This is a genomic window from Noviherbaspirillum sp. UKPF54, assembly GCF_007874125.1.
Lineage (GTDB): Bacteria > Pseudomonadota > Gammaproteobacteria > Burkholderiales > Burkholderiaceae_D > Noviherbaspirillum.
Genome location: NZ_CP040128.1, coordinates 1,076,929 through 1,133,122, shown reverse-complemented (window position 1 = coordinate 1,133,122; position 56,194 = coordinate 1,076,929). Strand labels below are relative to the sequence as shown.

Genomic DNA, 56,194 nt, shown 5'->3' with positions numbered 1-56,194 from the left:
TTCCTGCCTTTTTCCCGCCCCACCATAGACGAGGCAACGATTGCCTCGGTCGCCGACGTGCTGCGTTCCGGCTGGATCACCAGCGGCCCCAAGGTGCAAGCATTCGAAGCGAAGCTGTCCGAGTATTTCGGCGGACGCCCGGTGCGCACCTTCAATTCCGGCACCTGCACCATGGAGATCGCCTTGCGCATCGCCGGCATCGGGCCGGGCGACGAAGTGATCACCACGCCGATTTCCTGGGTTGCCACGGCCAATGTGATCATCGAAGTCGGTGCCACGCCGGTGTTCGCCGACATCGATCCAGTGACGCGCAACATCGACCTCGACAAGCTCGAAGCCTCGATCACGTCGCGTACCAAGGCCGTCATTCCGGTCTACCTCGCGGGCAAGCCGGTCGACATGGACCGCCTGTATGAAATTGCAAGGAAACACAATCTGCGCGTGGTCGAAGACGCCGCGCAGGCGCTCGGATCGACATGGAAAGGCAAGCCGATCGGCGCATTCGGCGATTTCGTGTCGTTCAGCTTCCAGGCCAACAAGAACATCACCACCGCCGAAGGCGGCTGCCTGGTGCTTAACAATACCGACGAAGCCAGGCTGGCGGAAAAATATCGCCTGCAGGGCGTCACCCGCAGCGGCCTCGACGGCATCGAAGTCGACGTGTTGGGTGGCAAGTTCAACATGACCGACATTAACGCGGCTATCGGCCTCGGCCAGATCGCGCGTCTCGACGAAATCACCGCAAAGCGCCGCACGCTGGCCAAGCATTACTTCACCTGCTTCGGCCCGGATTTCGAGGAAAAATTCGGCGCCCAGCTGCCGGTTGCCGACTTCGAAGACACCAACTGGCACCTATTCCAGTTGGTGCTACCGGAACGCATCACCCGTGCCGACTTCATGGCGAAAATGCTGGAAAAGAATATCGGCGTCGGTTACCACTATGCGCCGATCCACCTGTTCAAGCTGTACCGCGAACGCGGCTTCAAGGAAGGCATGTTCCCGGTCGCGGAGCGCGTAGGCCGCCAGATCGTCACGCTGCCGATGTTCTTCGCCCTCACGGAAAACGATGTCGAACGCACGGTCGGCGCGGTAAAATCCGTCCTTCAACAATAAGACCAGCGATTGATGAAACCAGAATTATCCGTCGTCATTCCCGTTTATAACGAAGAAGCCGGCTTGGCCAAGCTGTTCGCGCGCCTTTATCCCGCGCTCGACAAGCTGGGATTGCCTTATGAGATCGTGTTCGTCAACGACGGCAGTCGCGACAGTTCCGCCGCCATCTTGGCCGACCAATTCCGCGCGCGCCCGGACGTCACCCGCGTCGTGCTGTTCAATGGGAATTACGGCCAGCACATGGCGATCCTCGCCGGCTTCAAGGCAACGCGCGGCGAGATCGTCGTCACGCTCGACGCCGACCTGCAGAACCCGCCGGAAGAGATCGGCAACCTGATCGCGAAGATGGGCGAAGGTTACGATTATGTCGGCTCGATCCGCCGCGAGCGGCAGGATTCGGCCTGGCGCACCCACGCCTCCAAGGCGATGAACCGGCTGCGCGAAAACATCACGCACATCAAGATGACCGACCAGGGCAATATGCTGCGTGCCTACGGCCGCAACGTGATTGACCTGGTCAACCAGTGCAACGAAGTCAATACCTTCATTCCGGCGCTCGCCTACACCTTCGCGCGCAAGCCGACCGAGATCGTGGTCGAGCACGAGGAACGCGCGGCGGGCGAGTCGAAGTATTCGCTCTACAGCCTGATCCGCCTGAACTTCGACCTGGTCACCGGCTTCTCGCTGATGCCGCTGCAATTCTTCTCGATCCTCGGCATCGGCCTGTCGTTCGTGTCGGCCGCCCTGTTCGTCGTGCTGCTGCTGCGCCGTTTCCTGTTCGGCTCTGAGGTCGAAGGCGTGTTCACGCTGTTCGCGATCGCCTTCTTCCTGATGGGCGTGATCCTGTTCGGCATCGGCATTGTCGGTGAGTATGTCGGCCGTATCTACCAGCAGGTGCGCGGGCGTCCGCGTTTCGTGGTGCAGGCGATCCTGGAACAAACCGGCGAACAGCCGGGGAAGGAATAAGCCAATGCGAGCCGTTGTCTTTGCCTACCATAACGTCGGCGTGCGCTGCCTGAAGGTGCTACTGGCGCGCGGCGTGCAAGTCGCGCTGGTCGTCACCCACCAGGACAATCCGGCCGAAACCATCTGGTTCGAATCGGTCGCCGCACTGTGCCGCGAAAAGGATATTCCGTTCGTCACACCGGATGACCCGAAGTCGCCCGAGCTGTTCAAGCAGGTGCAGGCGCTGCAGCCGGATTTCATCTTCAGCTTCTACTACCGCCACATGCTGCCGGTCGACCTGCTGGCGCTGGCAAAGCATGGCGCCTACAACATGCACGGCTCGCTGCTGCCGAAATATCGCGGCCGCGTGCCGGTCAACTGGGCGGTGCTGCATGGTGAAACGGAAACCGGTGCCACGCTGCACGAAATGGCCGCCAAGCCGGATGCCGGCGCCATCGTAGCCCAGGCGGCGGTTCCGATTCTTCCCGACGATACTGCGTATGAAGTTTTCGGCAAGGTCACGGTAGCAGCCGAACAAGCCTTGTGGAACGCGTTGCCGGCAATGCTGGCCGGCCAAACGCCGAAATTGACCAACGATTTGTCAAAAGGCAGTTATTTTGGCGGGCGCAAGCCGGAAGACGGCCGCATCGACTGGTCAAAGCCGGCCCAGGAGGTCTACAACCTGCATCGCGCCGTCGCCCCGCCCTACCCGGGCGCGTGGACGACGACAGGTGGAAAAACTTTCATTATTATCAAGGCCCGCCTTGCCGATCGGGCAAAACCCGATTTGCAGCAAGGCTTGGCAGTAGTGGATAATTGCATGTTTGGCGTATGCGGCGACGGTCGCGCGCTTTTAATTCACGAGCTCATGGCGGACGGCAAACCGGTTTCGCCGCAAGAGTTACAACAATTCCTGTCGTCCCGTTCGTAAAACGGAGCGGCGGCTCAACAAGACACTCCTATGAAAAAAGTACTCATCCTCGGCGTCAACGGCTTCATCGGCCACCATCTGTCCAAGCGCATCCTGGAGACCACCGACTGGCACGTGTTCGGCATGGACATGATGACCGACCGCATCACCGACCTCCTGGAAAATGAAGCGTACAAGAGCCGCATGCACTTCTTCGAAGGCGACATCACGATCAACAAGGAATGGGTCGAGTATCACGTCAAGAAATGCGACGTGATCCTGCCGCTGGTCGCGATCGCCACGCCTTCAACCTACGTGAAGCAGCCGCTGCGCGTGTTCGAACTCGACTTCGAGGCGAACCTGCCGATCGTGCGTTCCGCCGCCAAGTACGGCAAGCACCTGGTATTTCCGTCCACCTCGGAAGTCTACGGCATGTGCCATGACGAGGAATTCGATCCGGAAGAATCCGAATTGATCTGCGGCCCGATCAACAAGCCGCGCTGGATCTATTCCTGCGCCAAGCAGCTGATGGACCGCGTGATCTGGGGCTACGGTATGCAGGACAACCTGAATTTCACCCTGTTCCGCCCGTTCAACTGGATCGGTGCCGGCCTCGATTCGATCCATACGCCGAAGGAAGGCAGCTCGCGCGTCGTGACCCAGTTCTTCGGCCACATCGTGCGCGGCGAAAACATCTCTCTGGTCGACGGCGGCCAGCAGAAGCGCGCCTTCACCTATATCGATGACGGCATCGACGCACTCATGCGCATCATCGCCAACGAAGGCGGCGTCGCCAGCGGCAAGATCTACAACATCGGCAACCCGACCAACAATTACTCGATCCGCGAACTGGCCGACATGATGCTGAAACTCGCCGCCAAGTATCCGGAATACGCGGAATCCGCGAAGAAGGTGAAACTGGTCGAAACCACGTCCGCCGCCTACTACGGCAAGGGCTATCAGGACGTGCAGAACCGCGTGCCGAAGATCACCAACACCTGCGACGAGCTGAAGTGGAAGCCGACCACCTCGATGGAAGACACGCTGCGTAACATCTTCGATGCCTACCGCGGCCAGGTGGGCGAAGCCAAGGCGCTGATGGACTAAATGCCCTGATGCCTGTCCTCGCCCTCAAAATCGACGTCGACACCTATCGCGGCACCCGGGAAGGCGCGCTCAATCTGGTGCGCCTTCTGCAAAAACACCAGGCCAACGCCACCTTCCTGTACTCGCTCGGACCCGACCATACCGGCTGGGCCTTGCGGCGCGCTTTCCGCCCCGGCTTTTTCCAGAAAGTCTCGCGCACTTCCGTGGTGGAGCATTACGGGATCAAGACGTTGATGTACGGCGTGCTGCTGCCCGCGCCCGATATCGGCAAGACTTGCGCCCAGCAGATGCGGGTGGCGCAAGCGGCCGGATTCGAATGCGGCATCCACACCTGGGATCACGTCGTCTGGCAAGACAACGTGCGCCAGCGTGACGCTGCCTGGACCAAGAAGCAGTTGCAGCAGTCATTCGATCGCTTCCGCGGAATTTTCGGACAGCCCCCCCAGACCCACGGCGCCGCCGGCTGGCAGATGAACGAGCATGCCTTCGCCCAGCTCGACGCCTTCGGCTTCGCGTATGCATCGGATGGTCGTTGCCAGCTGACCGAAAGCGGCGAACTGGCCGATAGCAATGCCGGCCCGCACCGCCTCCAGGCCTTCGGCAAGACGCTGTCCTGCATACAGTTGCCGACCACGCTGCCGACGCTGGATGAACTGCTGGGACGCACCGTGAATGGTGTTGTCATCGACGAGTCAAATATCGCGCGTACCATTCTGAAGCTCACCGCGTCGCCGCGCGACCATGTGTTCACGCTGCATGCCGAACTTGAAGGGCAAAAACTCGCCCCCATCTTTGAACAATTGCTGGAAGGATGGAAGGCGCAGGGTTACGATCTGGCGTCGATGGCGGATTACTACCAGAAGGTCAAAAACGAGCCCTTGCCAACCTATCCGGTCAGCTGGGGCGAATTGCCCGGCCGGTCGGGCGAGCTGATCGTCCAGCCATCGTCAAGCCAATAAACAATCGTTGCAACCAGCAACAATAACTACTATGGAGAGTAGCGTGGACGATACCCCATCCGCACTGAATCTGACTGTCCCGGAATTTTCCGCAGCGATGACTGGCGAAAAGACTTTCACGCTGTCCGACTACAAGGGAAAGACCGTAGTGTTGTATTTTTACCCCAAGGACAACACGCCCGGTTGCACGACGGAAGGCATGCAATTCCGCGATCTTCATCCACAATTCCAGGAAGCCAATGCCGAAGTCTTCGGCATCAGCCGCGACAGCATTCGCTCCCACGAAGGATTCAAGGCGAAACTGGCGATGCCGTTCGACCTGATTTCCGATCCGGACGAAACCGTTTGCAATCTGTTCAACGTAATGGCAATAAAAAGCATGTATGGCAAGAAGGTACGTGGCGTTGAACGCAGTACATTTGTGATTGACGCCAGCGGGAAATTGGTGAAAGAATGGCGTGGAGTCAAGGTGCCTGGGCACGTTGATGAAGTTCTGGAATTCGTCAAAACGCTCGCTTAATCGCGTCAAACGCAGAACACATTGAATTTAAAAGAATTTTCTTGCAGAAAGCCGTTTGCGGAAGAGGCGTCGAGCCTCCCCCCAAACGGCTTTTTTGCTTTCCAAACAGCTCGCTCGACCAGTTCACACCTCTTCCGGCACCCCGCCTGGCGCTGTTTGAATCTCCTCGCAGTCAGTTCAACACACTTTAGATTGAGGTCCTGATGCCACTACCTAAATTACCGACCAAACCCGCAGAACTGCTCTCCCCCGCAGACTATCCGAAGGCAGAGAAAGGCAAATCGGTAAAACCCCTGATGACATTGGTGGAATCAACGCCGCACACGACCGAAGCAGCACCGAAGGCCCGCGCCAAGACCGCCGAGAAGGCTCCGGCCGCGAAGCGCACCGCGAAGCCGAAGGACGTGGAGACCACGATCAAGTCCAATGTCAGCCGTACTGCCGACAAGCTGGGCGTTTCCAAGATTTTCGTGCTCGACACGAACGTGCTGATGCACGACCCGACCTCGCTGTTCCGCTTCGAGGAGCACGATGTCTACCTGCCGATGATGACGCTGGAAGAGCTGGACAACCACAAGAAAGGCATGTCCGAAGTCGCGCGCAACGCCCGCCAGGTCTCGCGCTCGCTCGATGCGCTGGTGGCCGGCGTGGAAGAGCATGCGATCGAAGAAGGCATTCCCCTCTCCAAGCTGGGCAACAAGGACGCCAAGGGCCGCCTGTTCTTCCAGACCAAACTGCAGACCATGGAACTGCCGGAAGGCCTGCCGATCGGGAAAGCCGACAACCAGATTCTCGGCGTCGTGCGCGCGCTGGAAGCGCAGTATCCGGACCGTCCGATCGTGCTGGTGTCGAAGGACATCAACATGCGCATCAAGGCCCGCGCGATGGGTCTGCCGGCGGAAGAGTACTTCAACGACCATGTGCTGGAAGATACCGACCTGCTCTATTCCGGCATCCTGCAGCTGCCGGACGACTTCTGGAACAAGCATGGCAAGGGCATGGAGTCGTGGCAGGAGAACAAGCACGGCACCGGCTATACCTACTACCGGCTGAGCGGGCCGAACGTGCCTTCCTTCCTGATCAACCAGTTCGTCTACCTGGAGCCGAAGACCGGCGAAGCGCCATTCTATGGCCAGGTAAAACAGATCAACGGCAAGACCGCCGTGATCCAGACCCTGCGCGACTACACGCACGGCAAGAACAGCGTGTGGGGCATCACCGCGCGCAACCGCGAGCAGAACTTCGCCCTCAACCTGCTGATGAATCCGGAATGCGACTTCGTCACCCTGCTCGGCCAGGCCGGCACCGGCAAGACCCTGCTGGCACTGGCGGCAGGCCTGGCGCAGGTGCTCGAAACTAAGCTCTACAACGAAATCATCGTCACGCGCGTCACGGTTCCGGTCGGCGAAGATATCGGCTTTTTGCCTGGCACCGAGGAAGAAAAGATGTCGCCGTGGATGGGCGCATTCGACGACAACCTGGAAGTGCTGAACAAGTCCGATTCCGACGCCGGCGAATGGGGGCGCGCCGCGACCCAGGACCTGATCCGTTCGCGCATCAAGATCAAGTCGCTCAACTTCATGCGCGGACGCACCTTCGTCAACAAGTTCCTGATCATCGACGAAGCGCAGAACCTGACGCCCAAGCAGATGAAGACGCTGGTCACGCGCGCCGGCCCCGGCACCAAGATCGTCTGCCTGGGCAACATCGCGCAGATCGACACGCCCTACCTGACCGAAGGGTCGAGCGGCCTTACCTACGTCGTGGACCGATTCAAGGGATGGGCGCACAGCGGTCATGTGACGCTGGCGCGCGGCGAGCGTTCGCGCCTGGCCGACCACGCCAGCGACGTGTTGTAGGCGGCCGCGCCGCTCCAAACAAAAAAGCCCGCAATTGCGGGCTTTTTTCATGCGATTCCTGATTAAAGAATCTTGGTGCCGATCCACCACGCGATCGCGGCGACGAAGGCCGACGCGGGTATCGTCAGGATCCAGGCCCACACGATATTGCCCGCAACGCCCCAGCGCACGGCCGACATCTTGCGCGCCGAGCCCACACCGACGATGGCGCCGGTAATGGTATGCGTGGTGGACACCGGGATGCCGAGCGCGGACGCCAGGAACAGCGTGATCGCGCCGCCGGTTTCGGCACAGAAGCCGCCGACCGGCTTCAACTTGGTGATCTTCTGCCCCATGGTCTTGACGATGCGCCAGCCGCCGAACAGGGTGCCCAGACCGATCGCTGTATAGCAGCTGATGATGACCCACCACGGCGGCATCTGATCCTGTGCGGAGGAAGCGCCGGCTGCGATCAGCAGCATCCAGATGATGCCCATGGTTTTCTGCGCGTCGTTGCCGCCGTGGCCCAGACTGTACATCGATGCCGAGACCAGCTGCATACGGCGGAACCACTTGTCGATGCGGCGCGGCGTTGAGCGCACGAACAGCCAGGACACCAATACCATCATGATCGAGCCGAACACGAAGCCGAGCAGCGGCGACAGCACGATGAACGAAATGGTCTTGATTAGTCCCGAGGAGATCAGCGATCCGGTGCCCGCCTTCGCCACAGCCGCCCCGACCAAGCCGCCGATCAATGCGTGCGACGACGACGATGGAATGCCGTAGTACCAGGTCAGGACATTCCAGAAGATTGCGCCGACCAGCGCACCGAACACCACGTAGTGATCGACGATCGCCGGGTCCACCGTCCCCTTGCCGACGGTGGATGCCACCTTCAGCTGGAAGAAGAAAATCGCGATCACGTTGAATACTGCCGCCATCGCCACCGCGGTTTGCGGCTTGAGCACGCCGGTCGACACCACAGTCGCGATCGCGTTGGCGGCGTCGTGAAAGCCGTTCATGAAGTCGAACAGCAGTGCCAGCGCGATCAGGAAGCCGAGAACGTAAATGCTGATTTGAAGGGTGTGCATGAGATTGTTGTTCTAGTCCGTCGGAGCGATGCGCTAGGCGTTTTCGACAATGATGCCTTCGATGATGTTGGCCACGTCCTCGCAACGGTCAGTGACCGTCTCCAGGATTTCGTAGATCGCCTTCAGCTTGATCAGGGTGCGCACATCCGGCTCGTCGCGGAACAGCTTGGACATGGCGGCGCGCATCACGTGGTCAGCGTCCGACTCGAAGCGGTCGATCTCTTCGCACAGGGACAGGATCTGCTGGGCATTGTCCATGTTGTGCAGCAGGCCTACCGCGGCCTTGACCTTTTCCGCGCCGGCAAGGCACAACTCGGCCAGTCGCTTGGCTTCCGGAGTGACCGCCTTGATGTCGTACAGCGAGATGGTCTGCGCGGCATCTTCCAGCAGGTCGAGGATGTCGTCCATGCGCGTGATCAGCTGGTGGATGTCGTCGCGGTCGAGTGGCGTGATGAATGTCTTGTGCAACAGTTCGAGCGTGCTGTGGGTGACCTTGTCCGCTTGCTTTTCGATGCTTTCAATCGCATGCACGCGATTTTCCAGGTCGTCGAAGTTGGTCATCACGGAGACCATTTCCTTCGCCCCCTTCACGCACAGGTCGGCATGCTGAACAAAGAGTTCAAAAAATTTTCCCTCGCTGGGCATCAGTCGTCCAAACATAGTTCACTCTCTTAAAGTTAAAGCATTCATCCGTCATCGCCGCAGGCATCTAGCGAGCCGCGTCGTGGCGCCCGCTCGACCGTCCCAAGCGTCGCGGCGCGCCGCGCGCACCATTGTTATTCGCTGTCAAAGATTGCGTTGCCGCCGGTGTAGTTATCGAACTTCGTGTATTCGCCGTGGAAAGTCAGGCGCACCGCGCCGATCGGGCCGTTACGCTGCTTGCCGATGATGATTTCCGCAGTGCCCCGGTCCGGCGAATCCGGGTTGTAGACCTGGTCGCGGTAAATGAACATGATCACGTCGGCGTCCTGCTCGATGGCGCCGGATTCGCGCAAGTCCGACATTACCGGACGCTTGTTGGGACGCTGCTCCAGCGAGCGGTTCAGCTGCGACAGCGCGATGAGCGGGCAATGCAGCTCCTTCGCCAGGCCCTTGAGGCTTCGCGAAATTTCCGAGATTTCGGTGGCGCGGTTCTCGCCGCTGCCGTTGCCGGACATGAGCTGCAGGTAGTCGACGATGATCAGGCCGAGCTTGCCGCACTGGCGCGACAGGCGGCGGGCGCGGGCTCGCAATTCGACCGGGCTCAGCGCCGGCGTTTCGTCGATATACAGCTGCGCGTCGTTCATCTTCTGGATCGCATGCGTCAGGCGCGGCCAGTCCTCGTCGTTGAGCTTGCCGACACGCAAGCGGCTCTGGTCCAGTCGCCCGACCGAACCGAGCATACGCATCGCCAGCTGCGCGCCGCCCATTTCCATGGAAAACACGGCGACCGGCAATCCGGCGTCGATCGCGACGTTTTCGCCGATGTTGAGCGAGAACGCGGTTTTACCCATCGACGGCCGGCCGGCGACGATGATCAGGTCGCCCGGCTGCAGGCCGGAGGTCATCCGGTCCAGGTCGATGAAGCCGGTCGGCACGCCGGTAATGTCGTTCTGGTTGTCGCGGTTGTACAGTTCGTCGATGCGCTCGACCACCTGCGTCAGCAGCGGCTGGATTCCCATCCAGCCGGATGTGCCGCGCGCACCCTCTTCCGCGATCGCAAAGATTTTCGATTCCGCCTCATCCAGGATCTGCTTGATTTCCTTGCCCTGGGGATTGAGCGCGTTGGTCGCGATTTCGTCTGAAACCGTAATAAGTTTGCGCAGCACGCCACGGTCGCGCACGATTTCCGCGTAACGTCGAATGTTGGCGGCGGACGGCGTGTTCTGCGCCAGCGCATTCAGGTAAGCCAGCCCGCCGACCTCCTCCGCCTTGCCGCTGATGCTGAGCGCCTCAAAGACAGTGATGACGTCGGCCGGCTTGGTGGCGTTGATCAGCTTGACAATGTGCTGAAAGATGATGCGATGGTCGTAACGATAAAAGTCGTCTTCATTGATGAAGTCCGCAATCCGGTCCCATGCGCCATTATCCAGAAGCAAGCCGCCGATGACCGACTGCTCCGCTTCAATGGAATGGGGAGGAACGCGAAGCGCGTCCAGCTGGGGATCGCTTTTACGATCGTCCCTGCGATCGAAGTTGCGATCCGTGGTACGTGTATTCATGGCGCGCATTATACCTGCTCGTCCAAAGCCGTAACACGCGGCGCCCGGGAATATTCCTCTTGCCAACCTTCAATATTTTTCACATTTTCAATTCACTGCCACGCCACTAACTGCCTTGACACTTACTGACTAGGCAGCTATATTTCATTTCATTGCTTCTTCTTTTCGTCAAATCATGTCCGAGCCATACAGCTTGAAAAATTACAGTCCCTGCGAAAGCGTCGGTTTTCTGCTTAAACGTGCCGGCAATCAACTCGCATTAACAGTCGACCGGCGGCTGGCCCCCTTCGACATGACACACGCACAACTCGGTATCTTCCTGAAATTGTTGCATGGACAAGCCAGGACCGCGGCCGACCTCGCGCGTGAACTCCTGGCCGATACCGGCGCCATGACGCGCATGCTCGATCGCCTGGAAGAAAAAGGCTTCATCCAGCGTGTGCGCAGCTGCGCCGACCGACGCGTGATCGAAGTGTCGCTGACCGATAAAGGACAGCAGCTAGCCGACCAGATGACGCAGGTCGTGGTCGATACCCTGAATCACCATCTACGCGGCTTCACTGAGGCGGAAATTGACCAGTTTAAGGATTTCCTGCGCCGCATGATCGCCAACGCCTGACCTCACCGTTCCCAGCAAAACAACGACAACATGACATCTGCACACTTTCCGCTCATGCAGCGACTTTCCCGCCGTCGCCTGCAAACGCTGTCCGCTGCATCCGGAGCGCTCCTGCTCACGGCCTGCGCCGGCTTTCACCCGGTCGAACAAAACGTGAAGCAGATCGATGCCGTTTCGTTTGCGCAGCCGACCGCCATCGGACAAGCCGCCGCCGCGTGGCCGAAGGATGAATGGTGGCTCGCCTACCAGGACGCTCAACTGGATCAACTGATGCGGCATGCGCTGGCGAACAGCCCGACGCTCGCCGCCGCCCAGGCCCGCATCGCCCGCGCGCAAGCGTCGGCCGAACTCGGGCGCGCGGCGGACCGACCACAGGTCGGCGCCGGCATCGACGCCAGCTACGGCCGGCAGTCGGAAAATTACCTGGTCCCGCACCCACCGCTCGGCCCTGCCGGCAAATACATCAGCCAGGGGCAGGCCGCGGTCAATTTCGGCTTCGAGCTCGACGTCTGGGGCAAGAACGCGGCATTGATCCGTGCCGCCGACGCGCAGCTGAAAGCGGCGGTCTTCGACCGCGACGCCGCCCGGCTGGCGCTCACCACCTCGATCGCCCGCGCCTATGCCCAGCTGGCGACGCAATATGAGTTGCAGGACGTGCTCGACGCCACCCAGCAGCAACGCCGGGACATCCACAAACTGATCGACCAGCGCGTGGCCAACGGCCTCGACACGAAGGTGGAAGTCAAGCAGGCGGAAACCAACGAAGCCGCCCTGCGCATCGAGCAGGAACAACTTGCCACCGCCATCAAGGTCACGCGCCTGCAGCTCGCCGCGCTCGCCGGCGACATGCCTTCCGCTGCCGAATCCATCAAGCGCCCGGCGATGTCAGGCGCTTCCTTCACGGTGCCGGCCAACCTGCCGCTCGACCTGCTGGGCCGCCGGCCGGAGCTGGCCGCGCAGCGCGCCCGCGTCGTCGCTGCGATCGGCGACAAGGAAGCGGCCAGGGCGCAGTTTTACCCCAACATTAACCTGAATGCGCTGATCGGCTTCCAGTCCATCGGACTCGGCCAATTGTTCAATGCCGGCAGCCTGATCAACAGCGTCGGGCCGGCGGTCCGGCTGCCGATTTTCGACGGCGGCCGCCTGCAGGCGAACTATGCAGCCAAGGCCAGCGACATCGATGCCGCCATTGCGCAATATAACCAGTCGGTGCTGAACGCTGCGCAGGACGTGGCCGAGCAGCTCACGCGCGCGGCCGACCTTGCCCGCGAAGAAGCGGCGACGCGCGAAGCGCTGGCCGCCGCCGAGGAAGCCCATCGGCTCGCCACCCTGCGCTACAAGGGCGGGCTGTCGCCGTACCTGACCGTGCTGACCGTCGAAACCCAGTTGCTGGCGCAACGGCGCGCGATGGCCAGCCTTAAGGCGCGACGCGACGACTTGCAGATCGCGCTGATACGCGCGCTGGGTGGCGGATTCGCCGAGCCGGGCACGGCACAGTCTCTTGCGCAGCACTGACGCGCACAGCCAATTCAAACAGATACCAATCCAGGAGAAATCATGAGTGCAGCACCGATCGCATCGACGAACCAGGCCGCCCCTTCGGGCGCGCCCAAGCGCAAGAAAATCCTGCTGACCATCGGCGCCGTGTTCGCGGCGGCCGCCGTCGGCTCGGGACTGTATTGGGCGCTCGTATCTCGCTACATCGAAGACACCGACAATGCTTACGTTCAGGGCAATGTCGTGCAGATCACGCCGCAGATCGCAGCCACGGTCGCCAAAATCTACGCGGACGACACCAGCATGGTCAAGGCAGGACAGCCGCTCGTGGCGCTCGACACGGCCGATACCGACGTTGCACTGGCGCAGGCTGAAGCGCAGCTGGCGCAGACGGTGCGCGAAGTGCGCACGCTGTACGCCGCCCAGGCACAGGCCAGCGCCAACCTGGCCGTGCGCGAGGCGGAACTGGCAAGAGCAAAGGATGACTTGGGGCGCCGCAAGGCGCTGGCCGGTTCCGGCGCCGTGTCGTCGGAAGAAATCCGGCACGCTGAAAGCGCAGTCGCAGCCGCCCAGGCTGCGCTCGCGGCGGCGAAAGAGCAGCTCGCTTCGGGCCGCGCCCTGACCGAGGGCACCAGCGTCGCCAATCATCCGAACGTGCAGCGCGCCGCGGCCCGGGTGCAGGAAGCGCTGCTGGCGAAGTCCCGCTCCACCCTGTACGCCCCGGTCGGGGGCGAAGTCGCCAAGCGCAGCGTGCAGGTCGGACAGCGCGTGACGCCGGGCGCGCCGCTGATGGCGATCGTGCCGCTCGACCAGTTGTGGGTCGACGCCAACTTCAAGGAATCGCAGCTGCGCGAGATGCGCATCGGCCAGCCGGTGACACTGACCGCCGACATCTACGGCGGCAAGGTCAAATACGCCGGCAAGGTGGAAGGTCTCGGCGCCGGCACCGGTTCCGCGTTTGCCTTGCTGCCAGCGCAGAACGCGACCGGCAACTGGATCAAGGTAGTGCAACGCGTGCCGGTACGGATTGCGCTCGATCCGAAGCAGCTGGCCGAACACCCGCTGCGCGTCGGATTGTCCATGCACGTCGAAGTCGACCTGCACGAACGGCAAGGCGCGCCGGTCGGCGAGAGTGCCGGCCGCGCGCATGCGCTGACGGCTACCACGCCCGGCAATCCGGTCGACGCCGCCGCCAAGGCGCGCATCGATACGATCATTGCAACCAACCTGAAATAAGGACACCGGATGCAATCGGAATCGAACAACAACGCATCGCCGGCTGCGCCGCCGGCGCTGCAGCCATTGAAGGGGCCGGCGCTCTTATTGCTGACCATCGCGGCGGCATTGTCGACGTTCATGGAAATCCTCGACATCACCATCGCCAACGTCTCGATCCCGACCATTGCCGGCGCGCTCGGCGTGTCGACCAACCAGGGAACCTGGATCATCAGCGCCTACTCGGTCGCGGCCGCCATCGCTGTGCCGCTGACCGGCTGGCTGGCGCGCCGCGTTGGCGAGGTGAAGTTGTTCGTGATGTCGGTCCTGGCATTCACGCTGATGTCGGCGCTGGCAGCGTTCTCGGTCAACCTGCCGATGCTCGTCGTGTTCCGGTTGCTCCAGGGCCTGGTGTCGGGGCCGATGGTGCCGCTGTCGCAGACACTGCTGGTGCGGAACTTCCCGCCCGAAAAGCGCGGCGCGGCGATGGGACTGTGGGCGATGACGGTGATTCTTGCGCCGATCGCCGGCCCGCTGCTGGGCGGCTATATCAGCGACAACTACCACTGGTCGTGGATTTTCCTGATCAATATCCCGATCGGCCTGTTCGGCGGCATCACCATCTGGACGCTGATGCGCAAGCGCGAATCGGCCACCGTCAAAATGCCGCTCGACGTCGTCGGCCTGCTGCTGCTGGTGGTCGGCGTCGGCAGCCTGCAGCTGATGCTGGAAATCGGCAAGGACTACGACTGGTTCGCGTCGCCCTTCATTACGGCGCTCGGCGTCATCGCAGTCGTGGCGCTGACCTTCTTCATCGCCTGGGTGCTGACCTCGGACCATCCGATCGTCGAGCTGCAGCTATTCCGCGACAAGAACTTCCGCTACGGCGTGATCCTGCTGTCGGTCGGCTTCATGACCTACTTCGGCTCGGTCGTGATCTTTCCGCTCTGGCTGCAACTGGTGATGGGATACACCTCCGCGCAGGCCGGCGCGGCGATGGCGCCGATCGGCATCTTCACGCTGATACTGTCACCCATCATCGGCAAGAACATCGCGAGGCTCAACCTGCGCGCACTGGCGACCTTCGCCTTTATCGTGATGGGCGCGGTATCGCTGTGGAATACGCAGATGTCGCTCGAAGTCGGGTTCTGGGACATCGTCAATCCGCGGCTGGTGCAAGGCATCGGCATGGCCTGCTTCTTCCTGCCGGTGCAATCGCTGATGCTGTCCAATATCACGCCCGACCACATGGCGGGAGCATCCGGCCTGTCCAACTTCCTGCGCACGCTGGGCGCCGCGATGGGCACTGCGATCAGCGTGACGATGTGGGAGCACTTGGCGACCGATCACCATTCGCGGCTGGTGGAAAACGTCTCGCATTTTTCACCGGCCAGCAACGAGTACCTCGGCACCCTGCAGGCTGGCGGCCTGTCGCTCAATCAGGCGTTCGCAGTCGTGGAGCGCACCATCAACGCGCAAAGCTACATGCTGGCGACCGATGACTTCTTCCTGTATTGCTCGGTTGCGTTTTTCGCGCTGACCAGCCTGGTCTGGCTGACCAAGCCGAAGAAGGGTGTGGCCGCAGCCGTGGGACATTGACATCCAAGCGGAGCATAAAAAAAGCCGGCTCGAAAGCCGGCTTTTTTATTGGGAGCGATTTCGCTTACGCTTGCTCGCCCACCACGGAAACGGTGATTTCCGAGATCACGTCGGTGTGCAGCGCAACCGAAATCGGATGCTCGCCGGTGGTCTTCAGCGGGCCTTGCGGCATGCGGATCTGTGCCTTCTCGACCGGGAAGCCTTGCTTGGTCACGGCAGCGGCGATGTCGGCATTGGTCACGGAACCGAACAGACGGCCGTCGACGCCAGCCTTTTGCGCGATCTGAACGGTCATGCCGGTCAGTTTTTCGCCCTGGGCTTGTGCCGCTGCCAGCTTCTCGGCTGCAGCCTTTTCCAGTTCGGCGCGCTTGGCTTCGAATTCCGCCACGGCGGCCTGCGTTGCGCGGCGTGCCACGCGTTGCGGGATCAGGAAGTTACGTGCGTAGCCGTCCTTGACCTTCACCACATCGCCGAGGTTGCCGAGATTGACGACTTTTTCCAACAGAATGACTTGCATGTTTTTCTCCTATTTCTCAGTCGTCAATCAGGCGTTGTGCAGATCGGTGTACGGCAGCAGCGCGAGGTAGCGGGCGCGCTTGATCGCGGTGTCGACCTGACGCTGGTAGTGTGCCTTGGTGCCGGTCAGGCGTGCCGGCATGATCTTGCCGTTTTCCTGGACGAAGTCCTTCAGGGTGTCGACGTCCTTGTAGTCCACTTGCTCAACGCCGGCGGCGGTGAAGCGGCAGAATTTCTTGCGCTTGAACAGCGGGTTTTGCTGCTGGCGCTTTTGCTTGAGTTTGCTCTTGTCGAATTTTTTACCGAATGCCATGTTTGGCTCCTGTATCTAGTGATCTGATGTATATGCCTCGACGTCCGTGACGTGGAAGACGAAGCTTTTGCTGTTTCGGTTCTTGCGTGCCAGGAATCCGGTGAAGCGGTAGGCCACTCCCAGCTCCGCCCGATTGACTTTTCCGGAGATTTCGCCTGCGGCGACCGCAGCGATTTCCAGTTCAATCTGGCGCGGGATGCCTGCCTCGACCTGCTCCGATTGGTGCGATAACTTCGCCGACGCAATCGGAATGCCTGCCGGCGTGTATCGCAATGCATCGCGCTCGGCAATGACGGCGACCAACTGAAGCTGGTTCACGCTCCTGGCTTGCGCAATTACGATGCAGCTGCCTCGCTGCGCTGGCTCTTGGCAGCGTCTTCCTTCTGGACCGCCTTCATCATCGGCGACGGCGCAGTCTCGGCCTTCTTCATCTTCACGGTGAGGTGGCGCAGCACGGCATCGTTGAACTTGAAGCCGGTTTCGATTTCAGCCAGAGTCTCGTTGTCGCACTCGATATTCATGCAGACATAGTGTGCCTTGGCCAGCTTCTGGATCATGTAAGCCATCTGGCGACGGCCCCAGTCTTCGATGCGATGGATCTTGCCGTTGCGGGCGGTCACGATGCCCTTGTAGCGCTCGATCATTGCGGGCACTTGCTCGCTCTGATCCGGATGCACGATAAATACGATTTCATAATGACGCATGTAATCTCCTTATGGACGGATTAAACAATCGCCCACCCCGGCGTCAAGACAGGTGTGGGAAGAGGAAAGCCGACGATGATAACCCGAAAATACAGAAAGCTCAATGCTTTCAAGCGCTTACACCCCAACGGCAGCGCCGGCCGCATGGTAACGGGGAAATTAATGACGTGGGCGCTTGCATTCGCCTAGAAGCTGTATAAAAATACAGTCTGTTTTTATGAACAGCGTTTATCGACGCTCAGGTGCCGCCATGATCAAACTTACCGCCCGTCAAGAGCAAATTCTGAATCTGATCAGGGAAGCGATCGAAAATACCGGATTCCCTCCAACACGGGCTGAAATCGCGGCCGAACTGGGGTTTCGTTCGGCCAACGCGGCCGAAGAGCACTTGCAGGCACTCGCCCGCAAGGGAGCGATTGAAATCTCGCCCGGCACCTCGCGCGGCATCCGCTTGCGCGACATGAATGGCGACAGCGGACTGGGCCGTATCGGCGCCAAGCAAATGGCGCTCCCCCACCCCGCGCTGATGCAACTGAGCCTGCCGCTGGTTGGTCGTGTCGCCGCCGGCTCGCCCATCCTCGCGCAGGAACACATCGAAGCCACCTATAGCGTGGACCCGTCGCTATTTTCCTCCAAGCCCGATTACCTGCTGAAAGTGCGCGGCCTGTCGATGCGCGACATCGGCATCATGGACGGCGACTTGTTGGCGGTGAAAAAAGTGGACAGCGCAAAGAACGGCCAGATCGTAGTGGCCCGACTAGGCGACGATGTAACGGTCAAGCGCTACAAGAAATCCGGCTCGGTCATCGAACTCCTGCCCGAAAATCCGGATTTCAAGCCAATTCGCGTCGACGCCAGCCAGGAGGATTTTGCACTGGAAGGATTGGCGGTCGGCCTGCTACGGGCTTGGGGCTGAGGCCTCCCTCGACAACAAAGCAATCTCGCCGTGCAATCCAGGCCGTTTCACGCGGCGGCTTCCCTAGCGCGGCACCTTCTTCAAAATTTGCCGGGCGATGCCTCGCAATATATTGACTTCCTCGGTTTCCAGCTGAGTCCGGGAAAACAGCCGTTTCAGCCTGGGCATCAATTTCTTCGGATTGTCGGGATCGAGGAATTCGACCGCCACCAGCGCCTCCTCGAGATGCCGATACATGCCCTCGATCTGCGCTAGGCCAGCCGCCTCTCCCTGAAACCCGATCGTCGTCGCCGGTGGCGCGTCGCCGACGGCGGCCTGTCGCAACTCATATGCCAGCACCTGCGCTGCCTGCGCCAGGTTCAGCGATGAATACTCGGGGTTGGCCGGGATATTGATCAGGACATTGCACTTTTCAACGATTTCGTTCGGCAAACCATACCTCTCGTTGCCGAATACCAGCGCAGCATCCAGGCCGGCATCGACCGACAGCTGTCCAGCCAATGAGCGCGGCGTAATGACAGGCGGCGAAAATTCCCTCGGCCTGGCACTTAAGGCCGCAGCAAAATTGCAGCCGGCCAGCGCTTCGCCGATCGAACCGACGATCTTTGCGCTGGCCAGGATATCCTGCGCGCCGCTGGCGAAGGCAATCGCCTCCTCCTGCCGGTTTGCGTCCGGAAAGCGGGGATTCACCAGCACAAGGCGTGAAAACCCCATGGTTTTCATGGCGCGCGCCACCGAACCGATATTGCCCGGATGACTGGTTTCCACCAGCACGAAACGCAGGCGGTCAAAAAGAGAAGTACTGGTTTGTTGCTGGTTCATTTAAAATAGCGGCATTGCGCGGCAAGCGAACAACTGTCCGATATTGCCGCATCGCTCATTAATTCATTTGTGGTCCGAAAACCGGAACCGCAATTTTAACGGAACCTCTATGCATCCCATGCTGAATACGGCGGTGAAAGCCGCACGCCGCGCAGCCGCGGTCATCAATCGCGCCTCCTTCGACATCGACCGTGTCAAGGTCACGGAAAAAGGACACAACGATTTCGTCACTGAAGTCGACAAGGCCGCCGAACTGGCGATCATCGAGGTTCTGAAAACCGCCTACCCCGACCACGCCATCCTGGCCGAAGAATCGGGCGCCTCCGCCAACCTGCACGACGAAAACGAAAACGTCTGGATCATCGATCCAATCGACGGCACCACCAATTTCATCCATGGGTTTCCGCAGTATTGCGTATCGATCGCCCTGCAACAGCGCGGCCAGATCACGCAAGCGGTGGTCTACGACCCGACCCGCAACGACCTGTTTACTGCATCCAAGGGCGCCGGCGCCTACCTCAACGAAAAGCGCATCCGCGTCAGCCGCCGAGACAGGATGGCCGACGCGCTCATCGGCACCGGCTTCCCGTTCCGCGGCACCGACCACCTGGACGAATACATGAAGATGTTCCGCATCATGACGGAACGCTGCGCGGGCCTGCGCCGTCCGGGCGCCGCCGCGCTCGACCTGGCCTATGTGGCCGCCGGCCGGCTCGACGGCTTCTTCGAAAAAGGCCTGCAACCTTGGGACGTAGCAGCCGGTTCACTGCTGATCACGGAAGCCGGCGGCATCGTCGGCAACTTCTCGGGCGAATCCGACTACCTGTACAAGGGCGATGTCATCGCCGGCACGCCGAAGATTTTCGCCCAGATGATCGCACAGCTGTCGCCCTTCGCGAAGTAAGGCACTGCAGTTCCACGGCGGGACGAGAGTCCCGCCTTCCTCCCTGGCTTTATCCCCGCGCTGCTCCGGCCGCGTCACGCACAGCGCGGTTTTCTGCCGCGCCCCATCGTCTTTGATCGCATCCGCCATTAAAATGGCGGATTGCATAGACTCCCGCATGGCGCATGCCCGCCGGACAGAAAGATAGGAATGGATTTGAAGCCCGCCGCACGCCTCGACAAAGACGCCCCCTCATTACCGCTGGAAGACACGCTGTCCAAGCATACTCCGATGATGCAGCAGTACCTTCGCATCAAGGCGGACCATCCGGACACCCTCGTGTTCTACCGGATGGGCGACTTTTACGAGCTGTTCTTCGACGACGCTGAAAAGGCGGCGCGCCTGATCGGAATTACGCTGACGCAGCGCGGCTCCTCCAACGGCACACCAATCAGGATGGCGGGCGTGCCATTCCACTCGGTCGACCAGTATCTGGCCAAGCTGATCAAGCTCGGCGAATCGGTCGCGATCTGCGAGCAGATCGGCGACCCGGCGACAAGCAAGGGCCCGGTGGAGCGCAAGGTGGTGCGCGTCGTCACGCCCGGTACGCTGACCGACTCCGACCTGCTGCCGGAGAAATCCGAGCGCCCGCTGCTGGCGTTGTGCACGCTTGCGCAGCGCAAGAGCGTCACGGTCGGCCTTGCCTGGCTGTCGATGGCCAGCGGCGCGCTGCGGCTGATGGAGTTCGCCGGTGACGCAAAATCGTTCGATGCACGCCTGAAGCAGGAGCTGGAGCGCATCGCACCGGCAGAAATCCTGCTCACCGACGACGCCGAGCTGATGACGCTGCAGGCGCCCGGCAAGTTCACCTCTTCCCCGCAATGGCATTTCGACCCCGAGCACGGCAAGAAGGCTTTGCTGGGACAATTGGGAGTGGCCTCGCTGACCGGCTTCGGCGCCGACGGATTGAGCGCAGCCCTTGGCGCCGCGGGAGCCTTGCTGCGCTACGCCCAATCGACCCAGGGTAAAGGCCTGCAGCATGTACGCATGCTGGCGGTCGAATCGGAAAACGAATTCATCGGTTTGGACGCCGCGACCAGGCGTAACCTGGAACTGACCGAAACCATCCGTGGCCAGGAAGGATCGCCATCGTCCCCCACGCTGTTCTCGCAGCTGGATCACTGCCGCACCGCGATGGGCTCGCGCCTGCTGCGCCACTGGCTGCACCATGCGCGGCGCGACCAGACAATCGCCCAGGCGCGCCACTCGGCGCTGAATGCCCTGATGCGTGCCGACGCTTCGACCGGACTGTCCGCGGCGCTGGCCGCCATTCCCGACATCGAGCGCATCACCACGCGCATCGCCTTGTTCTCGGCACGCCCGCGCGATTTGGCGGGATTGCGCGGCGGCTTACAGCAATTGCCTGCGCTGCGCGACTACGTTGCCCTGTGCGACCAGGACGCCGAGGCGCCGTTGTTGAAGGCCATCCGGGAAGCGCTGGCAACGCCGGACAAGTGCCTGGACCTGCTCGAACGCGGCATCACGGCGGAGCCGTCCGCCATGGTGCGCGACGGCGGCGTCATCGCGCGCGGCTTCGACGCCGAACTGGACGAGCTGCGCGCGCTGTCGGAAAACGCCGGCCAGTTCCTGGTCGATCTGGAGGCCCGGGAACGCGCGCGAACCGGCATCGGCAACCTGCGCGTCGAATACAACAAGGTGCACGGTTTCTACATCGAAGTCACGCACGGCCAGACCGACAAGGTGCCGGATGATTACCGGCGCCGCCAGACGTTGAAGAATGCGGAACGATACATCACCCCGGAGCTGAAAGCCTTCGAGGACAAGGCGCTGTCGGCCCAGGAACGCGCTCTGGCGCGCGAAAAATACCTGTACGACCAGCTGCTCGTCGAACTGGCGCCGCACATCGGCACGCTGCAGCGCATCGCGCAGGCCATCGCGCAGCTCGATACGCTGGCATCGCTGGCGGAGCACGCGATGCGCCACAACTGGTGCGCGCCGCAGCTGGTGCCGGAACCGGCCATCCGCATCGAGCAAGGCCGCCATCCGGTCGTCGAAACCCAGATCGAACGCTTCATCGCCAACGATTGCGAGCTCGATTCCGAACGCAAGCTGCTGCTGATTACCGGCCCCAACATGGGTGGTAAGTCGACCTTCATGCGGCAGGTGGCGCTGATCACCCTGCTCGCCTATGTCGGCAGCTTCGTACCGGCGACGAGCGCGACGATCGGCCCGATCGACCGCATCTTCACCCGCATCGGCGCGGCCGACGACTTGGCAGGCGGGCGCTCCACCTTCATGGTCGAGATGACGGAATCGGCCGCCATTCTCAACGGCGCCACAGAACAATCGCTGGTGCTGATGGACGAGGTCGGACGCGGCACTTCGACCTTCGACGGCCTTGCGCTGGCATGGGCGATCGCGCGCCACCTGATCGAAACGACCAGGAGCTTCACGCTGTTCGCCACGCATTACTTCGAGCTCACCCAGCTGCCGGAAACCCACCCCAGCGCAGCCAACGTGCACCTGTCGGCCGTCGAGCACAAGGACAGCATCGTCTTCCTGCACGCCGTGCAAGCAGGGCCGGCATCGCAAAGTTACGGCCTGCAGGTCGCGCAACTGGCCGGCGTGCCGCAGCCGGTGATCCGTGCCGCGCGCAAGCACCTGGCCGCGCTGGAAGCGCAATCGGTGCAGGCGACGCCGCAGTTCGACCTATTCGCCGGTGCGCCGGATGACGAGCAGGCGGATGCCGACGCGCCCGCGCATGGCGGCGCAGCGTCGGCGCTCGCCGATGCCTTGGCCGGCATCGACCCGGACGCCCTGTCGCCGCGCGAAGCGCTGGATGAGCTGTATCGGCTGAAAAACCTGGCCGCCTCACAATAATGAAAAAACAGCTTCTGAAGTATGTCGCGCTATGCGGCTTCGCCCTGCTCCTGCCGCCGGCGGAAGCGAACGCGAAAGAATTCAGCTTCGGCGTCATCGTCCCGTCGCGCAACGCAGCGATGACGGAGCCGGCATTGCGCGAGGCGATTGATCAGGCCGATGCCGACAATCTCGCCTTCGTCGTCGCCAACGGCATCAAGGCCGCGGGCGAACCATGCAGCGACCGACTCTACAACGACAGGAAGGCATTGCTGCAAACCGCGAAAAAAAATCTGATCGTGTCGCTGGCGGCGAACGATTGGGCCAAGTGCGCAGGAGAGAATGGGAAGTCGTCGGCGATCGGCAGGCTCAATCGTGTGCGCGAGCTGTTCTTCACAGAGGAATTTTCCTTCGATGGTGCCGGTATCCCGCTCGTGCGGCAATCCGCGACCGCGAAATTCCGAAGCTATGTGGAAAATGCGCGCTGGGAAATGGGCAATATCATGTTTGCGACCCTGAACCTGCCGGGCAATAACAACCACTACGTCTTCGATGCCGGGCGTAACAGCGAGTTCGAAGACAGACTGATTGCCAATCGTGACTGGCTGCACCGCGTTTATATCTATGCGATGCGCAAAAAACTCGCGGGGATTGTCCTGTTTTGCGATGGCAATCCGCTGCCCCTACCGGCAAACAGTGAGGACAACTCGGCCAGGCGCGACGGCTTTGTGGAAACGCGGCGCTATATCACGAACCTCGCCGCAAAATTTCCCGGCAAGATCCTGGTGATCCACAATGCCGAAGATGGCCATGCCAATGCTCCACCCGCCATTGTCTGGCGCCGCAACTTGGGCGAACTGGCGCTCGGCCCCGGTTCGCTCAAGCTGACAGCAGACTCCTCCTCGCGCGCGTTGTTCACCGTCGCCAACGAAACGGCGCAAGCCGCCAACCATCGCCCTTAGCCGTCCCGCAGCGGCCTTCGCGTGTAGTAATCGCTCAAGCCATGTAATACCTGCATGGCTTGGCGACGAGTGACGTTTTACTGCAGCGGAAGACTGCGGAACTGATCGCCCTCTTCATCATCGCCGAGATCGTCTCCATGATGATGGCCATGTGCGCCATGCACATGCTGATGCGCCACTTCCTCCTCACTGGCATTGCGCACGTCTGCCACATTCAGGGTGAAGCGCAGCGCCATTCCCGCGAGCGGATGATTTCCATCCAACACGACCTTGTCGTCCGCAATATCGGTGACGGTAAAGATCAGCGATTCGTCGCCTGCCTCCTCGCTGTCGGGCGTGCCTTCGAACTGCATGCCGATTTCCACCGGTTCCGGCAAACGGTTGCGCGGCTCGATCTTGATCAGGTTCGGATCGTACTCGCCGAAGGCATCTTCCGGCTCGACCTGAATCGTGGTCTCGTAGCCGACGTCCTGACCGTCGAGCGCCTCTTCGATCTTGGGCAAGGTATTCTCGTATCCGCCATGCAGATACACCATGGGATCACGGCTTTCCTCAATCAGATTGCCTTGCGCATCCGACAATTTGTAGTGCACCGTCACCACGGTATTTTTGGCAATCTTCATCGATTTTCCTTTCAGTTAACAGTGCCGCGATTATACTCGGCTGCCTCGCCATCTTCGCCTACCGTGCAATAGCTGTGCCTATATAATGCGCCCATGAAAAAACTCACTCTGCTCGGCGGACTCTCGCCACGCCAGTTCCTGAAGGATTACTGGCACAAGAAACCGCTGCTGATCCGGCAAGCGGTCCCGAATTTCAAGCCTGTGCTGTCGCGTGGCCAGTTGTTCGACTTGGCGCAACGCGATGACGTGGAATCGCGCTTGATCCGCCACTTCGACAAGCAATGGCAGATGCAGCACGGCCCCCAGACCGAGCTGCCGCCCCTCGACAAGAATGGCTGGACACTGTTGGTTCAGGGCGTCAATCTGCATGACGCCAAGGCGGACGCACTGATGCAGCACTTCCGCTTCATTCCCGATTCCCGCTTAGACGACTTGATGATCAGTTACGCGACCGACACCGGCGGCGTCGGGCCGCATTTCGATTCCTACGATGTTTTCCTGCTGCAGGCGCATGGCCGGCGGCGCTGGCGCATCGGTCCGCAGAAAGACCTCTCGCTCATTGAAGGCATGCCGCTGAAAATCCTGAAAAATTTTCAGCCGGAGCAGGAATTCGTGCTGGAACCGGGCGACATGCTCTATCTCCCGCCCCTTTATGCGCATGACGGCATTGCCGTTGGCGAATGCATGACATACTCGATCGGCTTTCGCACCCCTTCTTACCAGGAACTTGGCGAGGGTTTTCTGCAATTCATGACGGAATCGATCGAGCTGCCGGGAAGATATGCCGACCCCGACCTGGAGGCGACCAGCCATCCCGCCGAAATCAGCCGCGCCATGTTGTCGCGCGTCGCGGCTGAATTGGAAAAAATCCGTTTCAGGGAAGAAGACATCGCCATCTTCCTGGGTGAATATCTATCGGAGCCGAAGCCGACCGTCTTTTTCATTCCGCCGGCACGTCCGATGAAGATGGAGCGCTTCACCCAGACCGCTGCCAAGCGCGGCATCGTGCTTTCGCGGAAAACCAGAATGCTGTACCGGGGCAAGCACTTGTTCATCAATGGCGAATCATTCATGGTCGGCCGCGCCGACAAAGCTGCGTTGATCGCATTGGCGAATGACCGTCGCCTTCCGGGAGCGGATATTCCGCAAGTTTCTCCGGATGTGCTGGAAGCCCTGTTTACCTGGTATCGGGACGGCTGGCTTGAGCTCGCATGAAATGGCGCGATCTTGTTGCAAGCTTACAAATTACTTACCGAAAAGAAAAACCATTGTGTCTTGTTGCAAAAAAACACGATATAATTGCGAGTTAGGAAGTTTTCTCGTTTCGCATTGCAGCAATCCTGCATGCACGAACTGGAGAAAACGCCTATCGAGCGATAATTACCGGTAATTATTCATCGCATAATTTTTTGATAATAAATCTTGAAGGAAAAATCATGAAAAAGACTCTGCTGATCGCTTCCCTGCTGGCTGTTGCTCTCGCTGCTTGCGGCAAGAAAGAAGAAGCTGCTGCTCCGGCTGCTGCTCCGGCTGAAGCTGCTGCACCGGCTGCCGCTCCGGCCGCTGCTGCTCCGGCTGCTTCCGCTGAAGCTCCGGCTGCTGCTGCTCCGGCTGCTTCCGCTGAAGCTCCGGCTGCTGCTGCTCCGGCTGCTTCCGCTGAAGCTCCGGCTGCTGCTAACGCTGCTGCATCCAAGTAATCCAGGATTGCTTGCACAAGAAGCCGGCCGCAAGGCCGGCTTTTTTATTTGTGTCGCGAGGAATTCTTCCTTGCCAAGACGCGCATTCAAGCGCCAGCCTGCAGCCAGCTGAACCCCTCTTCCTGGCAGGCGATCAAAATCTCGATCTTCCCGGTTCCCGCAACGCCGGACAAGGCGGCACGCGCCAGTTCAGGCATATTGTTCTGCTTGCTCAAATGCGCGCCAACGACGGTCTGCAAGCGCGACTTGTCCAGCATGTGGAGGATTTGTGCCGTCGTATCGTTCGATAAGTGGCCATAGCTGCCACCGATACGCTGACGCAAGGAAGGCGGATAGGTGGAGTTCGCCAGCATCTCGCGGTCGTGGTTGCACTCCAGCACCAGCGCATCGCACCCACCCAGCACCTCGATCAGATGCGGAGTCGATTGTCCCGCATCGGTCAATACGCCGAGCTTCGCGCTCCCATCGCTGGCGACATACTGCACCGGCTCGCGCGCATCATGCGGAACCGTATATGGCATCAGCTCCAGATCGCCGATAGCAAACCGTTCGCCGTCACGGCAAAAATCGAAGATGACGCCGTCGCATTGCTTTTGCACAGCCCGATGGGTGCCATAGCTGAGCCAGACGGGGATGCGATGGCGGCGCGCGAACTTGAATACGCCGCCGACATGATCCTGATGTTCATGGGTAACCACGATGCCGGACAAATCGGCCGGGCTGACGCCAAGCCGTTGCAGGCGCCGTTCGGTCTCCCGGATGGGAAAACCGCAGTCCAGCATGATTGTGGTGCGCGTCGTACCCGACGCGGCGGAAATCAGCAGCGAGTTACCCTCGCTGCCGCTTCCGAGACTGGCAAACTTCAATACCGTGTTTTGTTACTTCAGTTGCTCATTCAAGAGGGACAGGATCTTGTCTGCGGTGGACGACGTGTCCGGTTTGCCCTCATTATTCAGGACCGCAACCTGGCTGACCGTACCACTGCCCTTGACGGAAACGCGATAGCGCTGCGCCTTGGACTTGTCATCCGGGCTGGACGAGAACAATTTTGCAAAGAAACCCTTGTCGGACTTGGCATCCTGCGCCGGATCGACGTAGCGCACAAAGTACAGTCCCTGAGTGCGATCGCGGTCTTCCACGGTAAATCCGACACGGTCCAGCGCCAAGCCGACACGGCGCCATGCGCGATCGAAGCCCTCGTCAACCTGGACGTATCCGCCATTACCCTCTTTGACCAGCTTGGCCCGCAATGGTTGCTCCGGCGCCTTCTCCACGCTCATCTTGGCACGCGTGGTATCGGTGCCGAGGCGCGCCATCAGGCGCGACAGGAATTCCGCTTCCAGCTCCGGATCCGACGGGCGCGGCGTCCACATCGTGCTGTCTTTCTGCTGACCGACAAGCACTTCCTGCATGCCGCGATGGCTGATATAGATTTCAGTGCCGCCATCGGCAGTGCGCTCCAGGCGGGTACGGAACTTGTCGCGCTCGCCGGTGGAGTACAGCGAATCGAGCGCCTTGCCGAGGGTTTCGCGAAGTATGCCCTGGGGGATCTTGGCGCGATTTTCAGCCCAGTCGGTTTCCATCACACCGGCTTCCGGCTTTTCCACGTTGACCAGAAAACCAGAGTCCTGCCAGAAGTCCTTAATCTGCGGCCATACCGCTTCCGGCGGCTGCTTGACCACGAGCCAGCGCTGATTACCGGCGCGCTCGATATGCATGTCCTGCGCATTGTTTGGCGCGACCGTCGCAGCCGCGGTGGTGGCTGCCGGACGCGTCGCCTGCTGCTGTTGCGAATAGGTGGAAGCAGTCGCGGTGCCGCGATTTGCCTCCGGGATGGCATAGCGGTTCTCGCGCTGAAGTTGCGTCAAATCGGGAGGCACTTCCAGCGACGGAGCCTTACCAGCGCTCTTGTAATCGACCTTGCCTGGCTCCAGCACCGAGTCGAATGAGCCGCAACCGGCCAAGCCGGCGAACGCCAGCGCATAGATAAGCCCGCGTTGAGCCAGGCGAGTGTTCTTGCAAATAGTCATGTCGATGCTGAATGAGGTAAGGCTATGTCTTGCCGAGTAGTTTCCGTGCGGCGCTTATTGTAATACACCGGATTCGCGCAGCGCGGCGCGCACCGTCTCGTGCATGGTGGCGTTGAGCGGCACCAGCGGCAAGCGTATACCCGACGGGATCAAGCCCATTTCAGCCAGCGCCCACTTGACCGGCACCGGGTTCGGCTCGACAAACAGCTTGTTATGCAGCGGCAGCAGCTTGTTGTTGAGAGCGATCGCTTCTTCGATCTTGCCCGCCATGGCGGCGGCGCAGAGCTGGTGCATTTCGCGCGGCGCGACGTTGGCGGTCACCGAGATATTGCCCTTTGCGCCGCAGAACATGAGCGCCATCGCCGTCGGATCGTCGCCGGAGTACACGGCAAACGATTTCGAAGCAAGGCGAAGCAATTCGGTCCCGCGCGCGATATTGCCGGTCGCATCCTTGACGCCGACGATGCCGGGGATTTGCGCCAGGCGCAGGATCGTGTCATTGGACATGTCGGCGACGGTGCGGCCCGGCACGTTGTACAGGATCACCGGCAGGTCGACCGCTTCGGCGATCTTGCGGAAATGCTGGTACATGCCTTCCTGTGTCGGCCGATTGTAGTAAGGCACGACCTGCAGCGATGCATCCGCACCGACGTTCTTCGCATGGCGCGTCAGTTCGATGGCTTCGGCGGTCGAATTGCCGCCGGTGCCCGCAATGATCGGAATACGCTTGGCGGTGTGTTCGACCGCGACCTTGATCAGTTCGCAGTGCTCTTCGACCGACACCGTCGGCGATTCGCCGGTGGTGCCGACGATGACGATGGCATCCGTGCCTTCGGCGATGTGCCAGTCGATTAGTTTGCGCAGGCCCGGCAGGTCGAGGCTGCCGTCCGGGTGCATGGGAGTGACGATTGCAACTATGCTGCCCTGGATCATGATGATGTTATTGCGTAAAGAGGGAAAGAGATGATTGTAGCGGATCGACTGCTCCCGTGGGGCAATCCCGCCCGATTTCAGGTCAGGCGCAGGGAATGTTCCGGGGTGGCGCCGCTACCCTTTACTGCGCAGATGCGTTGCACCATCGCCGGCCTGGGATCGAGTATGTAGCCATCCTCGAAGGCCAGCACGTGCGGCTTGATGGTGCCGACGCATACCAGATCGAGCAACTCACCCTTCTGCAGCAAAAAGCGCGGACTGGATGGCTTGCCAAACCGCTCATTCCCCATGGCGAACGTTTCGTAGATCAGAACACCGCCGGGAGCCAGGCTGTCCAGGATATGCGGGAAGAGCGGACGATGCAGGTAGTTGGTGACGACGATGCCGGCAAAGCGACCGGCGCCGAACGGCCAGCCGGAACGCGGCGCATCCACCTCGAGGTCGGCGCGCAGGGTGGCGATACCGGGACCGGCCGTTTGGGCCAATGCGTCGGCATCGCGATCGACCGCCGTCACCGGATGTCCGAGCGATGCGAGCAAGCGGGCATGGCGCCCCGCTCCGCATGCCAGGTCCAGCACTTCGCCGGTCGGAATCAACGGGGCGAAGCGAATCACCCATGGCGACGCCCGCCCGATTGCGGAATGGTCCATTACCGCCTAGCTGTAGCTCAGGCCCATCGCCTCGCGCACGTCGCGCATGGTTTCCTGCGCCAGCTTGCGCGCCTTGTCGCAGCCGTCGGCGACAATCGCGCGCACCAGCGACGGATCGTCGATGTATTTTTGCGCACGCTCGCGCATCGGCTCCTGCTCCTTGAGGACCGCGTCGATCACCGGTTGCTTGCATTCGAGGCAGCCGATGCCGGCCGACCTGCAGCCCTTCAAGACCCAATCCTTGGTGTCGTTGTCGGAATACACCTGGTGCAACTGCCAGACCGGGCACTTCTCCGGCTCGCCCGGGTCGGTGCGGCGCACCCGCGCCGGGTCGGTCGGCATGGTGCGCACCTTCTTGACGACGGAATCCTTGTCTTCGCGCAGCGCGATCGCATTGCCGTAGCTCTTCGACATTTTCTGGCCGTCGAGTCCGGGCAGCCTGGATGCCTCGGTCAGACGCGCTTGCGGTTCGACCAGGATCAGCTTGCGGCTGCCTTCGAGATAGCCGAACAGGCGCTCGCGGTCGATCATCGACAGGTTCTGCGCCTCGTCGAGCATGGCCTTGGCCTGCTCCAGCGCGTCCTCCTTGCCCTGCTCCTGATATTCGGTGCGCAGCTCGTTGTAGATCTTGGCGCGCTTGCTGCCGAGCTTCTTGACCGCTTCCTTGGCTTTCTCTTCGAAGCCTTTTTCCTTGCCGTACAGGTGATTAAAGCGGCGCGCGATTTCGCGCATCATCTCGATGTGCGGAATCTGGTCTTCGCCCACCGGCACCAGGCTGGCGCGGTAGATCAGCACATCGGCCGCCTGCAGCAGCGGATAGCCGAGAAAGCCGTACGTGGCGAGATCGCGGTCGGCCAGCTTTTCCTGCTGGTCCTTGTAGGTCGGCACGCGCTCGAGCCAGCCAAGCGGCGTGGCCATCGACAGCAGCAGGTGCAGTTCGGCGTGCTCCGGCACTTTGGATTGGATGAACAGCGTGGCCTGGGACGGATCGACGCCGGCGGCCAGCCAGTCGATCACCATGTCCCAGGTATTGCTTTCGATCGCGCTGGGGTCGTCGTAATGGGTCGTCAGCGCATGCCAATCGGCGACGAAAAAAAGGCAAGGCAATTCGGATTGCATCTTGATCCAGTTTTTGAGGGCACCGTGATAATGGCCAAGGTGCAGCGCTCCAGTCGGACGCATGCCGGAAACAACGCGATCGGGATACATGATTGGTCAGGTCAAAAGAATTTTGAGGGGGGAAACGAGAAGCGAAAGCAGCAGTTCGGCCACCGCTCTCACCGGAACCATCCACAGGGACAGGATATTGAAATACACCAGCGCCAGCACAATGAAAAAACCGTAGGGTTCGATCTGCGCAAACTTGTAAGCGTACTTGTGCGGCAATACGCTGGTCAGCACCCGGCCGCCGTCAAGCGGCGGCAGCGGAAACAGGTTAAATGCCAGCAGGATCAGATTAATGTAGACGCCGGCCCTTGCCATCTCGGTGAAGAAAGCCTCGTCGACATGCATGGCCTGCAGCAGTATGAAGAAGATCAGCCACATCAGCGCCATGACGAAATTCGCGGCCGGCCCGGCCAACGCCACCCATGCCATGTCGCGCTTCGGTTTACGCAGCTTGCCGAAATCGATCGGAACCGGCTTGGCATAGCCCAGCAGCACCGGGCTGCCGACGAAAAACAGCACGGCGGGAATGATGATCGTGCCGACAAGATCGATATGCTTGACCGGATTGAGGCTCATGCGTCCCTGCAGGTAGGCGGTCGCATCTCCGAAGTATTTGGCGGCGTAGGCGTGCGCGGCTTCATGCAGCGTGATTGCGAACAGCACCGGCAGTGCAAACACTGCAATCTTTTGAATAAGTTGATCCATGAGGCGGATTTTATCAGAGGGACCGGCCACTCCAGCCCGTGCGGGCGGAAGATGGCCGGCGGGGTGTCAAAGCCCGAACAGGGCAGCGTCGCCGCGCCCCTGGCGCAGCAGCTCGGGCTCGTCGCCGGTCAAGTCGATGACGGTCGTCGGCTCCAGGCTGCACGCGCCGCCGTCGATCGTCAATTCGATCTGGCGCCCGATCCGGTCGTTCACCTCTTCCGGGTCGGTCAGCGGCTCACTTTCATCGGGCAGGATCAGCGTCGTGCCCAGCAATGGCTGCCCCAGCTCTTCCAGCAACGCGCACGCGATCTGGTTTTCCGGCACGCGCAGGCCGATGGTCTTGCGCGACGGGTGGCTCAGGCGGCGCGGCACTTCCTTGGTCGCTTCCAGGATAAAGGTGTACGGCCCGGGCGTGGCGGCCTTGAGCAGGCGATACTGGCTATTGTCGACTTTCGCGTACTGGGCGATTTCGGAAAGATCGCGGCACAGCAAAGTGAGATGGTGCTTTTCATCGACGCCGCGGATGCGCCGCAAGCGTTCCACCGCGCCCTTGTCGTCCAGGTGGCAGACCAGCGCGAAGCAGGAATCGGTCGGCAGCGCGACGATGCCGCCGGCGTGGATGATTTGCGCCGCCTGGCGGACCAGCCGCAGTTGTGGATTATCCGGATGAATATGAAAAATTTGGCTCATAAAAACAGAACGGCGGTAGTCCTACCGCCGTTGTAAAAAAGCTCGGTTATAAAAGTTCGGCGGCTCAACGCGCACCGCGCAGCGCGGCGATGCGCTCTTCGATAGGCGGATGGCTGGCGAACAAGGCACCCAGGCCGCCTCCGCCGCCATTGATGCCGAACGCCTTGAATGCTTGCGGCATGTGTTCCGGCGGCTCCAGCCCGCCCAGGCGCGCCAGCGCCTTGACCATCGGCTGCGGGCTTCCCAGCAGCTTCGCGGAACCGGCATCGGCGCGGAATTCGCGATAGCGCGAGAACCACGCGACGATCATCGAGGCCAGAATGCCGAACACGATTTCGCATACGAACACGGTCACCGCGTATCCGATGCCCGGCCCGCGATCGTTATCGCGGGACAACTGCCGGTCGATCACGTAACCGACCACGCGCGCCAGGAACACGACGAAGGTGTTCACCACGCCCTGGATCAGGGTCAGGGTCACCATGTCGCCATTCGCTACGTGCGCGATCTCGTGGCCGAGCACCGCCTCGACCTCGTCCTTGGTCATACCTTGAAGCAAACCGGTCGACACCGCGACCAGTGCGGAATTCTTGAAGGCGCCGGTGGCGAACGCATTCGGCTCGCCCTCATAGACGGCGACTTCCGGCATCGCGATGCCGGCGCTGTCGGCCAGCTTTTTCACGGTATCGACCAGCCACAATTCGGTCGACGACGATGGGGCATCGATCACCCGCGCGCCGGTCGACCATTTGGCCATCTGCTTGCTCATCAGCAGGGACACGATCGCGCCAGTGAAACCGACGACCAGCGAATACACCATCAGCGTGCCGAGCTGCAAACCATTGGCGGACAGATAGCGATTTACGCCAAGCAGCGACAACACCACCGACATCACCAGCATCACGGCAAGGTTGGTGGCAAGGAAAAGGATGATTCGTTTCATTCAACAGCTCCCTAACTTGAAAGCATTTTCTAAATATGGTTGTACGAGGGGAAATTCAAGAGCCGGCATCATGCCACAGCCCGCAATTTCTGAGGCAACGCAAGCGGCGCGATATTTTTACATGCGCCAGTCGTGCCACACAGGAACGAGCGATGCGGGCAGCGGCGGCAAGGTACCGAGGTCCGACTGCGACTCGCCGGCGGCATGGAAATCCGAGCCGCGCGAGGCAAGGAATCCGTAACGGCGTGCGACTTCGGCAAAGCGCACGAATTCTTCCGGCGTGTGGCTGCCGGTCACCACTTCGATGCCTGCGCCGCCGAGTTGCTTGAACTCGTTCAGGAACGCATCCAGCTCAAGATCGCTGAAATTGTAGCGTCCAGGATGTGCGACTACGGCAATGCCGCCGGCGCCGCGAATCCAGCCGACCGCATCCTTCAGCCGCGCCCAGCGGTGCGGCACGTAACCGGGCTTTCCCTCGATAAGGTAATTGCGGAACACGTCGGCGGTGTCACGGCAGACGCCGCGCTCGACGAGATAGCGGGCGAAATGCGTGCGCGAAATCAGGTCGGGATTGCCGACATAGGTCAATGCGCCCTCGAAGGCGCCGGGGATGCCGATGGCGGCCAGTTGCGCGGCCATTTCATGGGCTCGGCGCTCGCGCCCGGAGCGCGTGCCGGCCAGCCCGCGCACCAGGTTTTCATCGGTTTCGTCGAACCGCAGCCCGACAATGTGCACAGTCTTGCTTGCCCAGGTAACCGAAATCTCGACACCGGTCACGTGGCGCATGCCCAGCGCATGCGCCGCATCGCGCGCCTGAGCAATGCCGCCGACCTCGTCATGGTCGGTCAATGCCCACACATCCACGCCATTGGCCTTGGCGCGCGCGGCCACCTCGGAAGGCGCCAGGGCGCCGTCGGAAACGGTGGAATGACAGTGCAGGTCGACGTTGAGCATGGAAAAAACGCAGTGGTCCAATCCGGTTATTGTACGCCTGCTGCGCTCGGTCCTGCAGAGCGCAGCAGGCGGCGGCGCTCCTGCCTGCCGCAAGTCCGGATGGCGGCCGGCTATGCGAGAAAGTCTTCGATCAATGCCGCCAGCGCTTGCGGCTGATCGTGATGCAGCATGTGGCCGGCGTTGCTGATAAGCGCAGTGGCGACGTTGGGGATGAACCCGATCCGGCGGTCGACCTCGGCGCGCGCCTGCTCCCTTGTTCCCATCCAGCGCCATGCATTAGTATCGTCCGCTTCCACCCACAGCACCGGCGCAGTAATCGCTTGCCAGCACGCCAGCACTTCCTCGATGCGGTAGAGCACCGGGTTGGCAAGCTTGTGCGCGGGATCGGCGAGAATGGCCCACTCGCCCCGGTCGTTGCGCGCTGCCCAGTGGCCGGCCACGAACGCAGCGCGTTCGTCGGTCAGGCGCGGATTGTTTTTCTGCAGGCGCGCGGCAACCTGCGCCAGTGTCGGGTAGGCGCGCAACTGCGGCGGCTCGCGCAATTCATCCAGCCATTTTGCGTAACGGCCCGGCGCCTGCTCGGGCCGGGCCGCCGGCAAGCCGAAACCTTCCAGGTTGATCAGACGTTGGACGCGCTGCGGCCGCACCCCGGCATAGATGCAGGCGATGTTGCCGCCCATGCTATGTCCAAGCAGGTTGACAGGGTCGTGCGGCGAGTAATGCGCCAGCAAGGCATCGAGGTCGCCCAGGTAATCGGGAAACCAGTAGCAATCGCCGCCGCCGCTCTCGGTCAGTCCGAATCCGCGCCAGTCCGGTGCGATCACGTGCCAGTCGCGCTGCAGGCAATCGACCACGAATTGAAAGGAAGCCGCGACATCCATCCAGCCGTGCAGCATGAACAGCGTAGGCGCGTCTTCATTGCCCCAGTGCCGTACGTGATAGCGCAATCCGCGTATCGTAATGAATTCTGAACGGGAAGGTTTCATGGGAAAAAGACGTTCTGTTGAATTTCCTGGATCGAATTACAATCAACGGGCAGCCTGATCAGACAATAGAACGATCGTTCGATAATTATACAGGAGGGGTCATGCCATCTGCCGAACACACGCAACCGGATCGCTACGATGCACTGTACAGCCAGTTCCGCTGGCTCATTCCGCCCGAGCTGAATATCGCCGATGTGTGCTGCGCGCGCTGGGCGTCGGACAAGTCGCGCATCGCGATCCACTTCGAAGACGAAACCGGGTATTGCGCCACCCTCACCTATGCGCAGCTGCACGCGCAAGCCAACCGGCTGGCGAACGTGCTGCGCGGCCTCGGCGTCGGGCGCGGCGACCGCGTCGCGATCATCCTTCCGCAGCGTCCGGAAACCGCAGTGGCGCATATCGCCTGCTACCGACTGGGCGCGGTGGCGATGCCGCTGTCGATCCTGTTCGGCCCGGATGCGCTCGAATACCGGCTGCAAAACAGCGAAGCGGCCATCGCGATCGTCGACCGGGCCGGGCATGACCACCTGCAGCAGGCACGCGCCGCCTGCCCGGCACTCAAGCATGTGATCGCGCTTGACGGCGGCGCGGCCGAAAGCCTTGACTGGGACAGCGCGCTGGCGCAGGCCGCCGAAGACTTCGACCCGGTGCGCACGCAAGCCAGCGATCCCGCGGTGCTGATCTATACCAGCGGCACCACCGGCGCCCCCAAGGGCGCGCTGATTCCGCATGCAGCCATCATCGGCAACCTGCCGGGCTTCGTGGCCTCGCAAAACTGGTTTCCGCAGGAAGAAGACGTATTCTGGTCGCCGGCCGACTGGGCATGGACGGGCGGGCTGTGGGACGCGCTGCTGCCGACGCTGTATTTCGGCATGCCGATCGTCGGCTATCGCGGCCGCTTCTCCGCCGACACCGCCTTCTACCTGCTTGAGAAATACCGCGTGACCAACACCTTCCTGTTCCCGACAGCCCTGAAGATGATGATGAAAGCGCACCCGGCGCCGCGCGACAGATTTTCGCTCCGCCTGCGCGCCATCATGAGCGCCGGCGAAGCGGTGGGCGACGCGGTGTTCAACTGGTGCCAGTCGGCGCTGGGCATCACACCCAACGAAATGTTCGGCCAGACCGAAATGAACTATATCGTCGGCAATAGCGCGCGGCAGTGGCCCGCCAAACCCGGCAGCATGGGCCGCCCCTATCCCGGCCATCGCATCGCGCTCGTCGACGACGAGGGCAACGAGGTCAAACGCGGCGAGGTCGGCGAAGTCGCCTTGAACCGCACCGACATGCATGGCCATCCCGATCCGATCTTCTTCATCGGCTACTGGAAGAATCCGGACGCCACGCGCAACAAGTACAGCGGCGACTGGTGCCGCACCGGCGACCTCGCGCTGATGGATGAGGACGGCTATCTCTGGTACCAGGGGCGGGCAGACGACATGTTCAAGGCCGCCGGCTACCGCATCGGGCCGTCGGAAATCGAGAATTGCCTGGTCAAGCATCCGGCGGTGGCCAATGCCGCTGTCGTCCCCAAGCCGGACGCCGAGCGCGGCAATATCGTCAAGGCCTACGTGGTGCTCACGCCGGGCACGGAACGCGGACGCGACGCCGAGCAGCGGCTCGTGGCGGAATTGCAGGAGCATGTGCGCGGCAAGCTCGCCCCCTACGAATATCCGAAGGAAATCGAGTTCATCGACGAACTGCCGATGACCACGACCGGCAAGGTGCAGCGGCGCATGCTGCGACTCAGGGAGCAGGAGCGCGCTAGCCGAACAGCTGCGCCAGGTTGAACGACGAGCGCACGCCGATCTGCTCGAAATTATCGTCGAGCCAGATTTGCGCGCGCTGCCTGCCCTCTTCATGCAGGCTGTTGATGAAGGATGGATGCGCGTTGAGCTTGCTGTGCGTGCCGAGCTGGCTCATCAACTCCTGCGACTCGATCACGTGCATGTTGAGGCTGCGCAGCCGGCGCTCCAGCGGGCCGAGCGAAAACCAGCTGCGGCGGGCTTCGCGCTGCGCCAGCAGCACACCCTGCAGCTCGGTGAAAAAGGTCGAGCTGAATCCCATTTCCGTTTGCCGCTGCCAGATGTCGTTGGCGGTGACCGGCGTTCTCGTGCTCGGATGGGGATGCAGCAGCACCACCAGGATGTCGCGCGCCGTACATTTGTGCAGCAGCGGAAACAGCGGCGGATTGGCGGTCAGTCCGCCATCCCAGTAGGCTTCGCCGTCGATCTCCACCGCGCGATGCAGCAGCGGCAGGCAGGCCGACGCCAGCAGCACGTCGAGCGTCAGCTGCCTGTTGCGGAACAGGCGCAAGGTACCGGCGCTGACCTGCGTGGCCGCGATGAACAGCCGTACCGGACATTCGGCGCGCAGCCGCTCGAAATCGATTTGCCGCGCCAGGATGTCGCGCAGCGGGTTGATGTCGAACGGATTGAGCTGGTGCGGCGACAGGAGGCGCATCAGCGGCAGCATCGCCTTGTAGGCCGGCGGCGGTTCGGCCCCCGTATTCAAGCCTTGGGGCGGCAACAGGTAATCGGGAATCGCGGCAAACGGCGCGCTGGCGGCCACGCTGGTCCAGAATTCGCGCAACGCGCGGCGCGCGCCGTCCCTTCCGTCCGTCGTCAGCCCATGGGCGAGCACGACGGCATTCATCGCTCCGGCGCTGGCGCCACTGATACCTTCGATATCGATGCGTTCGTCTTCCAGCAGGCGATCCAGTACGCCCCAGGTAAACGCGCCGTGGGAGCCGCCGCCTTGCAATGCCAATGTGATGGTCTTTCCGGACATGATATTCCCCTTCCTTGCACGGGATACGCGCTGCCGATACAGGTGCGAGATGAGTCGACCGGATCGCAGGAAAGCGTGTTCGACGCCTATCCCCGAGACCCGAAGTGACATGATGGTTGGAAGGCGCAATTGCGCCGGGAATCGCTAGGCGCCGGGTACCGCATCATGCATGCGGCAACACAGGGGCGCCGGGATTATTGATCTTTCCGAGCTTCGTTTTGCTGCGCCTGCTTTGCTTCGTCCTGCAGTTTCTGCCCGGCTTTTTCCATGCCCTGGCCGACCTTTCCGGCGAACTTGTTAAGTTCTTCACCGGCGCGCGACGCCGCCCGGTCAATCTGCTGCCCCGCCTTTTCCGCCGGACCACTGCTGTTCTCTGCCTGCTTTTTCTCGCAGCCGGCCAGGGTGACGGTAAGGACGGCGGCCGCCAGTGCCAATATGGTTCGTTCTGCTCGCCTCATGCTTGCCTCCTTTCTCTTTACCAACAGCAGAGATGATTGGTGGATAAACCACGCATGAATGAAAGACACATACCTGCCCCGGAAGTTTCTACATCCTCAACTTGAGGCGCATATCCATGACAGGCCGCAGAAGACGAGCAGAAAAGACATTCCGTAAAGGAAGATGTCTGTTTTATGCAACCAGGGCCGCGAGTTCGCTCTCGCTAAAACCCGCGGCGCGGCGCGCTTCGAGGTTGAATGGCCCGCGCAATTGCGGCGCCTTGTATTGCACGGCCAATGCCGCATAAGTGGATACCGGTTCCAGGCCGCGTACCTCGCACAACCAGCCATACCAGCGGTTGCCGATGGCGACGTGCCCGATTTCATCGCGCAGGATAACGTCGAGAATCGCCGCCGCCGCGCTGTCGCCCGCCTGCGCCAGCTTGGCTCGCACCGGCGGCGACGCGTCGAGGCCGCGCGCTTCCATCGTGCGCGGCACCAGGGCGATGCGGGCCAGCACGTCGCCTGCGGTCTTTTCCGCCATGTCCCACAGGCTGTTATGCGCCGCGAAATCGCCGTAGCCGTAACCGAGCGTCTGCAGATGCTCGGACAACAGCGAAAAATGCAGCGCCTCTTCGACCGCGACCTGCAGCCAGTCCGCGTAGTAATCGCGCGGCATCGATGCAAAGCGCCAGATCGCGTCGAGCGCGAGATTGATTGCGTTGAACTCGATATGCGCCAGCGCATGGATCATCGCGGCGCGCCCTTCGACGGTGTGCATCGAGCGCCGCCCGACTTCCAGCGGCGGCACCAGTTCGGGCCGCTCCGGGCGCCCCGGGATGCCGGCCGGCGCGACAATCATCCGTTCCGCATCAAGGGAAAGCGCGCCGTCTTTCCATGCCTGCGACAGCTTCGTGACGCCTGCGGCCTTGGCGGCGGCATCCGTTTCGGCAAGCCAGCGCAATGCGGCCTGGCGGAGCTCGGCGGGAGGTGAAAGGGAACTGGGGTCATGCGGTGCATTCATGCAAGCGGCGGTAAAATGACGGTTCAGACCAAACAATTTTACGGAAATTCATGGCCATCTACCAATTGGGCGAACATGCTCCCGAGATCCATCCTTCCGCCTACGTTACCGATTCCGCGAACGTGATCGGCAAAGCGAAGATCGAAGCCAATGCGAGCGTCTGGTTCGATGTGACGATCCGCGGCGATAATGAATTGATCACCGTCGGCGAAGGAAGCAACGTGCAGGAAGGCTGCATCCTGCACACCGACCCGGGCTACCCGCTCACCATCGGCAAGAATGTCACCGTCGGCCACCAAGCCATGCTGCATGGCTGCGCCATCGGCGATGGATCGCTGGTCGGCATCCAGGCCGTGATCCTGAACGGCGCGAAGATTGGCAGGAACTGCCTGGTCGGCGCGGGCGCGCTGGTTACGGAAGGCAAGGAATTTCCGGACAACTCGCTGATCATCGGCTCGCCTGCAAAAGCGGTACGCACGCTGACCGACGGCGACATCGCGCGCATGCATGGCAATACAGCCAATTACGTGAAGCGCGCCCAGTTGTTCAAGCAGGAATTGAAACGAATCGGATAATGATGGACACGCTGCAACGCTTCATATTTGAAAACGCCGCCGTGCGCGGCGAATTGGTGGAAATTTCCGACACCTGGAAGCAGGTGCAGGCACGCAAGGAATATCCGGCACCGGTACGCACGCTGCTGGGCGAAATGCTGGCCGCGGCCGCGCTGCTGTCGGCCAACCTGAAGTTCAACGGCATGCTCGTGATGCAAATGCATGGCGACGGCCCGGTGCGCCTGCTCGTAGTCGAGTGCGACTCCGACCTGCACCTTCGCGCCACCGCCAAGCTCGCCGACGGGGTGCAGATCGCGGACGACGCCGGGCTCAGGGAACTGGTCAATGCCCACGGCCACGGACGTTTCGTCATCACCCTCGATCCGAAGGAAAAGCTGCCGGGACAGCAGCCCTATCAGGGCGTTGTGCCGCTGAACGGCGACTCGGTGGCGGTCGTCATCGAAAACTACATGCTGCGTTCGGAACAGCTCGATACCAGATTGTGGCTGGCGGCCGACCGCAACGTGTCGCGCGGGCTGCTGCTGCAAAAGCTGCCGAAGGAAGGCGGCACCGGTACCGAAGTCGACGACCTGGAGACCTGGAATCACACGGTCACGCTGGCCTCGACGCTGAAGACAGAGGAAATGCTGTCGACCGACATCAATACCCTGATGCGCCGCCTGTTCTGGGAAGAGACGATGCGCGTGTTCGAACCGCGCCACCCGAGCTTCCAGTGCAGCTGCACGCGCGCAAAAGTGGGAGACATGCTGCTCATGCTGGGCAAGGCGGAAGTCGACGCGGCGCTGGCCGATCTCGGCAAGCTGGGGATCAACTGCGATTTCTGCGGGCAGCACTACGAGTTCGACAAGGTCGACTGTGCGCAATTGTTTGCGACCGATATTGCGGGCGATGCGATGCAGCCGGCCAGCGGGCTCAAGCATTAATCTGGCGATGCATGGCGGGCGTGCCCCGCCATGCGTATTATTGGCGGGTCTCGGCCCGCCCTGTGCCGGAAGATGGCACGGGTGCGGAGACTTCCGCCGTTTTTCCCGGCGCGAGGACCTGGACGAAGATCTCGCCATCCTTGATCATGCCGAGTTCGTAGCGCGCGCGCTCTTCGACCGCGCCGGTACCTTCCTTGAGATCCTGTACTTCGGAATTGAGCTTGGCGTTGCGCGCCTTGAGCTCATCGTTCTTCTTTTGCGCCGCCTCGACCTGCTTGTCGAGATCCCACACGCGCAGCCACCCGCCCTTGCCCAGCCACAGCGGGAACTGGATCAGCAGCAGCAAGGCGACGAGGCAGATGGAGATCAGGCGCATCGGAGAATTTTAGGCCGGATGAAAGAATTTGGGGGCTTGCGCCCCCAAATCTGTTGCGATCTTAGCGCAGGTTGTAGAACGCGCTACGGCCGGGGTAGCTGGCGATGTCGCCGAGGTCTTCCTCGATGCGCAGCAGCTGGTTGTACTTGGCCATGCGGTCGGAGCGGGACATCGAACCGGTCTTGATCTGCAGCGCGTTGGTGCCCACTGCGATATCGGCGATCGTCGAATCCTCGGTTTCGCCCGAACGGTGCGAGATCACGGCGGTGTAGCCGGCGCGCTTGGCCATCTCGATCGCGGCGAAAGTCTCGGTAAGGGTGCCGATCTGGTTGATCTTGATGAGGATCGAGTTGGCGATATTCTTCTGGATGCCTTCGCGCAGGATCTTGGTGTTGGTCACGAACAGGTCGTCGCCCACCAGCTGCGCCTTCTTGCCCAGCGCGTTGGTCAGCGTGGCCCAGCCGTCCCAGTCGTTCTCGGCCATGCCGTCTTCGATCGAGATGATCGGGTACTTGTCGCACCAGGTGGCCAGCAGGTTGGTGAAGTCGGCCGACGACAGCGACAGGCCTTCGCCTGCGAGCTGGTACTTGCCGTCCTTGTAGAACTCGGAAGCGGCGCAGTCCAGGCCCAGCGCGATCTGCGTGCCCGGCTCGTAGCCGGCTTGCTCGATCGCCTGCAGGATCAGCTTGATCGCTTCTTCGTGGTTCGCCACGGAAGGGGCGAAGCCGCCTTCATCGCCGACAGCGGTGGTGAGGCCCTTGTCGTGCAGGATCTTCTTCAGCGTGTGGAACACTTCGGCGCCGTAGCGGATCGCTTCGCGGAAGGACGGAGCGCCGACCGGGATGATCATGAACTCTTGCAGGTCGAGGTTGTTGTCGGCGTGCGCGCCGCCGTTGATGACGTTCATCATCGGCACCGGCATCTGCATTGCGCCGGAGCCGCCGAAGTAGCGGTACAGCGGCAGTCCGGATTCTTCGGCGGCGGCCTTCGCGACCGCCATCGAGACTGCGAGAGTTGCGTTGGCGCCCAGGCGGCCCTTGTTTTCGGTGCCATCGAGGTCGATCAGGGTGCGGTCCAGGAACGCCTGTTCATTGGCGTCCAGGCCCATGATCGCTTCGGAAATCTCGGTATTGATGTTTTCACAGGCTTTCAGTACCCCCTTGCCCATGTAACGGCTCTTGTCGCCGTCGCGCAGTTCGATCGCTTCGCGCGAACCGGTGGAGGCGCCGGACGGCACTGCAGCGCGGCCCATCACGCCGGATTCCAGCAGCACGTCGCATTCGACGGTCGGATTGCCGCGCGAGTCGATCACTTCGCGGCCGATGATATCAACGATGGCACTCATTTTATTTCTCCCAAAACAATGAAAATTCTGGTCGGGCAGGTTTCTACGCCTGCCGGGCGTTGCGGGCCGAGGAGGATTCACTCTGGCCCGCGCTGTTGACGCAACTACGAAAAGTCGTTTTCCAGGAAGCCCGCTTTTTTCACGGCGCGATCCAGTTCGACCAGCGTCGCAAGCAAGTCCTTCATGCGGTTCAGCGGCACGGCATTCGGGCCGTCGGACTTGGCCTCAGCCGGATTCGGATGGGTTTCCATGAACAGGCCGGCGATGCCGGCGGCGACCGCGGCGCGCGCCAGTACCGGCACGAACTCGCGCTGGCCGCCGGACGAAGTGCCCTGCCCGCCCGGCAATTGCACCGAGTGGGTGGCGTCGAACACGACCGGGCAGCCGGTTTCGCGCATGATCGCCAGCGAACGCATGTCGGACACCAGGTTGTTGTAGCCGAACGATACGCCGCGTTCGCAAGCCATGAAGTTATCCTGTTCCAGCCCCGCCTCCTTGGCTGCGGCGCGCGCCTTTTCGATGACATTCTTCATGTCGCCGGGCGCCAGGAACTGGCCCTTCTTGATGTTCACCGGCTTGCCGGACTGCGCGCAGGCACGGATGAAATCGGTCTGACGGCACAGGAAGGCAGGCGTCTGCAGCACATCGACGACGGCCGCCACCGGCTTGATCTCGTCGATCTCGTGGATGTCGGTCAGTACCGGCACGCCGATCTGCTTTTTGACGTCGGCCAGGATTTCCAGGCCCTTATCCATGCCGAGTCCGCGAAACGACGAGCCGGAGGATCGGTTGGCCTTGTCGAACGAGGATTTGTAGATGAACGGGATGCCCAGTTCGGACGTAATCTCCTTCAGGCGACCGGCGGTATCGAGCGCCATCTGCTGCGACTCGATCACGCACGGGCCGGCGATCAGGAAGATCGGACGGTCGAGCCCCGCTTCGAAACCGCAAAGCTTCATGCCACTTTCCTTTGCTGCTCTACCTGCTTGTGCGCCAGCGCCGCCTTGATGAAGGAAATGAACAACGGATGGCCGTCGCGCGGAGTCGACTTGAACTCCGGGTGATACTGCACGCCGACGAACCACGGATGCGCATTTTCGCCGGTGCGCGGCAGTTCCATGATTTCGCACAGACCTTCGTTCGGGGTGCGTGCCGCCACGACCAGGCCGGCTTCTTCCACGCGGCCGAGGTAATGGTTGTTCGCTTCGTAGCGATGGCGATGGCGCTCGGTCACTTCATTGCCGTAGATTTCGGCGGAAATCGTGCCCGGCTTGACCGCGCAGGTTTGCGCGCCCAAGCGCATGGTGCCGCCGAGGTCGGAGTTCGCGTCGCGCTTTTCGACCTTGCCGTCGTGGTTCTGCCATTCGTTAATCAGCGCAACCACCGGGTGTTCCGCTTCCGGATCAAACTCGGTCGAATTGGCATTTGTCAGGCCCGCCTTGTTGCGTGCGAATTCGATCAGCGCAACCTGCATGCCGAGGCAGATGCCGAGGTAAGGAATCTTGTTTTCGCGTGCATAGCGTGCCGCGGCGATCTTGCCTTCCACGCCGCGCTTGCCGAAGCCGCCCGGAACCAGGATCGCGTCGTATTTCGCCAGGTTGGAAACGCCCTTCTCCTCGATTTCCTCGGAGTCGATGTACTCGATATTGACGCGGCTCTCGGTGTGGATGCCGGCATGGCGCAGCGCTTCGGTCAGCGACTTGTAGGACTCGGTCAGATCGACGTACTTGCCGACCATGCCGATCGTGACTTCGGCCTTCGGATGCTCCAGCGCATAGACCAGCTTGTTCCATACCGACAGGTCTGCGGGTTTGGCCTCGATGCCAAGCTTGTCGCAAATGATCTTGTCCAGGCTCTGGTCGTGCAGCATCTGCGGGATCTTGTAGATGGAATCCGCATCCCAGACCGAAATGACCGCCTCTTCCCGCACATTGGAGAACAGCGAAATCTTGGCGCGCTCGTCGTCCGGAATGCGGCGATCGGCGCGGCACAACAGCGCGTCGGGCGAGATGCCGATTTCGCGCAGCTTCTGCACGCTGTGCTGGGTCGGCTTAGTCTTCAGTTCGCCGGCGGACGCAATATACGGCACCAGGGTCAGGTGCACGAATGCGGTCTCGTTACGCCCGGCGCGCAGGCTCAGCTGGCGCGCGGCTTCAAGGAACGGCAGCGATTCGATATCGCCCACGGTGCCGCCGATTTCCACCAGCGCCACATCGAAGCCTTCGGCGCCGCGATGGATGTAATCCTGGATTTCGTTGGTGATATGCGGAATCACCTGCACGGTCTTGCCCAGATACTCGCCGCGACGTTCCTTGCGGATCACGGATTCATAGATCTGGCCGGTGGTGAAGTTGTTGAGCTTTTTCATCTTGGCAGTGATGAAACGCTCATAGTGACCGAGGTCGAGGTCGGTTTCGGCGCCGTCGTCGGTGACGAACACCTCGCCGTGCTGGAACGGGCTCATCGTTCCCGGATCAACGTTGATGTACGGATCGAGCTTGATCAGGGTGACTTTGAGGCCGCGCGATTCGAGAATCGCAGCCAGAGATGCGGCGGCAATCCCTTTACCGAGGGACGACACGACGCCGCCAGTGACGAATACAAATTTGGTCATTGCTGAGATGTGCCGGACGGCACTCGCGGGAAATTCAAATTATACCCTAAACCGATTTCCTGCTCTCCGTTTTTGCTCGGGCGGCGTTTTCTCCCGGGCCGCCAGTCAGGGCGTATAGGAAAACTGCAAGCGCAGAAAATCCTGTGCGCCGATGGAATTGGACAAATCCCGGATTTCGTTGCTGCGCCGAACCAGCCCCACCCGGGCACCGAACTGCTCGCCTTGCCAGACGATGCCGGCTTCGGCTTCGCCGACCCAGCGCCTGGGCGTCACCGTATGCGGATTATTGTCTGAAAAATAACCACCCTGCAGTGTCGCGTTGTACCCGACCGCGTGCACGTCGGCCCGGACAAAACCATGGAAAGTCCGCTGGTTCGGCAGCAGGTTGAGCCGTCCGGCGCGCACGGTCAGGCCGGCGCCGGCATCCGTATAGATATTGCCGAAGCGCGCATTGAAGCGCGGCGTGACGTCGAGCGACGCACCAGGCGTCCAGCGCGCCGGAGCGACATCGGCGTACAGCACCACGCCTGCCTCGTTCCTCACCTGCTTGCTCCAGCCGCGCGGCAGGGGCTGGTTGATCACGCGATGAAAATTCCTCTGCGTCCATTCGCCGCCGGCGCAAGGGCCCAAGCAGCCGATATCGATGCCGAGCCGGGTATACCCGCCGTCGGCCTGGCTGACTTCCTTGAAAAACCCGCCATACAGCCAACCGGCATAGGGATGGTCGGGCGGTCCGATCAGCTCCGGCGGGAGCTTGATGTCGGACGCCGTATACAGTTCCTGTCCGATGCGCCAGCCGAACGTCGTGGCGCGCGCACCGTCGGCTAGCGTGTGCGCCTGGGCGTAGCGCATGCCGCTGGTGTAAAAGCCGTCGCTATTGTTCAACAGCAGCGTGTCATTGTCGATGTCGATGATGTGCGAAGTCTTGCCTTCAGTGCTGACCTTGCGGTAATCGGAGAACAGGTCATCGGAACTTCCGGCAAGCGCGGCAGCGCATGCGGTCAACAGCAGACATCCGGCAATCGGTTTCAGGAATGAATGGCGCATAGTGGACTCAGGAATGAAGCAGTGACTGGATCATCGCATGTACGGCATGCGCGGCGGTGGCAGGCGACTCCATCGGGAACAGGTGGCCGCCGGCGACCAGCATGAAATGCCGCCCGACCAGGCGTCGGGTGGCGGCAAGGCCGGCCTGGCGGCATTCGGCGGAGGCGGCTCCGCCGACAAATCCGACCGGGGTCGGGAATCCGCGCCGCACCATCGTACCGATGTGATGCGGCAGGCTACGATAGACGGCGGTTTCCGTCTCGCGCGTGAAGCGCAAGGTGACGCCCTGCGGATGGGGCATCAACCCATGCTCGATATAGTCGCGCAGGACTTCCGGCGGCCATGCCGCGAACATTGGCTTGGATGCGTAATGCTGATAGGCCGCCTCGGCATCGGGCCAGAGATTGCGCCGGTTTTCCGAGAACTGCGCTGGCGAGAACTTCTTGTCGACGCCGGTTCGCTTCGCAACGCCCAGCAGTAGCGCACGCCAGCCAGCGACCACCGGTGAATCGAGCAGCACGACGCAGCGCACCAGCTCCGGCCGCGCCTTCGCCGCCATCAGGCTCAGCATGCCGCCCATTGAATGCCCGACCAGGATTGCCGGTTGCGTGTAGCGCGCTGCCAGTTCGTCGACCAGTTCCTGCGCCAACGCATTCCAGCCGTTGCGCACCGGGTAGGCGGGATTGTGCGCATGCATGTCAAGCGCCTGCACCTCGTAGTTCTTTTTCAGGTGCTCAAAAAACAAGCGATAGGTCCCGGCGGGATAACTGTTCGCATGCACGAAATGAAGAATCGGTTTGGTCATTCTTGTTGTTAGGCGGCCGCTGGCGAGGCCCGGCCGGATTGAAGTCAGGCCCAGATTGTAATTCGATTGGAAGCGGCAGGCACTGTGAGCATGGCGAGCTCGTCATAAAAACGTTCGAGTGGCGCCCATCTATCGTAAGAGGACCGTTGTCCGTGGTTGATCTCGAACCGCGTGGCCGATGGCTGCGCCTGCCAGCACTGCCACTTCTGCCAGAGACGGCAGTCCAGGCTGTAGCGGCATCACTTCCCGCCTTCGAAAAAGCCAATCAAATTAATCATTTAGCAGTATCTCTACCGATCATCCCCGCTGGCATGCATGTTGCCTAATGGAAGGTATGGGTCATAGGAAAATCGGGGAAATGCTCCCTGGATTCTCGTGCAGCGCAGATTACCAACTCACGGCAAGGAGTCGATCATGCAAGCATGGAAGTTACTTTTCACATCCGATGTCGGCCTCTTTTCGGTCGCGGTCTTCATCGTTCTTTTCGCGATGATCGCCTACTTCCTGTGGCTGTTCGGATTCAAGAAGGATTGCAGCGAAGCGCCGAAGTAACTAGCGGCCGTACCAGTAGCGCGCATGCTCGGCGCGGTATTCCGTGACGCCGAGCCCGGCGCCGAAGCGCAGGATGACGGCGCCGGACTCGTCGCTACGCAGCCGCCGGATGCCCATTTGCTCATAGCGCTCATATATTTCCGGCTTCGGATGGCGATAGCGGTTGCGGTAGCCGACCTGGAACAGCGCGAGCTGCGGCTGCACCGCTTCCAGGAAAGCTGGCGTCGAGGAGGTGCCGCTGCCGTGGTGCGGCGCGAGCAGCACCGTCGCGCGCAGCCGCTGCGCGTCATTCTCGACCAGCTCCGTTTCCTGCACCGCCTCGATATCGCCCGGCAGCAGCAACGAATTGCCGCCCAGCGTGATCTTGAGGGTACAGCTGCGCGCATTCGGCTTCCACTTCGTGCTGTCGTAGCTTGCGGCGGAGGGATGCAGCACCTCGAATGCCGCGCCTTCCCATGACCAGGACTGTCCCGCTTCGCAACGTCTGTGATCGGCCGCAGCCACTCGGGCCGGATGGTCGGCCGGCAGCGACGAGGAAACCCAGCCGACCCGGATTTCTTCCAGCAGCGACTGCGCGCCGCCGGCATGATCGGTATCGCTGTGCGAAACGATCACGCCGTCGAGAGAGGCGATGCCGCGCGCCTTCAGGTAAGGCAGGATCACGCGGCTGGCGCCGTCGGAATCCGGCGCATAGGCGGGTCCGGTGTCATACAGCAGGCGATGGTTCGGCGTTTCGACTAGCAAGGCCGTGCCCTGGCCGACATCGAAGGCGGTTACCCACATTTCGCCGGCGCGCGGATGGGCCGGGACATTGAGCGCGACCGGCAGCAGGCCGGCCAGTCCGAGCCAGCGCACCGGCCAGCCTGCGGGCGCCAGCAGCCACAGCATCCCGGCCAGCGCCGCCGCGAAGGCCCACCACGACGGAAGCGGCGCGCTCCAGACCGCCGCAGGAAAACTGCTCATCCAGCCGAGGAGGCGCGCCAGCTGTTCCACCAGCAGGTGCGCGAAGGCGAGTATCCAGCCGCCCAGGGGCGTCGGCAGCACGCTTCCCGCGAGCGCGGCGGGCGTCACGAGGAAGCTGACGAGCGGGATCGCCACCGCGTTGGCGAGCGGGCTGACGAGCGATATCTGGCCGAACAGCAGCAGCGTCAGCGGCACCAGGCCGATCGTCACCGCATACTGGGTGCGGGCGGCCGACTTTGCCGCCGCCAGCCATTTTTCCAGACCGACAGATTTTCCGGCATGCGGCCGCGCGCGTCCGACCGAGGCGAACAGGATCACCGCCACCGCGCAAAACGAAAGCCAGAACCCGGGCCACAGCACCGCCCAGGGATCGAGCAGGGCCACCACGCCCAGCGCCGCGCACAGCACGTGCGACACGCTGGCGACGCGGCCGAGCCAGAGCGCGGCGGCCACCACCGACAACATGTACAGCGTGCGCTGCGCCGGCACGCCGAAGCCGGCCAGCAGCACGTACAGCAGGGCCACCAGCGCGCCCGCGAGCGCCGCCGCCTTTTGCGCCGGCAGCCGCAACGGCAGCTCGGCCGCGGTGAAGAAGGAGCGCCGCCACAGCGCGAACACCAGGCCGGCGAACATCGCGGCGATCATGGTGACGTGCAGGCCGGAGATCGAGATCAGGTGCGATATGCCCGTCCGGTTGAACACCGTCCAGTCGGACTGGCTGACGGCGCGTTGGTCGCCGATGACGAGCGCGACGATCACGCCGGCATAGGGCTTGGCGGGCAGCGCCGCGAGGATGCGCTCGCGCAGCCAGCCGCGGCCTCGCTGCACGACGGCGCCGAACGAGGCGGCGAATTCATCCAGCCTGCGGTTTTTCAACGCCAGGTCCCGGTCCGGGCGCACGGTGCCGGTCGCGCGCAGGTTTTGCTCCAGCAGCCACACTTCATAGTCGAAGCCGTAAGGATTGGCGTTGCCGTGCGGGCGGCGCAAGCGCACCGTCAATTGCCAGCGCTCGCCCGGCCGCACGAGCGCTGCCGCCGGCCGGCCGTCGGTTCCCGCCGCCGCGTACCACGACAACGCCAGGCGCGGCGGCAGCGACGGCGCGGCTTCGGCCGGCGCGAGGACACGTTCGACCGCGAAATTGAAACGCACGCCCTGCTCGACGTAATACGGCAGGCTGTCGACGGTACCGACGACGGTAAGATCGCGCCCTTCCCACTCCGTCGGCAATTCCTGCGCGAGGTAATGCGATGCAAACAGCGCGGCCCAGGCAAAGCCGGCCAGCGCGCCGCCGGTGCCGAGCAGCGCCACCTTGGGCGCAGCTCGTCGCACGCGGCCAGCGGAAAAAAGCAGCGCCAGGGCGAGCGCGACGAGCAGCGCAAGCAAGTACTGCCGCGGCAACGCAGCCTGGTTCTGCAGCAAGACGACACCCAGCACGAAACCGAGGATGGCGCTACGCATGAAGTCAGTTCAGTCGCGCCAGGCGCGGCAGGACGGCGTGCGCATTATCGGTGGTAATGCGGGCAACCTGATCGGGCGCAAGGGCGCGCAGCGCGGCAAGCTCATGCCCGATGCGCGGCAACTGCTCGGGGCTGTTGCGGCTGCGGTGCATCCATGCCGGCGGAATGTCGGGCGCGTCGGTTTCCAGCACCAGCGCCTGTTGCGGCAGTTCGGCGGCCAGGCGCCGGATCTGCTGCGCGCGGGTGAAGGTCATGGCGCCGCCGAATCCGAGCTTGAAGCCGAGCCGGATGAATTCCTGCGCCTGCTGGAAGCTGCCGTTGAAGGCGTGCGCGATCCCGCCCGGAACGGCGATGCGTCGCAGGTATTTCAGGATGATGTCCTGCGAGCGGCGCACGTGCAGCAGTACCGGCAAGCCGAAGTCGCGCGCGATTTTCAGCTGCTCGCTGTAGAAGAATTCCTGCTTTTCGCGCAGCGGCTCGTCGCGCAGGCCGGGCACGAAGAAATCGAGGCCGATTTCGCCGACGGCGACGAAGCGCGGATCGTCCATCGCCGCCGCGACGGCGGCGCGCAGCGCCGCGAGGTCATCCAGCGCCGCCTGCGGCACGAAGATCGGGTGGATGCCCAGTGCGTAGGCGCAGTTCGGATGCTGCTGCGCCAGGGCGCGGACGGTGTCGAAATTGCCGCGTTCGATGGCGGGAATCACGATGCGGGACACGCCCTGCTGCTGCGCCATGGCGGCAATCTCGCCGGTCTCGCCGGCGAATTCGCTTGCGTCGAGATGGCAGTGGGTGTCAATCCACATAGGGTTGCAGGCCGTCCCCGGACAGGCGCAGCACGCGGTCGCAGTGCCGCGCCAGCTCGATGTCGTGGGTGACGATCACGAAGGCGGTGCCCAGGGTGCGCGACAATTCCAGCATCAGGTCGAAGACCTGGTGCGCGGTGGCGCGGTCGAGGTTGCCGGTCGGCTCGTCGGCCAGCACGCAGGCCGGCTGCGTCACCAGCGCGCGAGCCAGGGCCACGCGCTGGCGCTCGCCGCCGGACAGCTCGCCCGGCACGTGCGTGACGCGACTGGACAGGCCGACGCGCGCGAGGACCGCCTGCGCCGCCTCGTGCGCCTGGGCACGGCCGAGGCGCCGGATCATGAGCGGCATGCCGACGTTGTCGAGCGCGGAAAATTCCGGCAGCAGGTGATGGAACTGGTACACGAAGCCGAGCGACTTGTTGCGCAACTCGCCGCGCGCCTTTTCATTCAGGCTCGCGACATCCTGGCCGAGCAGGGTGACGCTGCCGGCGCTCGGCGTATCGAGCCCTCCCAGCAGGTGCAGCAGCGTCGACTTGCCGGAACCGGAAGCGCCCACGATGGCGACGCGCTCTCCCCTGTCCACGGAAAAATCGATGCCCTTCAACACGTCGACCGAGTACTTCCCCTGCGTGAAGGTCTTGGCAAGGCCGCGGCATGACAATACGGTTTGATTCATCTCGAGTATTCCGGTCGGTTCGTCGTCATTCGTAGCGCAGCGCCTCCGCCGGCCGCACGCCGGCGGCACGCCAGCTCGGGTACAGCGTGGCGAGGAAGGCCAGGATCACGGATACCGAACCGATGGTCCAGACGTCGGGCCAGCGCAGGTCGGATGGCAAGGCGGTGATCAGGTAGATATCCTTGGACAGGAACTGCACGCCGAGCAGGTGTTCGATGAAAGGCACGATGACGTCGATGTTGAGCGCCACGGTCACGCCCAGCCCGACGCCGATGGCGGTGCCGAGCAGGCCGACCAGCGCGCCCTGGATCATGAAGATTTTCATGATCGACGCGGGCGACGCGCCCAGCGTGCGCAGGATCGCGATATCCGACTGCTTGTCGGTGACGGTCATCACCAGCGTCGACACCAGGTTGAAGGCGGCGACCGCCACGATCAGCGTGAGGATGATGAACATCATGCGCTTCTCGGTCTGGACAGCGGCAAACCAGGTGCGGTTCTGCTTGGACCAGTCGAGGATGTACAGGTTGCCGGACAGGATGCGCGACAGGTCCAGCGCCACTTGCGGCGCGCGCTGCATGTCTTCCACCCGCAGGCGCAGGCCGGACGGCCCGTCCAGCCTGAACATGCGCATCGCGTCGTCGATCTGGAGGAAGGCCAGGCTGGAATCGTATTCGTTGTGCCCCGCCTCGAAGATGGCGCCGACCGTGAACTGCTTCAGGCGCGGCAGCACGCCGGCCGGCGTGACCTGGCCTTGCGGGGCGATCATCGTAACCTTGTCGCCGACCTCGACGTGCAGCCCGCGCGCCAGTTCCTTGCCGAGGATGATGTTGAACTCGCCGGGCTGCAGGCTGTTGAAGCTGCCAGACTTGATCTGCCGGGCGACATCCGACACCTTCGGCTCTTCCTGCGTGAGAATGCCGCGCACCATCACGCCGCGCACCGTGTCGTCATGCATGAGCATGGCCTGCGCCGCCACGTAGGGCGCCGCGCCCTTCACTTCCTTGTCCTGGAAGGCTTCGCGCGCGGTGGCGCGCCAGTCCGGCATGCTGCCGCTGGCGTCGTACACCTCGATGTGCGACAGCACCGACAGCATGCGGTCGCGCACTTCTTTCTGGAAGCCGTTCATCACCGACAGCACCACGATCAGCGCGGCCACGCCGAGCGCGATGCCGGCCATCGAAATGAGGGAGATGAAGGAGATGAAGCTGTTGCGGCCGCTGCGGCGTCCGGCGCGCGTATAGCGGATGCCGACCAGCCATTCGAATGGTAGATTTTTGATGATGCTCAAAAGATGACTCCTGGGAGAGGTTGCGCATAAGCCGGCGCTTTTGAAGCGGCGTATAGACTTAATTGCAACTCCTTGATGCAGCCCGCAGTTTGCCACATAACGAGGTGGAGGAACAGGACCGATACCAAGCCTTACGCTTCGACCAGCAGCGCCACGGGCAGCAGCGCCAGCGCATCACGCAGCCGCAGCTTGCCTGACGAGACGCGCAGCGTGCGCCCGGTATAGACATCCATCCACGTCGAATGCGCGGCGAACGGCAGCTCGGCCGCGGTGTCCTGCCAGGCGTCGGCGGGCACGACGGGCAAGCCGTCTTCGCCCAGCATGCGCGCCGACAAATGGGTGGCAAGGACAATCGCGGTGCGATCCTTCTGGCGGCGCGCGAATCCGATCGCGTGGCTGCCCTGGGCGCCGGCGATGTCGAGCGGCTGGTAGTCGCCGTGAAAAAACAGCTCGTGCTCGCGCGCGCGCAGTTGCAGAGTGCGGCGAATGATCTGCTGCTTCAAGCGCCCCGATTGCCAGCCGTCGACGCCGGCAATGGAAGTCTCTCCGCCTTGCAGCGCCCGCCTGCGCTCGGCGTAATCGACCGGGCGCCGGTTGTCCGGATCGACCAGGCTGAAATCCCAGAATTCGGTTCCCTGGTACAGGTCGGGCACGCCGGGCGAGGTCATGCGCAGCACGGTCTGCGCCAGGCTGTTGACCACACCGGCCGGAGTCAGCCGGCGCACGAAGGCGGCGAGCGCGGGCAGGAAGGCGTTATCCGCCTTCCCTTCCAGGATGGAATAAAGGAAGCGCCGGCAAGCCTCTTCGTATTCCTCGTTGGGCAACACCCAGTCGCTGACCTGCTTGGCTTCGCGCAGCGCCTTGGTCTGCCAGCGCTCGATGCGCTCGGCGAAACGTGCGACACCTTCGCGGTCCGCGCTCTCCAACCCGATCGGCCAGGCGCCCGCCAGCATCTGGTACAGCATCAGCTCGTCGCCGGGCTGCGGCGCCATCGAAGCCGATGCGCCGTTCTCCTGCGCCACTTCGCCGCGCGCCGGCGCGTTCAGCCGCATCCATTCGTCCACCGTGCGCGCCCATTCCGCGGCCAGTTCGCTGATCGCCGCGATGCGTGCGCGCACGTCCTCGCCGCGCTTGTGATCGTGCGTCGCGGTTGCCAGCATCGAGTGGGGAAAGTGCGCCGCCCTGGCGAGGTTCGCCTGGTGGAACTCCCTGACGCCGATGGAAAATTCGCAGGGATCCGAGCCGACCTCGTTGCGCGACAGCAGGCGGCCGTAGCGGTAGAAGGCGGTGTCCTCGACCGACTTGGCCGCCAGCGGCGGAGTCAGCTGCTGAAAACGCGTGATGGCGCGCTGGTGCAGGCTGCGCACCCGCTGGCTGGCCGCATGCTGGCTGGGCGGCTCCTCGCCGCCGAGCCAGCGGGCCAGCACCTCCAGCAGCGGAACCTCGGTGCGGTCGACGCTGTGACGCGCCTTTTCCAGCGTGCGGTCGATCACTTCCTGGTCCTGCTCGTCGCGGCCGTGGATATCGGTATAGGTGCGGTACACCGGGAAATGCACCAGCAGTTCGGTGAATACCCGGCGGATCGCGCCCAGCGAATAGTCGCGCGTGCGCAGATCGGTGCGCGCCACCGCATGCAGGGCGCGCGCCGCCGCCTCGAATTCGCCGGCCAGGTTGGCGGCGAGCAGCTGGCGCCGTGCCAGCCGCACCTCGTCCTGGAAGTCGAGGTCGCGCCCGCTCAGTTCCGCCCATTGCGCGGAAAGCGGCGCCTCGCCGGCCGGATCGTGCAGCAAGGCGCCGACGCGGTCCATGAAATCGTAGCCGCTGGTGCCGTCGATGTCCCAGTCGCGCCGCAACCGCTCGCCGCGCGCCAGGATCTTCTCGACGACGATGTAGGGCGGCGCCGGCGGCAGCTGCGGGGGGCGCTGCGCGGAGAGCGCCTGCAGCCGGCGCCGCAGCTTGCGGCAGTAGGCGCCGGGATCGGCCAGACCGTCCACGTGGTCGATGCGCACACCGTCGATCAGGCCCTCGGTGTACAGCCGGAAGATCAGCGCATGGGTGGCTTCGAACACCTCGTCCTGCTCCACCCGCACGCCGGCCAGGTCGGTGACCTCGAAAAAGCGGCGCCAGTTGATGCCGTCGGCGGCGCAGCGCCACCACGCGAGGCGGTAATGCTGGCGCTCCAGCAGCGCGTGCAGGTTTTCGAATCCCTGCGGAGTCTGCGCCTCATAATGTGCAAGCGCCGCCTCGATGGCGGCGCGGCCCTCTCCGTCGCGCGCCAGCTCGCGCAGCAGGCCGCAGCCGATGTCTGCGTTCTGCCGGGTGAGCGCGCCATGCGTGTCGCCGCCTTCCTCGAAGGTGGCAATCGCCGCGTTCAGGCGCGGCGACCCGGCCGCGCGCAGGATACCTGCGTATCCGGCCGGCGCGATCGGGAAGCAGTGCGCGTAGTAGGCCGCATGGAACTTGCCGCGCTCGGCGTCGAACCGCAGCCGGATCTCGCCCGCGCCCAGTGCATCGCCGTACGGTTTTCCCAGGAAAGGCGCCATTACTTTTCCGCGCAGGGATTCGTCGGCCGGCTGCCAGTCGATGTCGAACCAGTGTGCGTAGGGGCTGCCCTGCCCCCATTCGAGCACGTGCTGCCACCAGGGATTCTCGCTGCCGACGCCCATGTGGTTCGGCACGATGTCGAGGATGAGCCCCATTCCGGCCGCGCGGATGTGCTCGACCAGCCGGCGCAGCCCTTCCTCGCCGCCGAGCTCCGGATTGATGTGGGTCGGATCGACGATGTCGTAGCCGTGCATGGAGCCGCTGCGTGCGGTCAGGATCGGCGACGCATAGATATGGCTGACGCCGAGCGATGCGTAATACGGCACCACTTCTGCCGCCTGCTCGAAATTGAACTCCTTGTGCAGCTGCAGCCGCGCGGTGGACGACGGGATGGACATCAGATTCCCTTGAAGGAGCGGGTGCGGTTCATGGCCGCCAGCCGGTTCGCCACCGCCGCCTCGTCGAGCAGCCGCTCGACCGGTTGCGGCAGGCGTCGACGCCAGTTGGGATGGGTATCGACCGTGCCGGGCAGATTGGGCGACTCCGGCAGGCCGAGCGCGTCCTCCACCGGCAGCACCGCCAGCGGCGCGGGCGTGGCGGCGATGAAGGAGGCGGCCGCGTCGGCCACCGACGCGCTTCCGTCCGGTCCCGGCATCGGACCATGCGCGCACCCGGAATCCGTCAGGGCCTGCCACAGCTCGCCGCGCTCGCGCGCGCGGTCGTGCCGCGCGTCGCCTTCGGACTGGCCGGGCGCGAGCAGGTCGAGCCGCGCGCGCCAGTCGATGTCGCGCTCCCGCCACCAGCCGGCGATCGTCGGCAGGTCGTGGGTGGTGGTGGTGGCGATCGCATGCCGCGGCCATTCGCCGGGACTCAGGAAGCGCGATCCGTGGCGCTGGAACATCAGCACGCGGATACCGAGCAGCCCGGCCTGCGCCAGCTGCGCATCGAAGCCTTCCGGCACGGTGCCGAGGTCCTCGCCGA

Annotated in this window: 55 protein-coding genes (2 of these 55 running past the window's edge); 21 read left to right on the top strand and 34 right to left on the bottom strand. The window is 62.4% G+C overall.

From position 1 onward, the window contains the following. The 7 genes from FAY22_RS05330 to FAY22_RS05300 all read left to right on the top strand — a co-directional run. Positions 1 to 1,113, top strand: the 3' portion of a protein-coding gene (locus FAY22_RS05330; protein ID WP_146329256.1) for a DegT/DnrJ/EryC1/StrS aminotransferase family protein. The gene continues 12 nt to the left of window position 1, outside the view; the window shows 1,113 of its 1,125 coding nt (coding positions 13-1,125); the start codon falls outside the window, past its left edge; its stop codon occupies positions 1,111 to 1,113. A 12-nt stretch (positions 1,114 to 1,125) separates the two neighbouring features. Then, positions 1,126 to 2,079: a glycosyltransferase gene (locus tag FAY22_RS05325; RefSeq protein WP_146329255.1), complete on the top strand. Its 954-nt coding sequence runs from the start codon at positions 1,126 to 1,128 to the stop codon at positions 2,077 to 2,079. A gap of 4 nt (positions 2,080 to 2,083) precedes the next feature. After that, a complete protein-coding gene (locus tag FAY22_RS05320; protein WP_146329254.1) occupies positions 2,084 to 2,989 on the top strand; it encodes a formyltransferase in 906 nt (301 codons plus the stop codon). A gap of 30 nt (positions 2,990 to 3,019) precedes the next feature. After that, a complete protein-coding gene (locus tag FAY22_RS05315; protein ID WP_146329253.1) occupies positions 3,020 to 4,075 on the top strand; it encodes a bifunctional UDP-4-keto-pentose/UDP-xylose synthase in 1,056 nt (351 codons plus the stop codon). Between the two features lie 8 nt (positions 4,076 to 4,083). Then, positions 4,084 to 5,034: a polysaccharide deacetylase family protein gene (locus tag FAY22_RS05310; protein WP_146329252.1), complete on the top strand. Its 951-nt coding sequence runs from the start codon at positions 4,084 to 4,086 to the stop codon at positions 5,032 to 5,034. Between the two features lie 43 nt (positions 5,035 to 5,077). After that, positions 5,078 to 5,554: a peroxiredoxin gene (locus tag FAY22_RS05305; protein WP_146329251.1), complete on the top strand. Its 477-nt coding sequence runs from the start codon at positions 5,078 to 5,080 to the stop codon at positions 5,552 to 5,554. A gap of 203 nt (positions 5,555 to 5,757) precedes the next feature. After that, positions 5,758 to 7,413 carry a PhoH family protein gene (locus FAY22_RS05300; protein ID WP_210411897.1) on the top strand — a complete coding sequence of 552 codons (1,656 nt, stop codon included), beginning with the start codon at positions 5,758 to 5,760 and terminating at the stop codon, positions 7,411 to 7,413. Between the two features lie 62 nt (positions 7,414 to 7,475). On the opposite strand, the gene FAY22_RS05295 is transcribed toward FAY22_RS05300, so the two are convergent. From FAY22_RS05295 to FAY22_RS05285, 3 genes are all read right to left on the bottom strand, one after another. Further along, positions 7,476 to 8,486 (bottom strand): inorganic phosphate transporter, encoded by a 1,011-nt coding sequence (locus FAY22_RS05295; RefSeq protein WP_146329250.1) that lies wholly within the window; start codon positions 8,484 to 8,486, stop codon positions 7,476 to 7,478. 33 nt (positions 8,487 to 8,519) lie between these two features. Further along, positions 8,520 to 9,146, bottom strand: a complete 627-nt coding sequence (locus tag FAY22_RS05290; protein WP_146329249.1) for a DUF47 domain-containing protein — start codon at positions 9,144 to 9,146, stop codon at positions 8,520 to 8,522. Positions 9,147 to 9,262: 116 nt separating this feature from the next. Continuing rightward, positions 9,263 to 10,687, bottom strand: coding sequence for a replicative DNA helicase (locus FAY22_RS05285; RefSeq protein ID WP_210411896.1), 1,425 nt, complete (start codon positions 10,685 to 10,687; stop codon positions 9,263 to 9,265). A 292-nt stretch (positions 10,688 to 10,979) separates the two neighbouring features. On the opposite strand from FAY22_RS05285, the gene FAY22_RS05280 reads away from it, so the two are divergent. From FAY22_RS05280 to FAY22_RS05265, 4 genes are read left to right on the top strand one after another with little or no spacing between them, the layout of a single operon-like run. Then, positions 10,980 to 11,306 (top strand): MarR family winged helix-turn-helix transcriptional regulator, encoded by a 327-nt coding sequence (locus FAY22_RS05280; RefSeq protein ID WP_168204777.1) that lies wholly within the window; start codon positions 10,980 to 10,982, stop codon positions 11,304 to 11,306. A gap of 30 nt (positions 11,307 to 11,336) precedes the next feature. Further along, positions 11,337 to 12,821: an efflux transporter outer membrane subunit gene (locus tag FAY22_RS05275; RefSeq protein WP_146329246.1), complete on the top strand. Its 1,485-nt coding sequence runs from the start codon at positions 11,337 to 11,339 to the stop codon at positions 12,819 to 12,821. Between the two features lie 42 nt (positions 12,822 to 12,863). Continuing rightward, positions 12,864 to 14,039 carry an efflux RND transporter periplasmic adaptor subunit gene (locus FAY22_RS05270; RefSeq protein WP_146329245.1) on the top strand — a complete coding sequence of 392 codons (1,176 nt, stop codon included), beginning with the start codon at positions 12,864 to 12,866 and terminating at the stop codon, positions 14,037 to 14,039. A 9-nt stretch (positions 14,040 to 14,048) separates the two neighbouring features. Then, positions 14,049 to 15,617 (top strand): DHA2 family efflux MFS transporter permease subunit, encoded by a 1,569-nt coding sequence (locus FAY22_RS05265; RefSeq protein WP_146329244.1) that lies wholly within the window; start codon positions 14,049 to 14,051, stop codon positions 15,615 to 15,617. Between the two features lie 64 nt (positions 15,618 to 15,681). On the opposite strand, the gene rplI is transcribed toward FAY22_RS05265, so the two are convergent. Genes rplI through rpsF form a run of 4 tightly spaced genes read right to left on the bottom strand, consistent with a single transcriptional unit; the run spans position 15,682 to position 17,150 of the window. Then, on the bottom strand, positions 15,682 to 16,134 hold the full coding sequence (rplI, locus tag FAY22_RS05260) for a 50S ribosomal protein L9 (RefSeq protein WP_146329243.1): 453 nt from the start codon (positions 16,132 to 16,134) through the stop codon (positions 15,682 to 15,684). A 27-nt stretch (positions 16,135 to 16,161) separates the two neighbouring features. Next, positions 16,162 to 16,446, bottom strand: a complete 285-nt coding sequence (gene rpsR, locus FAY22_RS05255; protein WP_007882558.1) for a 30S ribosomal protein S18 — start codon at positions 16,444 to 16,446, stop codon at positions 16,162 to 16,164. A 15-nt stretch (positions 16,447 to 16,461) separates the two neighbouring features. Then, complete coding sequence (gene priB / locus FAY22_RS05250) at positions 16,462 to 16,764, bottom strand: primosomal replication protein N (protein WP_146329242.1); 303 nt, start codon at positions 16,762 to 16,764, stop codon at positions 16,462 to 16,464. A 17-nt stretch (positions 16,765 to 16,781) separates the two neighbouring features. Beyond that, positions 16,782 to 17,150, bottom strand: coding sequence for a 30S ribosomal protein S6 (rpsF, locus tag FAY22_RS05245; protein ID WP_146329241.1), 369 nt, complete (start codon positions 17,148 to 17,150; stop codon positions 16,782 to 16,784). Between the two features lie 250 nt (positions 17,151 to 17,400). Here rpsF and lexA point away from each other — a divergent pair, with 250 nt between their 5' ends. Further along, complete coding sequence (lexA, locus tag FAY22_RS05240) at positions 17,401 to 18,066, top strand: transcriptional repressor LexA (protein ID WP_146329240.1); 666 nt, start codon at positions 17,401 to 17,403, stop codon at positions 18,064 to 18,066. A 63-nt stretch (positions 18,067 to 18,129) separates the two neighbouring features. Here the strand turns inward: lexA and FAY22_RS05235 are convergent, their stop codons facing one another. Continuing rightward, positions 18,130 to 18,888, bottom strand: a complete 759-nt coding sequence (locus FAY22_RS05235; protein ID WP_146329239.1) for an RNA methyltransferase — start codon at positions 18,886 to 18,888, stop codon at positions 18,130 to 18,132. A gap of 109 nt (positions 18,889 to 18,997) precedes the next feature. Here FAY22_RS05235 and FAY22_RS05230 point away from each other — a divergent pair, with 109 nt between their 5' ends. The 3 genes from FAY22_RS05230 (at position 18,998) to FAY22_RS05220 (ending at position 23,613) form a co-directional block, all read left to right on the top strand. After that, complete coding sequence (locus tag FAY22_RS05230) at positions 18,998 to 19,792, top strand: inositol monophosphatase family protein (RefSeq protein WP_146329238.1); 795 nt, start codon at positions 18,998 to 19,000, stop codon at positions 19,790 to 19,792. Between the two features lie 270 nt (positions 19,793 to 20,062). After that, complete coding sequence (mutS, locus tag FAY22_RS05225; protein WP_210411943.1) at positions 20,063 to 22,672, top strand: DNA mismatch repair protein MutS; 2,610 nt, start codon at positions 20,063 to 20,065, stop codon at positions 22,670 to 22,672. A 119-nt stretch (positions 22,673 to 22,791) separates the two neighbouring features. Continuing rightward, entirely contained in the window at positions 22,792 to 23,613 is an 822-nt protein-coding gene (locus FAY22_RS05220) for a hypothetical protein (protein ID WP_246860662.1), read from the top strand. Positions 23,614 to 23,690: 77 nt separating this feature from the next. On the opposite strand, the gene FAY22_RS05215 is transcribed toward FAY22_RS05220, so the two are convergent. Further along, positions 23,691 to 24,236 carry a peptidylprolyl isomerase gene (locus FAY22_RS05215; protein ID WP_146329236.1) on the bottom strand — a complete coding sequence of 182 codons (546 nt, stop codon included), beginning with the start codon at positions 24,234 to 24,236 and terminating at the stop codon, positions 23,691 to 23,693. 93 nt (positions 24,237 to 24,329) lie between these two features. On the opposite strand from FAY22_RS05215, the gene FAY22_RS05210 reads away from it, so the two are divergent. Both FAY22_RS05210 and FAY22_RS05205 read left to right on the top strand, forming a co-directional pair. After that, positions 24,330 to 25,451, top strand: a complete 1,122-nt coding sequence (locus FAY22_RS05210; protein ID WP_146329235.1) for a cupin domain-containing protein — start codon at positions 24,330 to 24,332, stop codon at positions 25,449 to 25,451. Between the two features lie 221 nt (positions 25,452 to 25,672). Beyond that, positions 25,673 to 25,933: a hypothetical protein gene (locus tag FAY22_RS05205; protein WP_146333246.1), complete on the top strand. Its 261-nt coding sequence runs from the start codon at positions 25,673 to 25,675 to the stop codon at positions 25,931 to 25,933. 86 nt (positions 25,934 to 26,019) lie between these two features. On the opposite strand, the gene FAY22_RS05200 is transcribed toward FAY22_RS05205, so the two are convergent. The 10 genes from FAY22_RS05200 to FAY22_RS05155 all read right to left on the bottom strand — a co-directional run bounded on the left by FAY22_RS05200 (position 26,020) and on the right by FAY22_RS05155 (position 34,991). Beyond that, the gene (locus FAY22_RS05200; protein ID WP_146329234.1) at positions 26,020 to 26,799 is read right to left on the bottom strand and encodes an MBL fold metallo-hydrolase; all 780 of its coding nucleotides are present in this window, start codon (positions 26,797 to 26,799) and stop codon (positions 26,020 to 26,022) included. Between the two features lie 12 nt (positions 26,800 to 26,811). Next, positions 26,812 to 27,963 (bottom strand): outer membrane protein assembly factor BamC, encoded by a 1,152-nt coding sequence (bamC, locus tag FAY22_RS05195; RefSeq protein WP_146329233.1) that lies wholly within the window; start codon positions 27,961 to 27,963, stop codon positions 26,812 to 26,814. A gap of 54 nt (positions 27,964 to 28,017) precedes the next feature. After that, positions 28,018 to 28,896, bottom strand: coding sequence for a 4-hydroxy-tetrahydrodipicolinate synthase (gene dapA, locus FAY22_RS05190; RefSeq protein WP_146329232.1), 879 nt, complete (start codon positions 28,894 to 28,896; stop codon positions 28,018 to 28,020). Positions 28,897 to 28,973: 77 nt separating this feature from the next. After that, entirely contained in the window at positions 28,974 to 29,546 is a 573-nt protein-coding gene (locus FAY22_RS05185) for a bifunctional 2-polyprenyl-6-hydroxyphenol methylase/3-demethylubiquinol 3-O-methyltransferase UbiG (protein WP_146329231.1), read from the bottom strand. Positions 29,547 to 29,552: 6 nt separating this feature from the next. Next, the gene (locus tag FAY22_RS05180) at positions 29,553 to 30,755 is read right to left on the bottom strand and encodes a tryptophan--tRNA ligase (protein WP_146329230.1); all 1,203 of its coding nucleotides are present in this window, start codon (positions 30,753 to 30,755) and stop codon (positions 29,553 to 29,555) included. 6 nt (positions 30,756 to 30,761) lie between these two features. Next, positions 30,762 to 31,418, bottom strand: a complete 657-nt coding sequence (locus FAY22_RS05175; protein WP_146329229.1) for a site-2 protease family protein — start codon at positions 31,416 to 31,418, stop codon at positions 30,762 to 30,764. A gap of 66 nt (positions 31,419 to 31,484) precedes the next feature. Beyond that, on the bottom strand, positions 31,485 to 32,108 hold the full coding sequence (locus FAY22_RS05170; RefSeq protein WP_146329228.1) for an L-threonylcarbamoyladenylate synthase: 624 nt from the start codon (positions 32,106 to 32,108) through the stop codon (positions 31,485 to 31,487). Between the two features lie 64 nt (positions 32,109 to 32,172). Next, positions 32,173 to 33,051 carry a protease HtpX gene (gene htpX / locus FAY22_RS05165; RefSeq protein WP_146329227.1) on the bottom strand — a complete coding sequence of 293 codons (879 nt, stop codon included), beginning with the start codon at positions 33,049 to 33,051 and terminating at the stop codon, positions 32,173 to 32,175. Between the two features lie 117 nt (positions 33,052 to 33,168). Beyond that, entirely contained in the window at positions 33,169 to 34,005 is an 837-nt protein-coding gene (locus FAY22_RS05160) for a 3',5'-nucleoside bisphosphate phosphatase (RefSeq protein ID WP_146329226.1), read from the bottom strand. Between the two features lie 110 nt (positions 34,006 to 34,115). Continuing rightward, on the bottom strand, positions 34,116 to 34,991 hold the full coding sequence (locus FAY22_RS05155) for an alpha/beta fold hydrolase (RefSeq protein WP_146329225.1): 876 nt from the start codon (positions 34,989 to 34,991) through the stop codon (positions 34,116 to 34,118). 101 nt (positions 34,992 to 35,092) lie between these two features. Here FAY22_RS05155 and FAY22_RS05150 point away from each other — a divergent pair, with 101 nt between their 5' ends. Further along, complete coding sequence (locus tag FAY22_RS05150) at positions 35,093 to 36,781, top strand: acyl-CoA synthetase (protein WP_146329224.1); 1,689 nt, start codon at positions 35,093 to 35,095, stop codon at positions 36,779 to 36,781. Here the strand turns inward: FAY22_RS05150 and FAY22_RS05145 are convergent. The 3 genes from FAY22_RS05145 to FAY22_RS05135 form a co-directional block, all read right to left on the bottom strand. Continuing rightward, positions 36,756 to 37,781: a patatin-like phospholipase family protein gene (locus tag FAY22_RS05145; protein ID WP_146329223.1), complete on the bottom strand. Its 1,026-nt coding sequence runs from the start codon at positions 37,779 to 37,781 to the stop codon at positions 36,756 to 36,758. The two genes, FAY22_RS05150 and FAY22_RS05145, sit on opposite strands and share 26 nt — an antisense overlap. A 194-nt stretch (positions 37,782 to 37,975) precedes the next feature. Next, entirely contained in the window at positions 37,976 to 38,215 is a 240-nt protein-coding gene (locus FAY22_RS05140; protein ID WP_246860661.1) for a hypothetical protein, read from the bottom strand. 196 nt (positions 38,216 to 38,411) lie between these two features. Continuing rightward, a complete protein-coding gene (locus tag FAY22_RS05135) occupies positions 38,412 to 39,242 on the bottom strand; it encodes a ferritin-like domain-containing protein (protein WP_146329222.1) in 831 nt (276 codons plus the stop codon). A gap of 50 nt (positions 39,243 to 39,292) precedes the next feature. On the opposite strand from FAY22_RS05135, the gene FAY22_RS05130 reads away from it, so the two are divergent. Together FAY22_RS05130 and hslO are read left to right on the top strand one after the other, a co-directional pair. After that, a complete protein-coding gene (locus FAY22_RS05130) occupies positions 39,293 to 39,817 on the top strand; it encodes a gamma carbonic anhydrase family protein (RefSeq protein WP_146329221.1) in 525 nt (174 codons plus the stop codon). Continuing rightward, complete coding sequence (gene hslO / locus FAY22_RS05125; RefSeq protein WP_146329220.1) at positions 39,817 to 40,740, top strand: Hsp33 family molecular chaperone HslO; 924 nt, start codon at positions 39,817 to 39,819, stop codon at positions 40,738 to 40,740. Before FAY22_RS05130 ends, hslO begins: the two co-directional genes overlap by 1 nt. Positions 40,741 to 40,777: 37 nt before the next feature. Here the strand turns inward: hslO and ftsB are convergent, their stop codons facing one another. The 6 genes from ftsB to FAY22_RS05095 all read right to left on the bottom strand — a co-directional run bounded on the left by ftsB (position 40,778) and on the right by FAY22_RS05095 (position 46,927). Continuing rightward, positions 40,778 to 41,116, bottom strand: a complete 339-nt coding sequence (ftsB, locus tag FAY22_RS05120) for a cell division protein FtsB (protein ID WP_146329219.1) — start codon at positions 41,114 to 41,116, stop codon at positions 40,778 to 40,780. A 61-nt stretch (positions 41,117 to 41,177) separates the two neighbouring features. Next, positions 41,178 to 42,461, bottom strand: a complete 1,284-nt coding sequence (eno, locus tag FAY22_RS05115; protein WP_146329218.1) for a phosphopyruvate hydratase — start codon at positions 42,459 to 42,461, stop codon at positions 41,178 to 41,180. Positions 42,462 to 42,565: 104 nt separating this feature from the next. Continuing rightward, complete coding sequence (gene kdsA / locus FAY22_RS05110) at positions 42,566 to 43,420, bottom strand: 3-deoxy-8-phosphooctulonate synthase (RefSeq protein WP_146329217.1); 855 nt, start codon at positions 43,418 to 43,420, stop codon at positions 42,566 to 42,568. After that, on the bottom strand, positions 43,417 to 45,075 hold the full coding sequence (locus FAY22_RS05105; RefSeq protein ID WP_146329216.1) for a CTP synthase: 1,659 nt from the start codon (positions 45,073 to 45,075) through the stop codon (positions 43,417 to 43,419). The genes kdsA and FAY22_RS05105 overlap by 4 nt, the downstream gene beginning before the upstream one ends. 105 nt (positions 45,076 to 45,180) lie before the next feature. Further along, the gene (locus FAY22_RS05100; protein WP_146329215.1) at positions 45,181 to 46,122 is read right to left on the bottom strand and encodes a lipid A deacylase LpxR family protein; all 942 of its coding nucleotides are present in this window, start codon (positions 46,120 to 46,122) and stop codon (positions 45,181 to 45,183) included. 7 nt (positions 46,123 to 46,129) lie between these two features. Then, positions 46,130 to 46,927 carry an alpha/beta fold hydrolase gene (locus tag FAY22_RS05095; protein WP_146329214.1) on the bottom strand — a complete coding sequence of 266 codons (798 nt, stop codon included), beginning with the start codon at positions 46,925 to 46,927 and terminating at the stop codon, positions 46,130 to 46,132. 414 nt (positions 46,928 to 47,341) lie between these two features. On the opposite strand from FAY22_RS05095, the gene FAY22_RS05090 reads away from it, so the two are divergent. Beyond that, the gene (locus tag FAY22_RS05090) at positions 47,342 to 47,479 is read left to right on the top strand and encodes a DUF3149 domain-containing protein (protein WP_146329213.1); all 138 of its coding nucleotides are present in this window, start codon (positions 47,342 to 47,344) and stop codon (positions 47,477 to 47,479) included. Here the strand turns inward: FAY22_RS05090 and FAY22_RS05085 are convergent, their stop codons facing one another. The 6 genes from FAY22_RS05085 to malQ form a co-directional block, all read right to left on the bottom strand. Next, positions 47,480 to 49,900, bottom strand: coding sequence for a DNA internalization-related competence protein ComEC/Rec2 (locus FAY22_RS05085; RefSeq protein ID WP_146329212.1), 2,421 nt, complete (start codon positions 49,898 to 49,900; stop codon positions 47,480 to 47,482). 4 nt (positions 49,901 to 49,904) lie between these two features. Then, positions 49,905 to 50,702, bottom strand: a complete 798-nt coding sequence (locus FAY22_RS05080) for a TatD family hydrolase (protein ID WP_146329211.1) — start codon at positions 50,700 to 50,702, stop codon at positions 49,905 to 49,907. Further along, entirely contained in the window at positions 50,692 to 51,378 is a 687-nt protein-coding gene (gene lolD / locus FAY22_RS05075) for a lipoprotein-releasing ABC transporter ATP-binding protein LolD (RefSeq protein ID WP_146329210.1), read from the bottom strand. The genes FAY22_RS05080 and lolD overlap by 11 nt, the downstream gene beginning before the upstream one ends. Before the next feature lie 25 nt (positions 51,379 to 51,403). Continuing rightward, positions 51,404 to 52,669, bottom strand: coding sequence for a lipoprotein-releasing ABC transporter permease subunit (locus tag FAY22_RS05070; RefSeq protein ID WP_146329209.1), 1,266 nt, complete (start codon positions 52,667 to 52,669; stop codon positions 51,404 to 51,406). 131 nt (positions 52,670 to 52,800) lie between these two features. After that, on the bottom strand, positions 52,801 to 55,611 hold the full coding sequence (gene treY, locus FAY22_RS05065; protein WP_146329208.1) for a malto-oligosyltrehalose synthase: 2,811 nt from the start codon (positions 55,609 to 55,611) through the stop codon (positions 52,801 to 52,803). After that, positions 55,611 to 56,194 carry the end of a 4-alpha-glucanotransferase gene (malQ, locus tag FAY22_RS05060; RefSeq protein WP_146329207.1) on the bottom strand. It continues 1,528 nt past the right edge of the window, so only the last 584 of its 2,112 coding nucleotides appear in the window; the start codon falls outside the window, past its right edge; its stop codon occupies positions 55,611 to 55,613. Before malQ ends, treY begins: the two co-directional genes overlap by 1 nt.

Bases quoted from the DNA above. Each gene is read 5' to 3' on its own strand.
- FAY22_RS05145 (WP_146329223.1), bottom strand. From the start codon at position 37,781: ATGTCCGGAAAGACCATCACATTGGCATTGCAAGGCGGCGGCTCCCAC.
- FAY22_RS05215 (WP_146329236.1), bottom strand. From the start codon at position 24,236: ATGAAGATTGCCAAAAATACCGTGGTGACGGTGCACTACAAATTGTCG.
- ftsB (WP_146329219.1), bottom strand. From the start codon at position 41,116: ATGCGCCTGATCTCCATCTGCCTCGTCGCCTTGCTGCTGCTGATCCAG.
- FAY22_RS05095 (WP_146329214.1), bottom strand. From the start codon at position 46,927: ATGACCAAACCGATTCTTCATTTCGTGCATGCGAACAGTTATCCCGCC.
- rplI (WP_146329243.1), bottom strand. From the start codon at position 16,134: ATGCAAGTCATTCTGTTGGAAAAAGTCGTCAATCTCGGCAACCTCGGC.
- FAY22_RS05130 (WP_146329221.1), top strand. From the start codon at position 39,293: ATGGCCATCTACCAATTGGGCGAACATGCTCCCGAGATCCATCCTTCC.
- FAY22_RS05265 (WP_146329244.1), top strand. From the start codon at position 14,049: ATGCAATCGGAATCGAACAACAACGCATCGCCGGCTGCGCCGCCGGCG.
- FAY22_RS05090 (WP_146329213.1), top strand. From the start codon at position 47,342: ATGCAAGCATGGAAGTTACTTTTCACATCCGATGTCGGCCTCTTTTCG.
- FAY22_RS05300 (WP_210411897.1), top strand. From the start codon at position 5,758: ATGCCACTACCTAAATTACCGACCAAACCCGCAGAACTGCTCTCCCCC.
- FAY22_RS05220 (WP_246860662.1), top strand. From the start codon at position 22,792: ATGACGGAGCCGGCATTGCGCGAGGCGATTGATCAGGCCGATGCCGAC.
- hslO (WP_146329220.1), top strand. From the start codon at position 39,817: ATGATGGACACGCTGCAACGCTTCATATTTGAAAACGCCGCCGTGCGC.
- rpsF (WP_146329241.1), bottom strand. From the start codon at position 17,150: ATGCGTCATTATGAAATCGTATTTATCGTGCATCCGGATCAGAGCGAG.
- FAY22_RS05160 (WP_146329226.1), bottom strand. From the start codon at position 34,005: ATGCTCAACGTCGACCTGCACTGTCATTCCACCGTTTCCGACGGCGCC.
- FAY22_RS05155 (WP_146329225.1), bottom strand. From the start codon at position 34,991: ATGAAACCTTCCCGTTCAGAATTCATTACGATACGCGGATTGCGCTAT.
- lolD (WP_146329210.1), bottom strand. From the start codon at position 51,378: ATGAATCAAACCGTATTGTCATGCCGCGGCCTTGCCAAGACCTTCACG.
- FAY22_RS05210 (WP_146329235.1), top strand. From the start codon at position 24,330: ATGAAAAAACTCACTCTGCTCGGCGGACTCTCGCCACGCCAGTTCCTG.
- treY (WP_146329208.1), bottom strand. From the start codon at position 55,611: ATGTCCATCCCGTCGTCCACCGCGCGGCTGCAGCTGCACAAGGAGTTC.
- FAY22_RS05170 (WP_146329228.1), bottom strand. From the start codon at position 32,108: ATGAGCCAAATTTTTCATATTCATCCGGATAATCCACAACTGCGGCTG.
- FAY22_RS05085 (WP_146329212.1), bottom strand. From the start codon at position 49,900: ATGCGTAGCGCCATCCTCGGTTTCGTGCTGGGTGTCGTCTTGCTGCAG.
- FAY22_RS05270 (WP_146329245.1), top strand. From the start codon at position 12,864: ATGAGTGCAGCACCGATCGCATCGACGAACCAGGCCGCCCCTTCGGGC.
- FAY22_RS05320 (WP_146329254.1), top strand. From the start codon at position 2,084: ATGCGAGCCGTTGTCTTTGCCTACCATAACGTCGGCGTGCGCTGCCTG.
- rpsR (WP_007882558.1), bottom strand. From the start codon at position 16,446: ATGGCATTCGGTAAAAAATTCGACAAGAGCAAACTCAAGCAAAAGCGC.
- kdsA (WP_146329217.1), bottom strand. From the start codon at position 43,420: ATGAAGCTTTGCGGTTTCGAAGCGGGGCTCGACCGTCCGATCTTCCTG.
- bamC (WP_146329233.1), bottom strand. From the start codon at position 27,963: ATGACTATTTGCAAGAACACTCGCCTGGCTCAACGCGGGCTTATCTAT.
- FAY22_RS05315 (WP_146329253.1), top strand. From the start codon at position 3,020: ATGAAAAAAGTACTCATCCTCGGCGTCAACGGCTTCATCGGCCACCAT.
- FAY22_RS05205 (WP_146333246.1), top strand. From the start codon at position 25,673: ATGAAAAAGACTCTGCTGATCGCTTCCCTGCTGGCTGTTGCTCTCGCT.
- FAY22_RS05235 (WP_146329239.1), bottom strand. From the start codon at position 18,888: ATGAACCAGCAACAAACCAGTACTTCTCTTTTTGACCGCCTGCGTTTC.
- eno (WP_146329218.1), bottom strand. From the start codon at position 42,461: ATGAGTGCCATCGTTGATATCATCGGCCGCGAAGTGATCGACTCGCGC.
- htpX (WP_146329227.1), bottom strand. From the start codon at position 33,051: ATGAAACGAATCATCCTTTTCCTTGCCACCAACCTTGCCGTGATGCTG.
- FAY22_RS05135 (WP_146329222.1), bottom strand. From the start codon at position 39,242: ATGAATGCACCGCATGACCCCAGTTCCCTTTCACCTCCCGCCGAGCTC.
- FAY22_RS05285 (WP_210411896.1), bottom strand. From the start codon at position 10,687: ATGAATACACGTACCACGGATCGCAACTTCGATCGCAGGGACGATCGT.
- dapA (WP_146329232.1), bottom strand. From the start codon at position 28,896: ATGATCCAGGGCAGCATAGTTGCAATCGTCACTCCCATGCACCCGGAC.
- FAY22_RS05290 (WP_146329249.1), bottom strand. From the start codon at position 9,146: ATGTTTGGACGACTGATGCCCAGCGAGGGAAAATTTTTTGAACTCTTT.
- FAY22_RS05080 (WP_146329211.1), bottom strand. From the start codon at position 50,702: ATGTGGATTGACACCCACTGCCATCTCGACGCAAGCGAATTCGCCGGC.
- FAY22_RS05185 (WP_146329231.1), bottom strand. From the start codon at position 29,546: ATGGACCATTCCGCAATCGGGCGGGCGTCGCCATGGGTGATTCGCTTC.
- FAY22_RS05150 (WP_146329224.1), top strand. From the start codon at position 35,093: ATGCCATCTGCCGAACACACGCAACCGGATCGCTACGATGCACTGTAC.
- FAY22_RS05275 (WP_146329246.1), top strand. From the start codon at position 11,337: ATGACATCTGCACACTTTCCGCTCATGCAGCGACTTTCCCGCCGTCGC.
- FAY22_RS05180 (WP_146329230.1), bottom strand. From the start codon at position 30,755: ATGTATCCCGATCGCGTTGTTTCCGGCATGCGTCCGACTGGAGCGCTG.
- FAY22_RS05325 (WP_146329255.1), top strand. From the start codon at position 1,126: ATGAAACCAGAATTATCCGTCGTCATTCCCGTTTATAACGAAGAAGCC.
- mutS (WP_210411943.1), top strand. From the start codon at position 20,063: ATGATGCAGCAGTACCTTCGCATCAAGGCGGACCATCCGGACACCCTC.
- FAY22_RS05105 (WP_146329216.1), bottom strand. From the start codon at position 45,075: ATGACCAAATTTGTATTCGTCACTGGCGGCGTCGTGTCGTCCCTCGGT.
- FAY22_RS05100 (WP_146329215.1), bottom strand. From the start codon at position 46,122: ATGCGCCATTCATTCCTGAAACCGATTGCCGGATGTCTGCTGTTGACC.
- FAY22_RS05175 (WP_146329229.1), bottom strand. From the start codon at position 31,418: ATGGATCAACTTATTCAAAAGATTGCAGTGTTTGCACTGCCGGTGCTG.
- FAY22_RS05280 (WP_168204777.1), top strand. From the start codon at position 10,980: ATGACACACGCACAACTCGGTATCTTCCTGAAATTGTTGCATGGACAA.
- FAY22_RS05295 (WP_146329250.1), bottom strand. From the start codon at position 8,486: ATGCACACCCTTCAAATCAGCATTTACGTTCTCGGCTTCCTGATCGCG.
- FAY22_RS05310 (WP_146329252.1), top strand. From the start codon at position 4,084: ATGCCTGTCCTCGCCCTCAAAATCGACGTCGACACCTATCGCGGCACC.
- FAY22_RS05230 (WP_146329238.1), top strand. From the start codon at position 18,998: ATGCATCCCATGCTGAATACGGCGGTGAAAGCCGCACGCCGCGCAGCC.
- lexA (WP_146329240.1), top strand. From the start codon at position 17,401: ATGATCAAACTTACCGCCCGTCAAGAGCAAATTCTGAATCTGATCAGG.